Consider the following 56,809-nt stretch of genomic DNA (forward strand, 5'->3'; position numbering starts at 1 on the left):
GGTTATCTCAATATATTTAAATTTTATTCAGACAATAACCACCCCGTTCCGGATTGACAGAATATGTCGCTATCATCAGAACAAGTTGATTTTTATTTTATGGGTACAGAGGCTTTACAATATTATCGTAAGACTATCTCCATCACTGATATTTAAATATTAGCGCTGATATAAATGAATAATCTCTTCGGATAATTCACGGGCCAGCAGCGAGTTCATTAAATGATCCTGAGCGTGCACCATAATTAAGGTCATCGGCTGACGGGCTTCGCCCGCGTCCTGCTCGATGAGTTTGGTCTGCATATGGTGCGCCTGGCGCGCGTAACCATCGGCTTCGCGCAGCAGGCTTTTCGCTTCGTCAAAGTTGCCCTGCCGCGCAGCATGCAGTGCTTCAAAGCACAGGCTGCGCGACTGACCAGCATTGACGATGATTTCCATTACGGCTTCTTCTAAGGCAATCATCATCTCTTACTCTATTTATCGAAACTATTATTCAGAGAGGTTTGGGCAAACCATTCTCCGCTCTTTTTAATGGTACGCTGCTGTGTCTCTAAATCGAGCTGGACAAAACCATAGCGGTTTTTATACGCATTGCACCACGACCAGTTATCAATAAATGTCCACATATGGTAGCCAAGACAATTACTGCCTTCGCTAATACCTCTATGCAGCCATTTAAGATGTTCAGAAATAAAGTCGATACGATATTGGTCGTTAATCTGGCCGTTCTCAATAAAACGCTGCTCGTTTTCGACGCCCATTCCATTTTCAGAAATAAAACAGCGTGGGTTGCCGTAATTATCGCGCAGGTTAATGAGAATATCGTAAATACCCGGCTCGTAGATTTCCCAGCCGCGATACGGGTTCATCTTGCGTCCCGGCATCTCGTAGCTGTCGAAGAACCATTCCGGCATAAACGGCGCGTTCGGATTAATGGCCGTATCACGACACTTCACCCGACGCGGCTGGTAGTAGTTAATGCCCAGCAGGTCGATTTTACCGTCAGCAATCAGCGCGCTGTCTTCCGGCAAACAGGCTGGCAGCTGATCGTGCGCTTTCAGCATCGCCACCAGGTCCGCCGGGTATTCACCGCACAGCACCGGGTCGAGGAAGCTGCGGTTAAACAGCAGATCGCAATGGTGCGCGGCTTTCACGTCCGCCGGGTTCTGTGAACGCGGATAGGACGGAGTCAGGTTCAGCACGATGCCAATCTCACCGGGGTGATGCCCGGCGCGAAAGGCGCGAACCGCCTGCGCATGGGCCAGTACGGTGTGATAAGCCACCGTGGCCGCACGACGGAAATCGACCACGTTCGGGTAGTGGAAATCATACAGATACCCGCCCTCTACCGGCACAATCGGCTCGTTAAAGGTAAACCAGTGCATTACCCGATCGCCAAAAAGCTTAAAGCAGGTTTCTGCGTAACGACCATAAGCCGCCACCACATCCCGGTTTTCCCAGCCGCCAATCTCCTGCATCGCCATCGGCATGTCGAAGTGGAACAGGGTGATAAACGGCTTGATGCCCTGGGCGATCAGTTCGTCGATCACCTGGTTGTAGAAGGCCACCGCCTCCTGGTTCACTTCCCCGGTGCCGTCCGGGATCAGGCGCGCCCAGCTTATCGAGGTGCGAAAGCTATTGTGGTTCAGCTGCTTTAACAGCTGAATGTCGGCTTTCCAGTGCTGATAAAACGTGGACGTATTCTGCGGCCCCACCCCGTTGTGAAAGCGATTCGGCTCTTTGGCAAACCAGTGATCCCAGATGGATAATCCTTTACCACTGCTTTGGCTTTCCCCTTCGGTTTGAGTTGCAGAACAGGCGCTACCCCACCAGAAGTTCTCGGGAAATGCATATTTCATAAATCGTCCTCTTTGACTTAATTGCCGACGGTCTCTGCTGCACCTACGGTCGCCTGCGCTTTCTGCTCTTCGGTTTTCACCAGAGAACGCTCATAAGCACGCAGGAACGGTAAATACATCAGCGCCGACATCACCATACAAATGACGCACATCACCACCGGACTCAGGGCCCAGTTTGCCGCCCAGGAGGCACCAATCGGAGCCGGGGTCGTCCACGGCGTCAGCGACACAACCTGTGCCAGCCAGCCGAGTTTGGTGGCGGTATACGCCAGACAAGCGTTGATCATCGGAACGAACACGAACGGAATAAACAGCATCGGGTTCATGATGATCGGCGCACCGAACAGAATAGGCTCGTTGATGTTAAAGAAACTTGGCACCACGCCCATTTTACCAATGGTACGCAGGTGCGTTACGCGGCTACGCAGCAGCAGGAAGGCCAGCGGCAGGGTAGAGCCAACGCCGCCGATCAGCAGGTAGTGGTCCCAGAAGCCCTGCAGATAGACGTGCGGCAGCGCAGCGCCGGCAGCCAGCGCGGCCTGGTTGGCGGAGAGGTTAGCCATCCAGAATGGGTTCATAATCCCGGTCACGATCAGCGCGCCGTGGATGCCAGCGAACCAGAAGATCTGGCACAGCAGCACGGAGAGCAGGATAGCGGGCAGGGAATCCGAAGCGGAAACCAGCGGCTCCAGCAGGTGCATAATCGCCTGCGGGATGATCATACCGGTCTGGGCTTCGATAAACAGGTTCAGCGGGTGCAGAGTACCGATGATGACCACGACCGGGATCAGGATCTCAAACGAACGCGCCACGCCGGTCGGCACTTCTTTCGGCAGACGGATGGTGACTTTGTGATCCTTCAGCCACGCGTAAACGCGGGTAGCATAGATAGAGGTGATTAGCGCGGTGAAGATCCCCTGGCCCGACAGATACTGGGTGGAGATTTTGCCGTCGGCATACGGGGCGGCCACCAGCAGGAACGCCATAAACGCCAGCAGGCCGGACATCACCGGATCGAGGTTAAACTGACGCCCGAGGCTCGCACCAATGCCCACGGAGATAAAGAAGGTCATCACGCCCATGCTGAGGTTAAATGGCAGCATCAGCTGTTCACGGTAGGTCTCAGAAAAGTCCAGCCAGCCGCGGGCAAAGCTGTTGGTGGTATCCGCGGAGAACGGCGGGAAGATGAACACCAGCATAAACGAGCCGATGATCATGAACGGCAGCGCGGCGGTAAAACCGTCGCGGATGGCAATTACGTACTTCTGCTGGCCCAGTTTGCCCGCCAGCGGCGCGATGGACTGCTCAATGACGGCAACCATAGATTGATATAACGAACTCATGAGAACACCTTCTTAGTGTGCCGCTTCAATGAGCGACAGAGCATAGTCCAGCACCTTATCACCACGTTGCATACCGTAGTCCATCATATCAATGGCTTGTACCGGCACACCTTGCGTAGCAGCCTTGTCTGAGAGCGTTTTTAACATGTATTTGACTTGCGGCCCGAGAAGCACGACCTGGTATTGCGGAAACTGCGTATCAAATTCTGCAACACCGTAAGCATCGATTTTGACAGGTAAACCGCGTTCGTCCGCGGCTTCGACCATTTTCCGTACCAGCAGACTGGTGGACATCCCGGCAGAACAGCACAGCATAATCTTGAACATCGACAACCATCCTCAAAATGTAAATAGTTATTGCGGAGATGATTGGATAACATATGGAAACCGGTTTCCATCCATATAAGACAGAAGTGTGACAGCCATCAAGATCCATTACTTATGGGGCCTGGTAATCGGATTTGGGTCACATATTTTGGCTGCTTTTGCATCAGTTAGAGTGGAAACGGAAAATCGGTTTCCATGGAAAACGGAAACAGATATACTCCTGAATGGCTATAATATGAGCCGAAGTGGGATCGGGAATTACAGGGGCCAGGAGAGACCTGTCAGGGGAAAAAGATGTCTACAATCAACGATGTATCACGTCTGGCCGGGGTGTCTAAAGCCACGGTATCACGGGTGTTGAGCGGGTCGCGCGGCGTGAAGGAAGCCAGCCGCCAGGCCGTACTGAAAGCAGTGGAAGAGCTGAACTATCGGCCAAACGTGATTGCCCAGTCGCTGCTCAGCCAGTCAACCGGCTGTATCGGGGTGATCTGCGCCCAGGACAACATTAACCAGACCACCGGTTATCTGTACGCGCTGGAAAAACATCTCAGCCAGCACCAGAAGCACCTGCTGCTTCGCTTCGCCAACTCCAAAGCCGAGGTCATGAACGCGCTGGAAGAGCTCTCCTGCGGGTTATGCGATGACATTCTGATTATCGGTGCCCGTTTCCCGCTGCACATCGATCAGGAGAACGTCATCCTGGTGGACTGCATGGAAACCAACAACGTCAACAGCATACAGTACGACCATGCTTTTGCCGCGGAAACCGCCTGTAACTTTCTCGCCAGCCAGGGGCGCCGTCAGATTGCCCTGATCCACCCGCACGGCAGTGGTTTTGCCGATCAGGTGCTGCTGGGCTACAAGCATGGGCTGGAGAAAAACTTCCTGCCGTTTAATCGCAACCTGGTCTTTATGGACGCCACCTCCTCCTCCGTGGCGCTGCAGGAGCTGCTCAACAACGCCAGTACGGTCAATTTCAACGCCTTACTGGTGGCCGACGAGCAGGAAGCACAGCGGGTGATCCCGCAGCTGCAGGCTTTCAACCGGTCCGTACCGGGGGACATCATGGTGTTCAGCCTTGCGGGATCGCTGCATCTGCCGGGCATTCCGACCATTCCGGCAATTGAGTACTCGATGGATGCCATGGCGGCACGGATCGTCAGCTGGCTGAATGAGAAGACCCAGATGCTCGGGTCGTATGTGCTGCGCGGGGATTTAATTATTCCGGATGTGCGGCGCTAAAAAACTAAGGGGGCTTAATGGCCCCTTTATGCGTAATCAGTAATCCTCCATGCAGTCCACCTGATTGACGGCATCCCAGTAACCTTCCTGGTTGTTCCGCTCCATCGCCACCACCGCATTTTTGACCAGCATCTGATTCGCCTCAGAAGCCATAATCATCGCCTGCCACTCTTTATCGGTTTGCTTGCGTTGCGGGGAACAGGCTTTCTTCACATCCTTTAAAACCGCCTGTTTCATCTGCTCTAATTTTACCGGGTCGTTCATCTCCTGAGCATGAACGAAGGCGGCGAAAAGCAGGCAGACGATGAGGCAAAACAGGTGCGCTGACTTCATGGAAACCTCCGGAAAAAAACACACACGTTTATGAAATATATCGTTACATCCGCCTTTGCGACCCAAGCCGAAAGTATTAATTTTGCCAATAGTTGCGCAGGGGTACGACTAAGCGTAGCCGCAGAATTTGGGGTACAGGCAAGCCCGGAAGAAAAATTTGTGACGGAGAGGGACGGACAGCGCACAAAGGTTGATGCTGCTCGCAAAGGGGGGTTTTGCGTTGATTGCACTTACATTTTTTTGCCAGCACAACGCCAGAATTTAGCGATTGTTTCCTGGGCTCAGTGTGCGATAGTCGATGTGCAACGTAACGGGGGAATGATATGCAACTGAGTATTACCGACATCATTACTGAACATGAACAGGAAGAGTTACTGCAGGGACTGCGGATCTATAACAGCCAGTTTATTAGTTTCTCCCGCGTGGCGAGTGATATCGCCGTCTATGCCCGTGATGAGAACGGAAAAATGCGCGGGGGGCTGATCGGCAACCGCCAGGGCGAGTGGCTGAACATTAAATATCTGTGGGTTAGCGATGAAATACGCGGCAACGGGCTTGGGGGCCAGCTGATGCAGGTCGCCGAAGACGAAGCGCGGAAACAGGGATGCCGGCATGCGCTGGTGGATACCTTCAGTTTCCAGGCGCGTCCGTTTTATGAAAAGCAGGGCTATCAGGTGACCATGACGCTGGAAGATTTTCCGTACGAGGGAATACAGCGCCATTACCTGTCGAAGGCGCTTTAAGCGCCAATACCGCTACCGATCACCGCCAGCGCATGACGCACGATCTGCTCAGGCGAGAGGGCGCGTAACCTCTCGTCATTGCGCATCCGCGAAAAGGGCACCAGCACCAGGCTTAACAGGGTGGTGAACAGCAGCTCCGGCGCCAGGTCGCGGTTCAGTTTGCCCTCCTGCTGCCAGCGGGCGACGGTTTCGAGCGTCGCCTGATATTTCTCATCGCCAAACCGGGCCTGCAGATGCGCACGCAGCACCGGCATTTCACCAATCACCTCCTGCATCCACAGCGGTGCGAACCAGTGGTGTTCCACGGCCAGTTCGGCCAGCTTTTCAACCATTAACGTCAGGGCAGTCACCGGATCGTCCGGGTGGGCGCTGAAAAGCGTGGCGATGGCGCTGCGCAGCGGCAAAAAGCGCTCCTCGATCATTGCGTCGAGCAGTTGCTCCCGGGAATTGAAGTAGTAGTGGAGCATCGCGGGCGTCACGCCGGCCTCTCTGGCAATGGCGTTGAGTGACGTGCGGGCAATCCCCTGACGGGCAAAGAGATCCAGGGCGATATCCAGCAGCTGTTCCCGGCTGGTGGCGGTGGGTTTGCTCCCGCGCGGACGACCGGGGCGGCGGGCCTGTGGCGTGGGCTCAGAATTATCTTTATGTGCTGACATGCGCGGAGGATCCCTTGACCTGATTCATAACTTCATTAAATATTAATTATCCAATTAATTAATTTCAAGCGGTGTTTCATGGTGTCCGATTCGACAACGCAAACCAAAAACGCGCCCTCGGTGCGGCTGCTGTTCAGCGCGCTGCTGCTGGTGATGCTGCTCTCGGCCCTCGATCAGACCATCGTCTCCACGGCGCTGCCCACCATTGTGGGTGAGCTGGGCGGTCTGGATAAGCTCTCCTGGGTCGTCACGGCCTATATTCTGAGTTCCACGATTGTGGTGCCGCTGTACGGCAAGTTTGGCGATCTCTTTGGCCGCAAAATTGTTCTGCAGATCGCCATTGTCCTGTTTCTGGTGGGCTCAGCCCTGTGCGGGCTGGCGCAGAACATGACCCAGCTGGTGCTAATGCGCGCCCTGCAAGGTTTGGGCGGCGGTGGTCTGATGGTGATCAGCATGGCGGCGGTGGCCGACGTGATCCCCCCTGCGGAGCGCGGTCGCTATCAGGGTTTATTCGGCGGGGTCTTTGGTCTCGCGACGGTGATCGGCCCGCTGGTGGGCGGCTTTCTGGTGCAGCACGCCTCCTGGCGCTGGATTTTCTACATCAACCTGCCGCTGGGGCTGTTTGCCCTGCTGGTGATCGGCGCGGTATTCCACGGCAGCGCGAAGCGCAACAAGCATGAGATCGACTATCTGGGGGCGATTTACCTCAGCATGGCGCTGCTGTGCATCATCCTGTTTACCAGCGAAGGGGGCACGGTACGCGAGTGGAGCGACCCGCAGCTGTGGTGCATTCTGGCCTTTGGCCTGACGGGGATCGCCGGGTTTATCTATGAGGAGCGGCTGGCGTGGGAGCCGATTATTCCGCTGTCGCTCTTCCGGGATCGCAGCTTCCTGCTCTGCAGCCTGATTGGCTTTATCATCGGTATGTCGCTGTTTGGCTCGGTGACCTTCCTCCCGCTCTATCTGCAGATTGTCAAAGAGGCCACCCCGACCGAGGCCGGTCTACAGCTCATCCCTCTAATGGGTGGGCTGTTGCTGACCTCGATTATCAGCGGGCGCATTATCAGCCGCACCGGGAAATACCGTCTTTTCCCGATCCTCGGGACCCTGCTGGGTGTGGTGGGCATGGCCTTGCTTACGCGGATCACTATTGCGTCGCCTGTCTGGCAGCTGTACCTGTTTACCGGCGTACTGGGGGCGGGGCTGGGCCTGGTAATGCAGGTGCTGGTGCTGGCGGTGCAGAACAGCGTGTCTGCGGATCAGTACGGAGTGGCGACGTCCGGCGTGACCCTGTTCCGCTCCATCGGCGGGGCAATTGGCGTGGCGCTGTTTGGCGCGGTCTTCACCCACGTGTTGCAGTCGGGCCTGATGGCGCGCATTCCCGAGGGCACCGAGTTGCCGCGGGAGATGAACCCGACTGCCATCCATCACCTGCCGGATGCTCTGCGCCTGGACTATCTGGACGCCTTTGGCTCCGCCATTCATGCGGTGTTCCTGATGGCTGCCGGGATTATGGTGCTGGCTTTTGTGCTGTCGTGGTTTTTGCGCGAGGCGCCGCTGCGCAAGGGAGAAGCAAGGAGTTAGCGATTCGGTTATTTGTTGCGAGTCGCTTTCCGAATTTGAACGCTGTGGCTTGTCTTCCTTCCCTGTGCTGGCGCATGCTTTGACCTGGTCAATAAAGCAGCAGAGGTGGCAATGGAACGCAAAGCAAAAGTGATCAAAAAGGGACGCAATCAGGCGGTGCTCCTGCCTGATGAATTCGCCTTTGAGACGGAGAGTGTGTACATCCGGCGGGATGAAGAGGGGAATGTTGTTTTGAGGGCAATGTCAGAGAAAGAACGCCACAGAGAACATTTTTTGCGTTTATTAAAGCAGACTCATTTCCCTGATTCATTCCTGAGCAAGGAAGAGCGCAATCAGAGCTATACGACAAGAGATCCTTTTGAAGGGTTATAAAAGATGCTGCATATGCTGGACACTAACATAGTCAGCCACCTCGTGAGACAGCACCCCAGGGTGGTCAATCACTATTCTCAAATAGCGCCAGAAGATATGTGTATTTCAAGCGTAACAGAAGCTGAACTGCTTTATGGCGTCGCCAAAAAGCAAAGCCATGCATTGCATGAAACCATATCGGCCTTTCTGAAAACTATCACCATCTGTGACTGGGACAGTGACGCCGCGGCAATATACGGCAAGCTACGTGCCGATATGGAAAAGCGCGGGAAAGTCATGGGCGATCTCGATCAGTTGATCGCAGCGCATGCGCTCAGTCGCGGAACGACAATTGTGACTAACGATCAGGCCTTTGGGATGGTGCAGGAACTGACAGTCGAAGACTGGACTACCGCAGCATGACGTACCACGCCCGGTGGCGCTACGCTTACCGGGCCTACAAAACCCCGGCACGCAGTCACCCGGCAAAACCTGCATATAACTTATCCTTCTTATTGATTCCTTTTCGTTTTTTAACCTGCCGCTGGGTTGCCGATATAGTCGATAAAACATTTATCAAAAGGACTGACCGGTGAAACTTCGATTGGGTGCGCTTCTTCTCGCTGGCCTGCTGCTGGCGGGCTGTGACCAAAGCAGCAGCGATGCTAAACACATTAAAGTCGGCGTGATTAACGGCGCCGAGCAGGACGTGGCGGAAGTCGCCAAAAAAGTGGCGAAAGAGAAGTTTGGCCTCGACGTCGAGCTGGTGGGGTTTAGCGGCTCGCTGCTGCCAAACGACGCGACCAACCACGGCGAGCTGGATGCCAACGTGTTCCAGCATCGCCCGTTCCTGGCGGAAGACAACAAAGCGCACGGCTACAAGCTGGTGGCCGTCGGTAATACCTTTGTCTTCCCGATGGCGGGCTATTCCCGCAAGATCAAATCGGTGTCTGAGCTCAAAGATGGCGCAACCATCGCCATCCCCAACGACCCCACCAATCTGGGCCGCGCGCTGTTGCTGCTGCAAAACGAAAAACTGATCGCCCTGAAGCCGGACGTGGGTCTGCTGCCGACGGCGCTGGACATCACCGCTAACCCAAAAAACCTGAAAATCATGGAGCTGGAAGGGGCGCAACTGCCGCGCGTGCTGGACGATCCGAAAGTGGATGTGGCGATTATCAGCACCACCTATCTCCAGCAAACCGGGCTGTCGCCGGTGCATGACAGCGTCTTTATCGAAGATAAAAATTCGCCCTACGTGAACATCGTGGTGACGCGGGAAGACAATAAAGATGCGGAAAACGTGAAGGAGTTTATCCAGTCGTATCAGTCACCTGAGGTGGCGAAGGCCGCAGAGACCATCTTTAACGGCGGCGCTGTGCCGGGCTGGGAATAAAATAATCGTGCCGCGGTGACAGGTATCGCCGCGGCTTCAATATAAGTTGGCCCAATCCCATCGCTTAATGCCCTTTAGCCCACATCCTGCTGTTGGCCCTCCGGCTATTCTTTTTGCATCACAGACCGGAGAACAGCCCATGAACATCACCCACATTCGTAACGCGACACAGCTCATTACCTACGCCGGAAAGCGTTTTCTGGTTGACCCGATGCTGGCACCCAAAGACGCATACCCTGGTTTCCCCGGCACCGCGCGGGAGGAAATTCGCAACCCGATGGTAGAGCTGCCCTGCGCGGTTGAGACCCTGCTGGATGTCGATGCCGTTATCGTGACCCATACCCACCCCGATCACTGGGATCAGTATGCGATTGAGCAGATCGCCAAAGACAAGCCGATTTTCGTGCAGAACGATGAGGACGCGCAGTTGCTGCGCAGCCAGGGTTTTACCAAACTGACGGTGCTGACGGACAACAGCCGGTTTGGCGACATCCAGCTCAGTAAAACCGACGGCGGTCAGCACGGTACCGATCGCGCCTATGCGGTGCCGGAGCTGGCGGAGCGGCTGGGCGAAGCCTGCGGTGTGGTGTTTCGTCACCCTGACGAAAAGACGCTCTGCATTGCCGGGGATACCATCTGGCGCGAGGCGGTGGCGACCGATCTGCAAAAGCATCAGCCGGATGTGGTGGTAATCAATGCCGGTTATGCCCATGTCATCGGTTTTGGGCCGATCATTATGGGCCAGGAGGATGTGCTCAACCTCCACTTCCTGTTACCGCAGGCGAAAATTGTGGCGGTCCACATGGAGGCCATCAACCACTGCCTGCTGACCCGCAGCGCGTTGCGCCAGTATGCAGAGGACAATCAGGTCAGCGAGGTGCTGACCATTCCCCAGGACGGCGAAACCGTTATATTCTGAGGTTTTCAGGGGAAAGGAGAGAGCAATGCCGCTTACAAAGGTCGCGATTGTCGCCGTGGACGGCTTTAGCCCGTTCCACTACTCCGTCCCCTGCATTCTGTTTGGTGATTCGGTTTCGGGTGAAAAGCGCTTTAATGTCACGATCTGCGCCGAAAAACCGGGATTACTGACCTCGCCAGACGGCTTCGCACTCAACGCCACGCAGGATTATTCTGCGATTGGGCAGGCGGATATCGTGGTGGTGCCTTACTGGCAACACGTGCTGGAGCGTCCGCCGCAGGCGCTGCTCGACAGCCTGGTGCAGGCAAGGGACAACGGGGCGGAGATTGTCGGGCTCTGTCTGGGGTCGTTTGTTCTCGGATACGCAGGCATTCTCGACGGTAAACGCGCGGCTACACACTGGGAGTTCGAGCGCCAGTTTCAGACGCTTTTCCCGGACGTGCAGCTCGATATCAACGCCCTTTACGTCGACGACGACCGTATCATTACCTCTGCCGGCACCGCCGCCGCGCTGGACTGCTGCCTGTATATCATCCGTCAGCGCTTTGGCGGCTCGGTGGCAAACCAGATCGCCCGGCGGATGATCGTGCCGCCGCACCGCGAGGGCGGGCAGGCGCAGTTTATTGCCCAGCCGGTGCCGGAAACGACCCGGGATGTGCGGATTAACAACCTGATCGACTATCTCCAGCGTAATATCAGCCAGCCGCTCAGTCTGGATGTCCTGGCAGACAGCGTGGCAATGAGCCGCCGCACGCTGACCCGCCATTTTATGAAAGCCACCGGGATGAGCGTCATCGAGTGGATCACCGCCGAACGCCTGCGGCGTAGCCAGCTGCTGCTGGAAAGCAGCAATCTGCCGATGGAAGCAGTGGCAGAGCAGGTGGGATATCTTTCAGCAGTGACCTGGCGTCAACAGTTTAAGGCCCGCTTTGGCGTCAGCCCGGCGGAGTGGCGCAAAACCTTTCGTATGCGATCGTAGGCCGGGTAAGTGTAGCGCCACCCGGCATTTACCCCAGCCGCGCCATCTTCGTCTCTCCCTCCACCATCGAGAGCTGATAGAGCGAAAACGATCGGTGCTTCTCGATCAGGTTCGCCAGCTCCGGCGAATGGCTGGTAAGCCATATCTGCGAATAGCGGCTGGCCTCGGCAATCAGGCTCGCCAGGGCAGGCAGCATCTGCGGGTGCAGGCTGTTTTCCGGTTCGTTGAGGGCGATAAAGGCGGGCGGACGCGGGCTGAGCAGCGCCACCGCCAGGCACAGAAAACGCAGCGTGCCGTCGGAAAACTCCGCAGGCTCCAGCGGTCGGCTTAAGCCTTCGCGCTGCATCATCATGCGAAAGCGCCCCCCGGTGTTGTCGCTGTAAAACACGCAGCCCGGGAACGCCTGGTCGAGAATGCGCATCAGCAGCAGCTCGTCGCCAATCTCGACGATGGTCTGAAACGCGGCCGCCAGGTTTGCGCCGTCGCTTGCCAGCACCGGCGAGCGGAACCCCACCTGCGGGGCGCGCATGGCTGAACCGGACGCGACGGAAAACTCATGATAAAAGCGCCAGTTACGCAGGGACTCGCGCATCTGCGACACCTCCGGGTAGAGGTGCGGCTCCCCGAGCTGCCCGAACACCGATTCGTTCTCATACAGGGTGCCGCTGTGGGTCACCTTCTCGTGGTGAACGTTATTGAGAAACACGGTCTGATTTTTACGCTGCATCAGGCGTGCGGAGGGGCGACGCTGGTGACCGCTCAGCCAGATGGACTCCTCTTTGATCACCGGATCGAGCTGAAACTGCGAGGGATAGGGCAGCTTCTCAACAAAGCCCACCTGCAGTTCGTATTCCCAGGTCTCGGTTTCCACCGCCAGGTTCATGCGCCGCAGCTGGTCGCTGCGGGTTTTGCCCGCCCAGAACACCTTCAGAATGCCGCCTTCGTTCGCCAGCGCCTGGGAAAACTGCCCCTGCGCCGCGCTGTGCACCAGATGGATCGCCTTATAGATGTTGGATTTTCCGGTGCCGTTCGGGCCGAAAACGATGTTGAGCTGCTCCAGATCCAGCGACATGTCGCGGATCGAGCGATAGTTTTGAATGTGCAGGGTGTTGATCATCAGCGTACCCCTTTGCGGTCTTAGAACTGTATAAAGTTACAGTATTTTAAGTAAACTGCAAAAAAAAAGACGACAGTGAGGGTGTCGTCTAAAGGGGTATTGTTCGGGCCTCTGTGGGTCAACGGGGCCTTCGCATTTTTATCTTCATGTCACGGCCAGACGCAGACCCAAATCATCAGGATAGGGATCAAAGTAGTTTTGCGTCATCAGATAGCGGTCGGGGTATTCCGCCAGATAGTGCTTCAGCAGCGTGAGTGGGGCGAGAATGGGCAGCAGCCCGTCGCGATAGTGCAGGATCACGTCCCGGAGTTCGCCGCGCTGACGGCTGTTTAGCTGGTTACGGAAATAGCCCTGAATATGCATCAGCACGTTGGTGTGATTTTTCCGCGAGGCGGGCTGCTTAAGGATCGCCATCAGCTTTTCGCGGTACGCCTCGAAGAACTCGTCCAGGTCTTCCCACTCATGCAGCGAGGCGACAAACGGGCCAATCTCCCGATAGCCCGCCTGATGGTGGGCCAGCAGCTGGAGTTTGTAACGGCTGTGGAAGTCCAGCAGCGCGCGGCGCGTCAGGCCATTGGCGCGCAGGGTGTTCAGTTCGTGAAGGGCGAAGACGCGCTCCACGAAGTTCTCCCGCAGCACCGGATCGTGCAGGCGTCCATCTTCCTCCACGGGGAGCCACGGCCAGGTTTCAAGAAGGGCGGCGGTGAACAGCCCGACACCCTCCTTGCGGCCCCGGTTGCCGTTTTCATCATACAGCCGCACGCGCTCCATGCCGCAGCTTGGGGATTTGGCACAAACGATAAATCCGGCCAGATCGCCGATCTTCGGCAGATAACCCGCCGCAAAGTCGGCCATCTTTTGCGTAACGTCTTCATGAGGTGCTTTGCTGAACCGCATCTGCGTCTCACCGCTGTCGGTCAGCGTCAGGCGCAGCGCCGGGCGCGGCGTTGGCAGGCCAATGGCCATTTCCGGACAGACGGGCCTGAAGGTGACCCACTGGGCCAGCTCGTCCATGACAAAGCCCATACGCTTATGCCCGCCGTCGAAGCGAACGGCGGAACCGGTCAAACATCCGCTAATACCCAGCACAGGTTTCGTTGTCATGGTGTGTACCTCCAGAGCCGATATCTAAAAGTTACACAAATTGACTATTTTGTCCAAGTATTGGCGGGGTTATTTTTTATTACCGATAAATATCAATGGCTTTTAACTGCCCTTATAGGTCGAATAACCGTACTGGCTGAGCAGCAGCGGAATGTGAAGCTTTTCGTTGGTGCGGGTCACGGTAAACAGCACCGGGATCTCCGGGAAGAACGAGGTCAGCTTGTTCGCCTGGAAGTAGTCGGCGGTTTTAAAGGTCACTTTATAGACGCCAGGCTGCATATCCTGATCTTCGGGATAGAGCGACTTGATGCGGCCGTCCTGGTCGGTTTTACCGCTGGCGACGGTGGTCCATTTGTCCTGCTGCTGTTTTTCCAGCGTGACGCTGACGCCCGGCGGCGGCGTGCCGGTTTGCTGGTCAAGAATATGCACGCTCAGCGTGCCGACAGGGGCACTAAAGGCGACAGGGGCGAAGGCCATAGAGGCCAGGATCAGCAGAGGGGCAGTTTTTTTCATTGGGTTTTCCTGTGGAGTGGTAAGTCACAGGAAAACGTTAGCATTTGCCGCGCGGGAAAATATTCAACTTTTCGTGAAGATTCCCACAGAAGAAAATCGTCAGAGGATAATCACCTCAAGGGAAACCTGCTGCTGCCACTGCTCAACCTGCTTTTTGCGCGCGGCGTTGAGTTTACCGCTGGTGACCAGCAGCCACTGGCGGTCCGGGAAAATCTCCGGGGCCAGCGCGGCAGGGGGAATGGGCAGGATGTTGATCCGATGGCCCTGACCGGTACGGCTTAAGGCCTCGAGCCAGATTTCGCACGGGTCGTTCAGGTGCCAGCCGCTGAGCAGAAGGTTATCGCCCGGCGCTTTCTTATCGCCCTCAAGACAAAACGAGGTGTAGGCGATGATGATGCCGTCGAGGATCTCGCGCAGGGTCATGGCGGCGGCAACGTTGGCCGAGACCTGGCTGCGCAGGGGGCGTAACACCTTCGCCACCAGTTCCGGCCGCGGATATTCGCGACCGGCGTCGTAAATCATCTGGCGCAGGGATTCTATTTTCCCTTCCTGCAGACGTTGCAGCATGCTCATTTGCAGCGTCAGCCAGTTGTTGGTGCGGTTCGGGGAAGGGCGCTCCAGCAGCGGCTTCACCTGACCAATGGGGACGCCTTTTTTCACCCAGTCGAGGATCTTCAGCGCCTGCTGGACGTCCTCTTCGCTGTACTGGCGATGGCCGCCCTCGGTGCGCTGCGGCTTGAGTAAACCGTAGCGGCGCTGCCACGCGCGCAGGGTGGTGGCGGTGATGCCGCTGAGTCTGGCGAATTCGCCGATGGAGTAGGCCATGTCTGCATCCGAAGGGAAGGAATAATCTCAATATACTACGAATATTTGCCTGCGGGATGAAGCACCAGACCGGTGCACTACACTTTACTTCCAGACGCGCAAATGAAAGGAGTTCTCATGAAACTATGGCCTGTTGTGACCGGTGTCGCCATTGCGCTGACCCTGGTTGCCTGTAAATCCCCAACGCCGCCGAAAGGCGTGCAGCCGATCACCAATTTTGACGCCAGCCGCTATCTCGGCAAATGGTATGAAATCGCCCGTCTCGAAAACCGCTTCGAGCGTGGGATGGAGCAGGTGACCGCTACCTACGGCAAGCGCAGCGACGGCGGGATCAGCGTGCTCAACCGGGGATACGATCCGGTGAAGCGCAAGTGGAGTGAGAGCGAGGGGAAAGCCTTTTACACCGGTGCGCCAACGACCGCCGCGCTGAAGGTCTCATTCTTCGGCCCGTTCTACGGCGGATATAACGTGATCAAGCTGGACGACGACTACCAGTACGCGCTGGTCAGCGGCCCGAACCGCGACTACCTGTGGATCCTGTCGCGTACGCCGACCATTCCGGACGCAGTGAAACAGGATTACCTGAACACCGCGCGTAGCCTGGGCTTCCGGGTCGATCAGCTGGTATGGGTGAAGCACTAAAGATCGTGCTTTCTTCCTGGGGCGGTGAGCGAACAGGGAAGTAGACTTCCGTCATGGGCACACGGGAGATGAACTTATGCACTGGCAACCCTTTCGCGGCACCGCGCCGTCTACCATGACCATCCACAGCGCGTCGTTTCCTGATATCAGCGATAACTGGCCGATGAAAGACGAGGTGACGCGCGAACTCAACGCCTTCGACCGGGCGTTAAAAGCGGACCCGCAGCTAATGCCGCCCATCGTGGAAAAGGATGCCCGCGGAGAGAAAACCCTGAAATGCCAGCACAGCTGGTCTGAAAAGGCTTTTACCAATCGCCCCGCCGTTGTGGCCTGGCGCACCCGGCTGGTGCCCACGGCGCTGGCTCTGTACGCCATCCAGAACCCGCTGGACGAACACCTTCCCGACGGCACCCGGATGGACAGCAACAGCCGCCAGTGGTTTATTCACGCCAATGACGCTATTGGTATCCGCTCCCGCGCGAAAGTGATGGCCGTGCTGGCGGAACAGTACCTGCGTAACGATATCGACAACGTCTGGGTCAGCCTCGCCAGCGGTGCGGCCGTTCCGGTGCTGGAGGCGCTGCGCGGCGCGCATCTCGACGGGCAAAAGGTGCATCTAACCCTGGTGGACTACGATCCCGTCTCCCTGAAATGGGCGGAGAAAATGACCGCCGCCGAGGGGCTGAGCGTCGGAGAGCAGGTCACGATATTGCAGCGCGATCTGAAAGATTGCCTGATCCACAGCGACAAACTGGTGCAGGAATTGGGCGAAGGCCACGTCGAGCTGGTGGATGCGCTGGGGATCTTCGAATATTTCAACGACACCGAGGCGGTGACCTTCCTGAAACACGTCCTGCGGCTGGTGAAACCCGGCGGGGCGATCATCGTCTCGAACATGCTGACCAGCAGCCCGCAGATCGATTTTGCCCTGCGCTGTATCGGCTGGACGCCAATATTTCCCCGTACTCTGCAACAGCTCCAGGATATCCACCTGGCGGCGGGCATTCCGGCGGAAAACGTCACGGTGATCGTGCCGAAGGATGGGGTGTATGCGGTGATGGAGGTGCGGGTGGAATAATGTTTATCCCCTCTCCCCTTTGGGGAGAGGGTCAGGGTGAGGGGAAAAGTCGCTACGACCCTTTCAACTCTTTGTGCAGCATTTGTTGGCGTGTTTCTTGATTTATTTTATTTGCCATAACACCGATGCGTTTTTGGCTTGCCAGTGATCGGGAAGCAATCACTTGATTCAGGGACTTTAATTTACTGTCTTCATGTTCGGCTGATGGGCTGTTAGTTGAATCTTTTATCATTACTTTTATCGTCCTTGTTTAGAGATGCCATGGAAAACCCTGATATTGCTCCATTGCCATATCATGACTCAATCATGAAAATCGAACCCGCAGTACCCTCACAATTTCAACGTCTCGTCGCGATCTGGGAGTCCTCCGTTCGTGCTACCCATCACTTTCTGCAGGAGAGCGATAGTGCGGCCCTGCGCCCGTTTTGATTCACGGCTTTTTGGGCGTGGATGAAAACTGCATTGAATTGCTCTTTGTAGACAATGCGAGCCGGGGAAAAGGCGTCGGCAAATATTTGCTGACTTATGCCATTGAGCATCTCGGTGCCAACGAAGTGGACGTCAACGAGCAAAAACCGCAGGGCGTTGGTTTTTATCGTCATATGGGGTTTGAGCAGACTGGTCGCTTAGAGCTGGACGGGCAGGGTAATCCGTTCCCATTATTGCATATGCGGTACGAGGGCTAATTCCCGCCCAACGCCGGGTGGCGGCTTCGCCTTACCCGGCCTACAAAAACCAAAACCGTAGGTCGGGTAAGCATCGTGCCAGCGCGATCGTTACATCAGCCCCAGCGCCTGTGGAATAAACAGAGAAATCTGCGGGATATAGGTGATCAACATCAGCGCGATCAGCAGTGCGGCATAGAACGGCAGCAGCGGCTTGATCAGGTGCTGGATTTTCACCCCTGAAATCGAACAGCCGACGAACAGGGCGCTGCCCACCGGCGGCGTCAGCAGGCCGATACACAGGTTCGCCACCATCATGATGCCGAAGTGGACCGGGTCCATCCCCAGCTCCTGAGCAATAGGCAGGAAAATCGGGGTGAAGATCAGCACCGCAGGCGTCATATCCATGAAGATGCCGACAATTAATAGCACGATGTTAATCAGCAGCAGGATGATCAGCGGGTTATCCGAAATCCCCATCAGCGTGTCGCTTATCATGTACGGGATATCGGCATTGGTCATCGCCCATGACATACCTACCGAGAAACCAATCAGCAACAATACGATGGACGTGGTGACCACCGATTCCAGAATCAGCTTCGGCAGCTGATGCCACTTCACTTCACGGTAGATCAACACTGACAGGATGAAGGTATACACCACCGCAATCGCCGAGGCTTCCGTGGCGGTAAACACGCCGCCCAGAATGCCGCCCATCACGATGACCACCAGCAGCAGGCTTGGCAGGGCGTCGAGAAGCGCTTTCGCAGCCTGGGCGCAGGTCGGGCGTTCGGAGAGGGGGTAATTGCGTCGTTTGGCGATGATGGCGCAGACCACCATGATGGCCAGCCCCATCAGAATGCCTGGCAGATAGCCCGCCATAAACAGCGATGCGACCGATACGCCACCCGCCGTCAGCGAGAAGACAATCAGCACGTTTGACGGTGGGATCAGCAGCCCGGTAATACAGGAAGAGACGTTCACCGCCGTTGAGAATGCCGGATCGTAGCCCTGCTTTGTCTGGATAGGGTTGAGCGTCCCGCCTACTGCCGCCGCGGCGGCTACGGCTGAACCTGAGATTGAGCCGAACATCATATTCGCCAGCACGTTTACGTGGCCCAGCGAACCCGGCACACGGCCGACCATCACCTGCGCCAGGTTAATCAGCCGTATCGCTATTCCCCCACTGTTCATCAGCGTCCCGGCGAAAATAAAGAACGGGATCGCCAGCAGGGCGAAATTATCCAGCCCGTTTGCCAGACGCTGGGAGACGGTGATCACCGCGATGTCCCACGGGAACATCAACAGCATCGAGGCGAAGGTGGCAATGCCGATAGAAAACGAAATGGGTAAGCCGATAAACACCAGCACAAAGAAAGTGCCGAACAGTGTTAATGCGATCGTTCCATCCATCAGTGAACTCCTTCCTGCGGCCGGGACAGGCCACGAATGCCAGTAGCGATAAAGTACAGGGCGTAGAACATCATTACCGCGCCGCACAGGGGCAGGATGAGGTAGACGTAACCCATCGGGATTTGCATGGCGGCGGAGACCTGGGAAGTCGCCAGGGTTTTATCAATCAGCTTCAGGCCGCCGGTAACGATAACCAATCCTGAGAAGAGGAAAATCAGCACGTTAATGACGATATTCAGGATGGCCTGCTTTGGGCCTTTCAGCATCATGGCGAACAGATCGATAGAGAGATGCCGCTGCGCCCCGACGGTGTACGCCGCGCCCAGGAGCCCTACCCAAATCATCAGGTAACGAGCCAGTTCATCGGTCATCGTGCTTGGCTGGTTCAGCACATAGCGGCTGAACACCTGCCACACCACGCAGACCACCAGCGCGATCATCACTGCGACGGAAAAGGCCGCAATAGTGCGATCAACCAGCGTTTTTATGCGGTCAATTATCATAGGTTATTCCCTGGAGAAGCGGGCCTGCAGGCAGGCCCGGAGGTGCGTTATTCAGCGGCTTGTTCGAATTTTGCAAGCAGGGCGGCCTGCTTAGGATCTTTTTTGAAGTCGTCGTACAGCGGCTGTACGGCTGCGCGGAACGGTGCTTTGTCGACCGTAACAAACTTGCCGCCCATCGCTGTGGCCTGCGCACGCGTTTCTGCTTCGACCTTATCCCAGGCTTTCTGCTGCCAGGCCTCAGAGTCCTTCGCGGCTTTAGTAAGGATCTGCTGCTGTTCCGGCGTCAGCTTGTTCCAGGTTTTCGTGGAGATAACCAGGAAGTCCGGAATGGAAGCATGCTCGTCTTCAGAAAAGACGTTCGCGATTTCAATGTGACGGGTCTGCACCCAGGACGGGACGTTATTTTCAGCGCCATCCACCACGCCCTGCTGCATGGCGGTATAGACTTCGCCGAACGAGATTGGCGTCGGGGAACCGCCCATCAGCTCAACCATTTTCAGGGTTGTTGGGCTTGCCTGAACGCGAATTTTCAGCCCTTTTAAATCGGCTGGCGTGGTAATGGGTTTTTTAGCATAGAAGCTGCGGGTCCCGGCGACATAGGCGGAAAGCGCAAAGAAGCCTTTATCTTTACTGGCGTCCATAATTTCTTTGCCGACGCTGCCAAAGACCACCTTATTAAAATGCGCCTGATCCTTAAACAGGTACGGTAAATTATAAATGGCATACGTATTATCAAATGACTCCAGATCGCTGGCGGAGCCTTTGGTCATATCCAGCGCGCCGTTTTGCAGTAATTCCATGGTTTCACGAGCGCTGCCCATCTGACTGCTCGGATAAATACGCAGCGTCATGTTGCCATTGGAAAGTTGTTTGACCTCTTTAGCCATCTGCTCAAAGGCCTGATGAACGACGTGGCTGCGTTCAAGATTATGTGCCAGTTTTAACGTGACTTTTTCTGCTGCACTCGCCCCGGTAGCCAGCAGTGCAAACAGAGATGCGCCCAGAAGAGTTCGGGTGAATAAAGGTGATTTCATGATGTGCTCCATGCTGAAATTATATACGTTTGGTTTATATCTGATGACGATTTAACTTTTTCTGTATGACATCTTATCCTGGTTGTCAGACAGCAATGGATAATCTGCGTCACACTTTTTCCGTAGACGATGAATTTGTGTCGCTTTTTGTGCGCTGGGTTAAATTTATTTAAGAAGCATGGTGTGCGAATTATTAATAGTGGAAATATAACGGAGGAAATACACAGGTAATATCGATGGGTTGATTCATTATTAACGAGGTTAAATATCTTTTGGTGGCGGTATCGGAAATACCGAATATTGGATCAGGAATAACCGGGGGGATGCCTGAGTATTGGCACGATCGGCTCCCTCTCCTCTTTGGGGAGAGGGATGGGGTGAGGGGGAGCATGCGACTCAGGTGGTGGTTCCATTCACTTCATGTTCTGTGCTTCTCTTTCAGCAGGGTCACCCGTGAACGTGTTAAGGGGCTCTTCGCCCCCTTAGCCATCCCGGCTCCCGGCAAAGAAAATCGCCGCTTCGCGGATTGTTCGCCCCATCCCTGGGGCTCACCCCTTTGGGGCCAGCGCAAGCGCTGTCCAAAATTGCTCCCGGCAATTTTGTCCTCAGCTTATTCCCTCCGGCTTTCGGGTCGGGCGTGATCCTACATCCCTGTAGGTCACGCCCTCTCGGCGCATCCATGCGCCTCGCCCCGGCCTGGAGGAAACGCTTCGGCGATTTTCAGCCGGACCATGGCGCCGCGGTTAGTTTTTTGATTTATTGTGGTTTATTCGTTGCTGTGAGTTCGTTATCAGGTATTTAAGCCAGAGCCAGCGCTCCTTCAATGCCTTTCAGCTTTTGTTGCGCTTGTTTTAATAGCATGCATTTTTTGCACGGGGCTGAGGGCAGTTGTTCGGTTTTACCGAACAACTGAATGTCTGTCCAACCTGTAAGTCTTACTTACAGGTTGGAGATGCACTTGTTATGCAATAGCGATTTCAATGTCTTTCAGCTTCTGCTGTGCCTGTTTTAATTCGCTCAGCAGCATCTTTTCATATGGGTTGTGCGCCATCACGACGATGCAGCCATCCATGATTTTTAACGTCACCTTATCGCCAGTATCAAACCCCGCCGCACGCAGCCATTTGCCGGAAAGGATCAGGTTTGGCGTACTGCGATCGCGACCTTGCGGGCGATATCCCACAATTAATGTACGCTCAGTTCCGGTTGCGGTGGTGTCTGGGGTAGAATGCGAATCAGCCATAATCAACTCCTTGATAGTTGGTGAGGTTAGCTCTCGTCGGGTATTGCAACTACCGGACGAGGGCGTTTCGACTCAGGTTATACTGTGATAAGGTACGTACCTGAATGGTTAGATATTGCTCTCACAGGTACGTACATGTCAACAGCTAAACGCGATCCAAATCAGTCAAAATCCGGTAAGGCACCGACTTTTCAGATTCGAATTACGCCTGAGTTGAAGGCGCAGTTTGAGGCGGCGGCTAAGGCGGAGGGGATGAGTTTGGGGAATTGGCTAAAGACCTTGGGACGAAAAGAATTAAATAATTTAGGCATTGAGCCAAAATCTTAAATTAATTATCCATCAGTTACATTTTATTATGATGGTTCTCATAATAGAATCAACATCCATTTTTTAAGTTATCCATAGAATGCGAAGGGAGTAATATTAAAAGCCCTGGCATGATTTTTAAGAAAGAGAGATACATTTTCTCAAGTAACGCTTAACCTACTAAAAATAAAGATTTTAAGCTTCTTTTTTTAGAAATGTTTTCCAAAATCTTTTTATGTTCTTACAGCGAGAAACGGGTGCAATAAAATAGCAAAAAAATTATCTTCATTGCATATCATTTTATGCGTCAGGAAATTTAGGACTAGAGAGATAAAAATCGAATATGGGATAAATAGAAATTTTGGCGGAAGATCACAGGAGTCGAACCTGCCCAGGACCGCTGGCGGCCCCAACTGGATTTGAAGTCCAGCCACCTCACCGGAGATGACGATCTTCCGCGCCTCGATTGCTACATGGAGGCGGGGCGCATTATATCTACTTTCAATCATTTACCCCAACCTTTCGCACACATTTTTTAGTCCTCTTTTGACCTGCATCCCCCCTTTTAAGGCAATTCTTAAGAAAATCCTCAGGTTACATTTTCCTTCCACGCACTTTTAACGCGATCACAAAAAACAAGAATCGTAAAAACGTAACCAGAAAACGCAATACCTGACGGGCGGGGCATGGTTTACAAAACATGTAACCGGTCTCAGCGCCCTACGCGTGAAGGAAAAATAATGAAAAGCGAAGTCTTATCCGTCAAAGAGAAAATTGGTTACGGCATGGGTGACGCCGCAAGTCACATCATCTTCGACAACGTCATGCTCTACATGATGTTCTTCTACACCGATATCTTCGGCATCCCCGCCGGGTTTGTCGGCACCATGTTCCTGCTGGCGCGCGCGCTGGATGCCATCTCCGACCCGTGCATGGGGCTGATTGCCGACCGCACCCGCAGCCGCTGGGGTAAGTTCCGCCCGTGGATATTGTTCGGCGCCATCCCGTTTGGCCTGGTCTGCGTGCTGGCCTACACCACGCCGGACCTCAGCCTGAACGGCAAAATGATCTACGCCGCCGTCACCTACACCCTGCTGACCCTGCTCTATACCGTGGTCAACATCCCTTACTGCGCGCTGGGCGGGGTGATCACCAACGACCCGACGCAGCGTATCTCCCTCCAGTCCTGGCGCTTTGTGCTGGCGACGGCGGGCGGCATGCTCTCCACGGTGCTGATGATGCCGCTGGTGAATATGATTGGCGGCGAGGATAAAGCGTTCGGCTTCCAGGGCGGCATCGCGGTGCTGTCGGTGGTGGCTTTCCTGATGCTGGCGTTCTGTTTCTTCACCACCAAAGAGCGCATCCAGGTGCCGCCGAGCACCACCTCCATGCGTGAAGATCTGCGCGACATCTGGCACAACGACCAGTGGCGCATCGTCGGGCTGCTCACCATCCTCAACATTCTGGCGGTGTGCGTGCGCGGCGGCGCGATGATGTATTACGTCACCTGGATCATGGGCTCGCCGGAGCTGTTCGTCGCCTTCCTGACTACCTACTGCGTCGGCAACCTGATTGGCTCCGCGCTGGCGAAACCCCTCACCGACTGGAAGTGCAAAGTCAGCGTCTTCTGGTGGACCAACGCCCTGCTGGCGGTGGCGAGCGTGGCGATGTTCTTCGTGCCGATGCAGGCCAGCATCACCATGTTCGGCTTTATCTTCGTGATTGGCGTGCTGCACCAGCTGGTGACGCCGATCCAGTGGGTAATGATGTCCGATACCGTCGATTACGGCGAGTGGACCAACGGCAAACGCCTCACCGGCATCAGCTTTGCGGGCACGCTGTTCGTGCTGAAGCTGGGCCTGGCGCTGGGCGGGGCGTTAATCGGCTGGATGCTGGCAGGCGGCGGCTACGATGCCGCAGCCAAAACCCAGAACAGCGCCACCATCAGCATCATCATCGCCCTGTTTACCCTGGTACCGGCCGCGTGCTACCTGCTGAGCGCGGTGATCGCCAAACGCTACTACAGCCTGAAAACGCCATTCCTGGTCAAAATCATGAGCGATCTGGCGCAGGGCGCGCGTCGTAATGAGCAGGAGTTTAATACCCTGCCGGTCAGCAAAGAATTGCAGAACTAAGAGGACGAAAGCATGAAAATCAGTGACGGAAACTGGCTCATTCAACCGGGCCTGAACGTAACCTGTCCGGTTCAGGTGTTTGATGTGGAACAGCAGGGCAACGATCTGGTGGTCTATGTCGCCCCGCGCGACGTGCGTGAGCGCACCTGGCAGCTGGATACCCTGATGTTCACGGTGCGCCTGTTCTCGCCGCAGGAGGGGATTGTCGGGGTGCGAATCGAGCACTTCCAGGGCGCGCTCAATAACGGCCCACACTACCCGCTTAACGTTCTGAAAGACGTTAACGTGCAGATTGAAAACAACGCGGAGTTGGCTGAGCTGAAAAGCGGCAACGTCAGCGTGCGCGTCACCAAAGGCGAGTTCTGGTCGCTGGATTTCTTCAGGGACGGGCAGCGCATCACCGGCAGCCAGCTGAAAAACAACGGCTACGTGCAGGACGGCAACACCGATCGCAACTACATGTTTGAGCGTCTGGATCTGGGCGTGGGCGAAACCGTCTACGGCCTGGGCGAGCGCTTTACCGCCCTGGTGCGCAACGGCCAGACGGTCGAAACCTGGAACCGCGACGGCGGCACCAGCACCGAGCAGTCGTACAAGAATATCCCGTTCTATCTCACCAACCGCGGCTACGGCGTGCTGGTGAACCATCCGGAAAACGTCTCGTTTGAAATCGGTTCCGAGAAGGTGTCGAAGGTGCAGTTCAGCGTCGAGGGCGAGTATCTGGAGTATTTCGTCATCGACGGTCCGACGCCGAAAGAGGTCCTGAACCGCTATACGCAGTTCACCGGCCGTCCGGCGCTGCCGCCTGCGTGGTCGTTCGGCCTGTGGCTCACCACCTCGTTCACCACGAATTACGACGAAGCGACGGTGAATAGCTTTATCAACGGCATGGCCGAGCGCGACCTGCCCCTGCACGTTTTCCACTTCGACTGCTTCTGGATGAAGGCCTTCCAGTGGTGCGACTTCGAGTGGGACCCGGTGACCTTCCCGGACCCGGAAGGGATGATCCGTCGCCTGAAGGAGAGAGGGCTGAAGGTCTGCGTGTGGATCAACCCGTACATCGGGCAGAAATCGCCGATCTTTAAGGAGCTGAAAGAGAAGGGCTATCTGCTGAAACGCCCGGACGGCTCACTGTGGCAGTGGGATAAATGGCAGCCGGGGCTGGCAATCTACGACTTTACCAACCCCGAAGCCTGCAATGGTACGCCGACAAGCTGAAAGGCCTGGTGGATATTGGCGTCGACTGCTTCAAAACCGACTTCGGCGAGCGCATCCCGACGGATGTGCAGTGGTTCGACGGCTCCGATCCGCAGAAGATGCACAACCACTACGCCTACATCTACAACGAACTGGTGTGGAACGTGCTGAAAGAGACGGTAGGCGAGGAAGAGGCGGTGCTGTTTGCCCGTTCGGCGTCAGTAGGTGCGCAACAGTTCCCGGTGCACTGGGGCGGCGACTGCTACGCCAACTACGAGTCGATGGCTGAAAGCCTGCGCGGCGGGCTGTCGATCGGGCTCTCCGGGTTCGGGTTCTGGAGCCACGATATCGGCGGGTTCGAGAACACCGCTCCGGCGCACGTCTATAAACGCTGGTGCGCGTTCGGGTTGTTCTCCAGCCACAGCCGCCTGCACGGGAGCAAATCCTACCGCGTGCCGTGGGCGTATGACGACGAGTCCTGCGACGTGGTGCGCCACTTCACCCAGCTGAAATGCCGGATGATGCCGTACCTCTATCGCCAGGCGCCGCTGGCCCGTGAGTTCGGTACGCCGATGCTGCGGGCGATGATGCTGGAATTCCCGGACGATCCGGCCTGCGACTACCTCGACCGCCAGTACATGCTGGGGGATTCAGTGCTGGTTGCGCCAGTGTTCAGCGAGGCGGGGGACGTGCAGTTTTACCTGCCGGAAGGGCGCTGGACGCACCTGTGGCATAACGACGAAATCCAGGGCAGCCGCTGGCATAAACAGCAGCATGATTTCCAGAGCCTGCCGGTCTACGTCCGCGATAACACCCTGCTGGCGTTGGGCAATAACGATCGGAAACCGGACTACGCGTGGAATGAAGGCACCGCCTTCCAGCTGTTTAACCTGGCCGATGGCGCTACGGCGGTGAGTGAAGTCCCTGGGTTGAACGGTGCCGTGGCCTTTACCCTGACCGCAACGCGCAGCGGCGATACCCTGACGCTAAAAGGGAGCGGCGAGGCGCGGGGCTGGTCGGTCTGTTTGCGCAATGTGCAGCGGATCGGCGGCGTGAAAGGGGCGTCACATGCTGGAAGCGAGTGGGGTGTGGTGGTGAAAGCGGAGGGGAACGAGGTGGTGGTTCACCTCTGAGTCCCCTCACCCTAACCCTCTCCCCATAGGGGAGAGGGAATAGTGAGTGCTCATCTTTAAGCGCGTGAGGACGGGTTTCTCCCTCTCCCTTTTAGGGAGAGGGCAGGGGTGAGGGTTCTGCAACCGTGCTCACCGCTCCGCCCGTCATCGTCTGCGTCACCTGCTGTTTATCCATATTTACTGCGCTAAGTCTGCCGTTGACCGTCGGTTTCAGCGGGGAATCCTTCTGCACGTTGCCGCTGGCGGTGAGCTGAATATTGCCATCGCCTGCGATCGGCAGCGCTGGCCAGCCCCACTGCTGGATCACATTCAGCGGCACGCCGCGCCCGGTCAGGTTGACGGTGGTCTGGCGCACCGGCGTCTGCGATACCGTCGCTTTCGCTTCCAGAATGCCTTTTTCGGTAAAGGCGCTCAGTTCATTGATAGAAATTGTCGAAGCGTTGGCTGACAAGGAGAGCGACGGACGGCGCACGTCCACGCGGTTAAAGGTGGCGGCCGCGCCGTTCAGCGTGGCGGTACCCGCCCATACGCCCCACTGGCGATCTTTCGCCAGCTGCAGGTTGGTGCCGTAGCCGTCCAGGGCGGTGATCTGCCACGGGAACAGGGTGTCGACGTCGATCACCAGGTTACGGCTCAGGCCAAACTTGCGCAGCGTGACGCTGTGCAGCCACTCCGGCAGGGTATCCAGCCACTGCGTTTTCCAGTTCTCCGGCAGGGTGTATTCCAGCCCGGCGACGGCGACATCATCCAGCACCAGCGCTTTACCGCTGCGCAACCAGTTGCCGGAAGTGCGCACCATCCCGCCTTCCCAGCGCGAGGTGAACTGACGCAGGGCGATCCCCTGCGGGGAGAATTCGGCGTTCAGGATCGGGTCGAACAGGTGCAGGGAACCGTAGATAAATTCGCTGGCGTTCATCGACAGGCGACCGTCCTCGCTCTGCCAGTCGCCCTGGCTGAGGGTCAGGTTGCGCAGGCTTAAATCGAGATCGGTTACCGCCCAGTCCGGACCCTGCAGGCGGGCGTCGGTCACGTCCAGGCGGCCAATCTGTAACGACGGCAGGGTGGTGATGGGGGCAAAGAAGTCGGCCAGGGATTTATCGCTCTGCAGGCGGATATCGTTCAGGCGCATGTTGTCCACCTTCCAGCCACCGTTGGCGTCGCGCCGCGCGGTGCCGGTGAGCGAGCCCCGGGCCATATCTGCGCCGATGGTGGTCAGCACCACCTCTTTATCACTCAGCTCGCCTTCAATCAGCACGTTGCTGGCGGGTACGCCGTTCAGCGTCAGCGACCCGGCGCTGATCTGGATCTGCGCTTTTTGCCCAGCACGTTACCCGCTTCAGGGTCCCAGGGACGTACGCCGCCGGTCACCTTCTGGGCGCTCAGATCCCACGCGGTATTCGGGCTGTTGAACGCCATGTTGTTCAGCAGCAGGCGATCGGCCTGAAAGGGAAGAGGGGCGGTCTGCGGCGAGAGGTTCAGCGTGCCGTCAAACAGGGTAATGGTATCCATGTGCAGCGGATCGGTGAACTGGCGGCTACTCACGCCAATATCGACCATTTTTGCGACCAGCGTCGCGGGCTGGCCGTCGCGCCCGAAGGTGACATTTTTCAGTACCAGGTGCGTGGGCGACGAGAAGCGGTGATCCATCAGGTCGAAGTTGAGTTCGTAATCGGTGTTTACCGTGATCCAGCTGCTGACCTGCGCTGCGCCCCAGCGCGTCTGGACAAGGATATAGAGCGCGAGGATCGCAATAAGCAGAACGGCCAGAATACCGACGAGAAGCTTTCCAATAAATTTCATGGTCTTCCATCACGTAAAACGCACATAAAGGAGTTATGCACGATTTATGCGCAATGCTCAAGGCGGGAATGGTGTAATTACGTGTCACGGCAGCAGTTGCCTGCTGCCGTAAAAGGGGATCAGTTCTTTTCTGGCGGGAAAATCAGGTTCAGGACGATAGCGGTGATCCCACCGGCGGCGATGCCGGAAGAGAGCAGGTTCTTCACCCAGTCCGGGGCGAACTGCAGGATCAGCGGCTGCTGAGACACACCCAGACCCACCGCCAGCGACAGGGCGATGATCATGATGGCGCGGCGGTTCAGCGGCTCGCGGGAGACGATACGCACGCCCGATGCCGCGATGGTGCCGAACATCACCAGCGTTGCGCCGCCCAGGACCGGCTCAGGGATGTGCTGCACAAAGCCGCTCACCGCCGGGAAAAGGCCGAGCACGATCAGCATCAGCGCCACGACAAAGCCCACGTAGCGGCTGGCAACGCCGGTCAGCTGGATCACGCCGTTGTTCTGGCCGAAGCAGGAGTTCGGGAAGGTGTTGAACACACCGGATACAAAGGAGTTCAGGCCGTTTGCCAGCACGCCGCCCTTCAGGCGCTTCATGTACAGCGGGCCAGAGACCGGTTGTTCAGAAACGTCAGACGTTGCGGTGATGTCGCCGATGGTTTCCAGCGAGGTGATCATGAATACCAGCATCAGCGGCAGGAGCAGGTTCCAGTCAATGCCCAGGCCGTAGTAGAGCGGCGTCGGGACCATAATCAGCGGGCTGTCGGTAGGTGCGCCGGACTGCGGCAGCATGCCCATCGCCCAGGCTGCCAGGTAGCCTGCGGCCATGGCAATCACCAGCGACGCGACGCGCAGGTACGGGTTACGCTGACGGTTGAGCAGAATAATGATCGCCAGCACGATGCCCGCCAGCAGCAGGTTTTTCGCGCGCCGAAGGTGTGATCATTCATCGCCGCATAGCCGCCGCCGATGGAGGTCAGGCCCACCTGAATCAGCGACAGGCCGATAATCATCACCACTACGCCGGAGACCAGCGGGGTAATGATGCGGCGCGCCAGGTGCAGAACGCGAGAGATGACCATCTCGGTGCAGCTCGCCAGCATCAGGGTGCCGAACAGCGCCGCCATCATCGTTGGCACATCCGCGCCGCCGGTTTTCAGCGCCGTACCGCCCATGATCAGCGGGGCGACAAAGTTAAAGCTGGTGCCCTGGATCGACAGCAAACCGGAACCCACCGGGCCCCAGGCTTTAATCTGAATGATGGACGCCACGCCCGAGGCAAACAGCGACATGCTGATGATGTGTTGCGTGTCCTGCGCCGGTAAACCGAGCGCCTGGCAGATCAGCAGAGCGGGAGTAATCACGGCCACAAACATGGCCAGCAGATGCTGACAGGCGGCGAACAAGGTCTGCGCCAGCGGCGGACGGTCTTCAAGACGGTAAATCAGTTCACTGTTTTGCGTCTGCGCAATCGGTTGCGCATCCTGCTGTTCAACGGCGTTAACGGACATCTGCTGCGACCCCTGGAGGAAAAGCGGGCATTTTAGCCGAGTGGATGAGAAAAGCAAACGATTGCCAACAAAAACGCAGAGAAATTCTACTGCAAAATACGCCTTTTTCTGTCCCGGGGCGGCAAAGTTCATTACACTCCTGCTCCCGATTGTGGTTATAACGCGCAATCGTTACAGGAAAACGCGCATGTTGATGGAGCACGTGCCTTTAAAGGAGCCCACTATGATTCATCTCGATACGTTGTCGACCCTCGTTGCGGCAACACTCGTTTTACTGCTTGGCCGTAAACTGGTTCACAGCGTCCCTTTTCTCAAAAAATACACCATCCCGGAGCCCGTCGCGGGCGGATTACTGGCAGCCATTGCGCTGCTGGTGCTGAAAAAAAGCATGGGTTGGGAAATCAACTTCGATATGACCTTAAAAGACCCGCTGATGCTGGCCTTTTTCGCCACTATCGGCCTGAACGCCAACCTTGCCAGCCTGAGATCTGGCGGTAAGGTGCTGGGGGTGTTCTTAATTGTGGTGGTTGGACTGCTGGTAATGCAGAACGCCATCGGTATCGGTATGGCGTCGCTGCTGGGACTGGATCCGCTGATGGGTCTGCTGGCCGGTTCGATCACCCTGTCGGGCGGTCACGGTACCGGCGCGGCCTGGAGCAAGCTGTTTACTGAACGCTACGGCTTCCAGAATGCCACTGAAGTAGCTATGGCCTGCGCCACCTTCGGGCTGGTGCTGGGCGGCCTGATTGGCGGGCCGGTGGCTCGCTATCTGGTGAAACACTCCACCACGCCGGACGGCAGGCCGGATGACGAAATGGTGCCGTCGGCATTTGAAAAACCGGACGTCGGGCGCATGATCACCTCTCTGGTGCTGATTGAAACCATTGCCCTGATCGCCATCTGCCTGACGGTAGGTAAAGTGATTGCACAATTGCTGGCGGGTTCCGCGCTGGAGCTGCCGGTCTTTGTTTGTGTACTCTTTGTCGGGGTGATCCTCAGCAACAGTCTCTCACTGCTGGGCTTTTATCGCGTCTTTGAGCGGGCGGTATCGGTATTGGGTAACGTTTGCCTGTCGCTGTTCCTGGCGATGGCGCTGATGAGCCTCAAGCTGTGGGAGCTGGCGTCGCTGGCCCTGCCAATGCTGGCGATTCTGGGAGTACAAACCCTGTTTATGGCACTCTACGCTGTCTTCGTCACCTGGCGACTGATGGGTAAAAACTACGATGCGGCAGTGCTGGCGGCAGGACACTGTGGCTTTGGTATGGGGGCAACGCCGACGGCGATCGCCAACATGCAGGCCATTACCGAGCGCTTTGGCCCGTCGCATATGGCGTTTCTGGTGGTGCCGATGGTGGGGGCGTTCTTTATTGATATCGTCAACGCGCTGGTCATCAAACTCTATCTGATGCTGCCGATGTTTGGCTGATCAGGCGTTCGAGTAACGCCCGGTCTCTGGCATCCAGCGGTCGATTAACGCTGCCGCCTGTTCGGGGTAGCGTTCATGAATATGGCGTGCCAGACGCTGAACTTCAGGGATCATGCCCTGATCGCGCAGTAAATCTGCCACTTTAAACTCGGCGTTCCCGGTCTGACGGGTGCCGAGTAGCTCACCCGGCCCGCGGATCTCCAGATCCTGTTGCGCAATCACAAAGCCGTCGTTGCTGTCGCGCAATACCTGCAGGCGCTTCTGTGCCGTTTTCGACAGCGGTGCTTTGTAGAGCAGCACGCAGTGAGAGGCCACCGCGCCACGTCCGACGCGACCACGCAGCTGGTGCAGCTGGGCCAGACCCAGACGCTCCGGGTTCTCGATGATCATCAGGCTGGCGTTAGGCACGTCTACCCCCACTTCAATTACCGTGGTGGCGATCAGCAGATGCAGTTCGCCCTGCTTGAAGGCCTGCATTACCGCCTGTTTCTCCGCAGGCTTCATGCGGCCATGCACCAGCCCGACGTTCAGCTCCGGCAGGGCCAGCTTAAGCTCTTCCCAGGTGGCTTCCGCCGCCTGCGCTTCCAGCAGGTCGGACTCCTCAATCAGCGTGCAGACCCAGTAAGCCTGACGGCCTTCCTGCAGACAGGCGTTGCGCACGCGCTCGATAATGTCGCTGCGGCGCGTGTCCGGGATAGCGACGGTGGTTACCGGCGTACGCCCCGGAGGCAGTTCGTCGATGACGGAGGTGTCGAGATCGGCATAGGCGGTCATCGCCAGGGTGCGCGGGATTGGCGTCGCGGTCATGATCAGCTGATGCGGGTGGTATCCCTGCTGGAGCCCTTTCTCCCACAGCGCCAGACGTTGATGCACGCCGAAACGGTGCTGCTCATCAATGATCACCAGCGCCAGCCCGTGAAACTGCACCTGCTCCTGGAAGATGGCATGGGTGCCGACAATCATCTGCACCTGACCGCTGGCAATCGCCTCCTGCTGCGCCTGTCGCGCCTTGCCTTTTTGCTTCCCGGCCAGCCAGCCCACTTCAACGCCCAGCGGCGCAAACCAGTTGCGGAAATTGTTCGCGTGCTGCTCGGCCAGCAGTTCGGTCGGCGCCATCAGGGCCACCTGTCTGCCGTGAGCAATGGCGCGCAGAGCGGCCAGGGCGGCCACCAGCGTTTTGCCCGAGCCCACATCGCCCTGGACCAGGCGCATCATCGGCACGTCCAGCGCCATATCGCGCTCGATCTCGGCGGTCACGCGGGCCTGCGCTCCGGTAGGTTTAAACGGCAGTGAGGCCAGCAGTTTATCTTTTAAATCGTTACGGGCCGGGAGCGGCAGGGCGTGAAAACGCTGTGCGCCGGCGCGTAACGCCAGCATGCTCAGGTTATGCGCCAGTAACTCTTCAAGGATGAGGCGTCGCTGTGCTGGATGCTGCCCGCTCTCTAAATCGCTTAGCTGCAGCGTCGGCGGCGGTCGGTGCAGGGTGCGCAACGCGTCCGGCAGACTCATCATCCCCTGTGCCAGCTCGGGCGGCAGCAGTTCGGCTATGGCGCAGGTGTCGAGCAGCTCCAGCGCCTGATCGGTCAGCTTGCGCAGCGTCGCCTGCTTCACGCCTTCAGTCGTCGGGTAGACCGGGGTCAGCGTCTCCTGCAGCTCCGGCGTGCTGAGATCGCCCTGTACGCGGTACTCCGGGTGGATCATCTCTGCGCCGTATTTGCCGCGTTTGGCTTCGCCGTAGGCCAGCACCCGTCGCCCGGTAGCGAGGCTGTTTTTCATTGCCGCGCTGAAGTTAAAGAAGCGCATCGTCAGAATACCGGAGCCATCGCTGATCTGGCAGGTCATCATCCGGCGGCCGCCGAAGGTGATGTTGCAGTTCAGGACTTCGCCTTCAACGGTGGCGTAAATGCCAGGCAGAAGTTCGCCAATCTGATAAAGCTGGGTGCGGTCTTCGTAACGCAGGGGGAGGTGCAGGAGAAGATCCTGCACGGTATGCAGGCCAATTTTTGCCAGTTTGCTGCTCTGGGCCGCGCCAACGCCCGTCAGGGAATTGAGCGGCACAGCATCCAGCAGGCGGCCTTGCATGATTTACTTCGCCGCCTGCATGGTGGCCCACCACGTCGCATCGGCTTCAATTTCGCCCTGCTGATTCACGTGGGGGTAGGGTAAGTTTTTCTGCTTCGCCACTCTGGCCAGCACTGGATAACCGCCTTCAAACAGCAGGCGCTGCTGTTCGTCTTCCGGCAGCATGCTGTTCTCGCGTTCGTACATCCCGGCATTTTGTCGCTGACGCTGGGCTTCATACAGAATGAGCGCCGAGGCCACGGAAACGTTCAGGGACTGCACCATGCCGATCATCGGAATGATGATGTCCTGATCCGCCAGATCTAACGCTTCCCGGGTGATCCCCGTTTTCTCCTGACCCATCAGAATGCAGGTCGGGCGGGTGTAATCAATTTCGCGGAAATCGACGGCTTTGTCGGAAAGATGCGTCGCCAGTACCTGCATGCCGCGCCCTTTCAGATGCGAAATAGCTTCGCCAATGGTGTCGTGGGCTTTGACCTGTACCCAGCTGTTGCTGCCTGCGGCAGCCGAGGCCATAGGACGCATTCGCGTCCCCTTCCAGACGGCGTGCACTTCATGCACACCGACGGCATCTGCGGTACGGACGATAGCAGCGACGTTATGAGGTTTATGGACCTGCTCCATGCAGACCGTCAGATCGGGCTGACGCCTGGCGAGCATCTCACAGATACGTGCATAACGCGTTGCATTCATAACACTAGTTTCGGTTACGGGTGACTTTAATGACGTCAGCCATCACGCGGATTTTGCGCATGATATTCGCCAGATGCACGCGGTCCCGCGCCGTCAGACGAATAAAGGCGCTGTACACACGGCCATCCTTCTCTTCGGTATTCAGGCTATGAATATTGGAAGAGGCGGTATTGATTGCCGCCGTCAGGTTCGCCAGTGCGCCCTGGTGGTTGAACATATCCACCTTGATCTCGGTGATAAATTCCTGCTCGGTCTCTTTATCCCACTCGACCGCCATAAACTTCTCGGGCTCTTTCTGGTAGCCGCGAATGTTACGACAGGATTCGTGATGGATAACCAGCCCTTTACCCGGGCTGACGTGGGCAATAATCGGGTCGCCAGGGATAGGGCGGCAGCACTTGGCAAAGGTGATCAGCACGCCGTCGGCGCCCTTGATCGGCAGATGCCCGTGGCTGGTGGACGACGGCTGCGGTACAGAGGTTTCACCCTGCTGCAGGTTCTTCGCCACCACGACGCTCATTGCATTACCAAGACCGATCTCCGCCAGCAGATCGTCAAGCGTGGCGAGCTTCATACGCTCGATTTCACGCTGCACGTTCTCTTTCGGGATCTCGGCCAGCTTGCGGCTTCCGCCAAGTGCATGGTTGAGCAGACGGCGACCCAGGCTAACGGAGTCGTCGCGTTTGAGGTTTTTCAGCAGCTGGCGGATCTTGGCGCGAGCTTTTGAGCTCACAACAAAGTTGAGCCACGCCGCGTTCGGACGTGCGCCAGGCGCTGTAATGATTTCTACCGTCTGGCCGCTGGTCAGCGGCTGTGACAGCGGGTACGGCTGGCGGTCGACACGTGCCCCTACGCAGGCATGACCGATATCGGTATGCACGGCGTAGGCGAAGTCGACCGGCGTGGCACCAGCAGGCAGTTCGACAATGCGCCCTTCTGGTGTGAAAACGTAAATCTCATCCGGGAAGAGATCGGATTTAACGCTCTCGATAAATTCAAACGAGCTACCGGCGCTCTGCTGCAGTTCCAGCAGGCTCTGCATCCAGCGCTGGGCGCGGATTTGCGCGGTGGTGCTGGTTTCGCCGTGCTCTTTATAGGCCCAGTGCGCGGCAACACCCATCTCCGCCATCTGATCCATATCTTCGGTACGGATTTGCACTTCAACCGGTACGCCGTGCGGGCCAATCATTGAGGTGTGCAGAGACTGATATCCGTTCGCTTTTGGAATAGCGATGTAATCTTTCATCCGACCTGGACGCGGTTTGTACAGGCTGTGCATCTGACCGAGTACGCGGTAGCAGGTGTCGGAGTCGTGAACGATCACGCGAAACGCGTAGATATCCATGATCGAGTGAAAACGCTGCTCTTTGAGCACCATTTTGCAGTAGATCGAGTACAAATGCTTTTCGCGACCGCTGACGCGGCAGGGGATACCGGCTTCCTGCAAACGTCCTTCGATTTCTGAGAGGATCTTCTGAATCATCTCTTTACGGTTGCCACGCGCGGCTTTCACCACCTCTTTAATCACGCGGAAGCGGTTCGGGTACAACGCTTCAAAACCCAGCTCTTCCAGCTCGGTTTTAATGTGATGAATACCTAAACGGTGCGCCAGCGGGCTATAGATTTCGAGGGTTTCACGGGCAATGCGACGACGTTTGTCCGGGCGGAGAGAGCCCAGCGTGCGCATATTGTGGGTACGGTCGGCGAGTTTGATCAAAATGACGCGGATATCCTGCACCATCGCCATGATCATCTTGCGAAAGTTTTCGGCCTGCGCCTCTTTCTTGTCGCGGAAATTCAGCTTATCAAGTTTAGAGACCCCTTCCACCAGCTCGGCAACGCTTTTGCCAAACAGCTGTTCCATATCCTGGTAGGTGGCAGGGGTATCTTCGATCACGTCATGCAGCAGGGCGGCCATCAGCGTTTCATAGTCGAGTTTCATCTCGGCCAGAATACAGGCCACCGCTACCGGGTGCGTGATATAGGGTTCACCGCTTGAACGTGTCTGGCCCTCGTGAGCGTCACGTGCAACGAGATACGCCTGCTGGAGACGTTTAATCTGATCTACCGGCAGGTAGGTTTGAATCAGTTGATTCAGGCTTTCAAACAGATACAAGGGCGACCCGCAGGTTTAATTAACGACGACCTTCAGCAATGGCGGTAACGGCCTGCAGTTCTGCGGCTTCCTGCTCTTGCTGCTCCTGGCGCTCACGAACATCGAGGATCTGGCTGTTGATCAGGCCTTCTTCGATTTCGCGCAGTGCGATAACGGTAGTTTTATCGTTTTCTTCCGGTACCAGTGGATCTTTACCGCCTGACTGCATCTGACGAGCGCGACGCGCGGCGACCAGCACCAGGTCAAAACGGTTACCAATTTTCTCTACAGCGTCCTGAACAGTTACGCGTGCCATACTTAAAATGCTCCACAGATGAAGAAATGACTGGGCATGATACTGAATGTGGGTTCAGTCTGCCAACAGTTTGGTGATTAATGCGTCATGTCGCTGCTTCTGGCGGCACATGCGCAGACGTTCGGCGCGAAGGATAGTTTTGAGATCGCTCAGGGCGGCATCAAAATCATCATTCACAATCAGGTAATCATATTCGGCGTAATGGCTCATTTCCGCAACTGCCTGGGCCATACGTTTTGCGATAACCTCTTCGCTATCCTGACCGCGGCCGCGGAGACGACGATCCAGCTCATCTTTTGACGGCGGTAAAATAAAGATGCTGCGTGAATCAGGCATTTTCTTGCGGATCTGCTGTGCGCCCTGCCAGTCGATATCAAGGAACACGTTTACGCCGGTCGATAATACCTGCTCAATGGTTTCACGCGAGGTGCCGTAATAGTTCCCGAAGACCTCAGCGTGTTCAAGAAACGCGTCTCTGCCAATCATCGTTCTGAATTCGTCGTGATCGACAAAGAAATAATGTTCACCGTGTACCTCACCCGGACGCGGCGCGCGCGTGGTGTGAGAAACAGAAACCTGCGTATCATACAACGGTTGGGTTTTTAACAGCGCCTGAATCAGGCTGGATTTACCCGCGCCACTTGGGGCAGAAACAATATAAAGCGTGCCTTGAGCCATGAGAGTCTTTTGTATGTGTTAGCGAAGAAAGTCCTACATACGGGCTTATTATACACGTCGCCGCTGCGTGACGTAGCCTTTGTCACACTTTTTCCACGCTCTGATTGGTTTTTGCGAGCCTTTTTCCTGTTTTCTGCGGTGTTTGCTGCAACAAAAATTCAATTCTGATGTTGCCTCGTAAAGTCGGTTTTTGCGTGTCGCCTGCGGCGGCGCATCGCGTTATACCCCTTATAAAACAGGGAGGGATAACGATGTGGCGATATATTGGCGTGCTGTTGTGCATCTGGAGCAGCGTGGGGCTGGCGGTATGCCCGGTCTGGTCTCCAATGCAGGCAGAACAGGAGATAGCCAGGCTTAGCGCGCAAATCGCCCGCTGGGATAAGGCGTACTGGCAGCAGGGCGTCAGCGACGTGAATGACGAAGTGTATGACCAGCTGGCGGCGAGGCTGAAACAGTGGCGGCACTGCTTTGGCGATGAACAAGCGTCAGAGGCGCTGGCGGGTGTGGGGGGCGCGGTTAAACACCCGGTAAGCCATACCGGGGTTCCAAAGATAGCCGATAAAGCGGCACTCCGGCAGTGGATACAGGCGCGCCGTGACCTGTGGATCCAGCCGAAAGTGGATGGCGTGGCGGTGACGCTGGTCTACCGGCAGGGGCAACTGGTGCAGGCGACAAGCCGGGGTAACGGCCTGAAAGGCGAAGACTGGACGGCAAAGGTCAAACGCATCGCCTCGGTGCCAGGGCAGGTAAAAGGCCCGCTCGCTAACAGCGTGCTGCAGGGTGAACTGTTTCTGAAGCGCGATAACCATATCCAGCAACAGATGGGGGGAATGAATGCCCGGGCAAAAGTCGCCGGGACGATGATGCGACACGACACCGGCGCAGGGCTGGATAACATCGGTATCTTCATCTGGGCGTGGCCGGATGGCCCCGCCTCGATGCCTGAACGTCTGCAGGCGTTAACCCGGGCGGGCTTCACCCTTACCGGTCAGTGGACGCATAAAGTCAGTTCGGTAGAGGAAGCTGAAAAATTACGTGACCGCTGGCATAAGTCACCGCTGCCCTTTGTGACCGATGGCATTGTGATCCGCGCGGCGCAGGAGCCCGCAGGCAACCGCTGGCTGCCCGGTGAAGGCAGCTGGGTGGTGGCATGGAAATATGCGCCGGTCGCGCGGGTTGCGGAGGTTCGGGCCATCCATTTTACCGTGGGGCGTACCGGCAGGATTGCGGTGGTCGCCACTCTTGAGCCCGTGCAGCTTGATGATAAAAGGGTGCAACGCGTCAACCTGGGATCGGTGAGGCGCTGGCAGACGCTGGATATTGCGCCGGGGGATCAGATTCAGGTCAGCCTGGCCGGGCAGGGGATACCGCGCGTCGATAAAGTCGTCTGGCGAGGGAGCGAACGACGCAAACCCGTGCCGCCCGAAACGCGCTTTACGCCGCTCACCTGTTTTTATGCCACGCCGGAATGTCACGGGCAGTTTATGGCCCGGCTGACGTGGTTGAGTTCATCGTCAGTGTTGAATATCGAAGGGCTGAGTGAGGCTGGCTGGCAGTCGCTGCATCAGGCGCACCATTTTGATCACCTTTTTTCATGGCTGGCGCTCAGTCAGGAACAGTTGCAGCAGACGCCCGGTATAACGTCGCAGCGCGGCCTGCGGCTCTGGCATCAATTCAATCTGGCCCGTCGCCAACCTTTTACTCGCTGGCTTGATGCGCTGGGCGTTCCCCTGCCGCGCATGGCCATGCGCGCGCTCAGCGATCGGCACTGGCAGCAGTTGCAGAGCAGGGATGCGTTACGCTGGCATCAGGTTCCGGGCGTCGGCCCGGAAAAGTCGCGCAGGCTGGTGGAGTTTGTGCATCATCCCACCGTGAATGCCCTGACGTCATGGCTGGGCGAGCAGGGCGTGCGGGGTTTTAGTGGCTGTCGTGTGTGTAATAAAACACGGGTAATCCCAGCTTCAAACGCAGCGCCAGCAGGCGGGCGGTAAAGCCGAATAACAGCGTGGAGATGATCACCACGTCCTGATTGCTCACGTAGTGCTGGAGCGCGACGTACAGCACGGCGGCGGCAAAGGAAACGCCAGCATAGAGCTCTTTCTGAAAGACCAGAGGAATACGCTTGCAGAACATGTCGCGCAGCACACCGCCAAATACGCCGGTGATCACCGCCGCGATAGTGGCGATGACCGGGCCATGACCCATATCCAGCGCGACCTGGGCGCCAATAATGGAGAATACGATCAGACCGAGGGCATCCAGCACCAGAAACAGACGGCGCAGATGGGGCATAACCGGGGCGGCAATGGTTGTCAGCACGGCGGCGACGGCCACGATAATCACGTATTCAGGGTGTTGTACCCAGCCGAGCGGATAGTGGCCCAGCAGGATATCCCGGACAGACCCGCCGCCCAGCGCCGTGGCGGTGGCAATAATAATGACGCCAAAGGTATCCATACGACGACGCCCGGCGGCCAGGGCACCGGTCATGGCTTCAGCGGTAATACCGATCAGATACAGGATATGCAGCAGCATGTTACCCCCAGAGTTAAGGCCGTCAGGGTAACGTTTTGTGCTCTGGCTCACGATTTAGATTTTCTTGTGCGAGCGGTTAAGCCTTATTTTATCTAATGACACTTTGGCTTAAATAGAGCGATTCTGGGTTTTTACTCCAGAAATTGCATTAGATTTATTTAGCTTTTAATCCCGTTGGCGGGTAAAAACCTGTCGGAACATCGGCACCAGGACTTTATTACCGGTTTCGCTGAGGTGGTTATCATCGAAATACCACGGCTGTAAGTTTTTGCTGCCCATACAGCGGCTCACCGTACAGAGCCATGCGGTGGGATCGAGAACCTGAACGCCACACTGTTTAGCTGCACGTGCCTGTGCCTGCAGAATGACCGCGTTTTGTTTAGTGTAAGTCGCAGTGGGGATGGATAAGTCGTGCGTGGTTCTGCCGGTCATCAGCCGATGAGATAACGTGCGAGGCACATTCTGCGCCATTTCCGGGATCGGGTTGACCAGGTAAACGGGGCGCGTGCTGTTAAGCGAGCATGCCATGTCCACTATCGCATCCGAGTACTGACGCAGGTAGTCCTGCTGATTTTGCGACCCGGTACCGAAGTTGACGAGGCGCTTTTCGGCATAGTGCGTGAGTCGGTTCACAATCACCACCGGCACGTCAGGCGGGTAATCCTTCAGCCTTGAAGGAAGAGAGCGGTTAAATGCCCCGCAGCGATTGTGCTCTCCCAGTTCGCCTCTCGCCAGCGTCGGACAACCAGAGGAGGTGATCCCGATAACCGAACCTTTATCTTTTGCTGCTTCTGCCAGCGCGGTGGCGGTAGCTTCCGCATGGCTGTCACCAACGATGATGGCCACAGGCTGACCTGTACCGTAAGTGCTCAGGTGCGTTTTAGGGTTGGCAGCGTAGTTTTTATTGGTGGCTTCCAGCGCGATTTTGTTCACCAGCGGGTCGGGCTGGCTGACAACAATCTGGTTTTTCACCAGATAACTAAACAGCCAGGCGACACCCACGCAGGCAAACAGGATCAGCCAGAAGGCGCGAGTTGAACGCTGGCTAAGGTAATTTTTGCCGGGTTGCTCGATAAGCACCCACGACAGCCAGCCGGCAGCAAAGGAGAGCGCAATCGCGCTCATGACCCACAGCCCGTTATGCTGCTTTCCGCAGTAGAGCAGGAACACCGCTACAGGCCAGTGCCATAAATAGACGGAATACGAGCTCAGCCCCGCCCAGCGAAAATTGCGGTCAAACAGACTCACCAACGGCTGGTAGTCACTGTAGATCACCAGCATCGCGCCCATGACGGGCAGTAAGGTCAGGGGCCCCGGCCAGGCTTGCTCAGCGGTGATGAAAAAGAGAGAAAACAGGATCAGTGCGTAGCCCGCAAGCGCCGCAACCGGGCGAAGCATAAACGGCATGACAAAGCGCTGAGCGGCGTACCACACCAGTCCACCACACAGCATCTCCCAGGCGCGATAAGGCATCAGGTAAAAGCTGGTGGCCGCATTGGTGGGCGTGTGCGTAATACTCACGATAAACGCCGCGATGGTGAGCACCGCCAGGCATAAGCCGGTGTTCAGCTTTTTTCGCAGGGGATAGAGCGCCATCATAATGAAAGGCAATACCAGATAAAATTGCCATTCAACGGACAAAGACCAGGTATGTAAAAACCAGTTCTCATGGGAGTCGAGGGCAAAATAGTCCCCGGACTCTTTATTCAGTTTCAAATTGGAAATAAATAAGGCGGCATAGCCAATGTAATTTCCGAGCTTCTGATACTCATTTGTCGGTAACCAGAAAAACGTCGTAACGGCGACAATCAGGCACATCGCCAGCAGCGCGGGAATTATTCTTTTGCAGCGGGCGGCATAAAACGGAAGAAGATTAAAGCTGTTTCGTTCCAGTCCGGTAGCGATGATTTTGGTCATCAAAAAGCCGGAGATAACGAAAAACACATCCACGCCAGCGAAGCCGCCGGGCAGCAGCGTGGCGGTAAAGTGGTAAAACACGACAGATAGAATGGCTATTCCGCGCAGCAGGTTAATGTCCTGCCGGAAATCGCGGTCAACTGAGAGGCTTGAGGCTTCCTCTAAGGATAAGTTGATGTTTGCCATTATGATTCCTGAAGGGAGAGATCAGAATAGTGAATGCGGGATGCATTCTAACAAAAACAGTAAAAGAGTTCTTATGTTCTGATGCGCAGGTGGGATTCAGGACATACTCAAGCCAGTAATTGACAATGGTCCCTTAGCGGGACCATTAATAAAACAATAACGCACGTTACGGTTTATTCGATGTTCTGGATCTGCTCGCGCATTTGTTCAATCAGCACTTTCAGTTCAATCGCAGAGTTGGTTACTTCGGCATTGATTGACTTAGACGCCAGGGTGTTCGACTCACGGTTGAACTCCTGCATCATAAAGTCGAGACGACGACCGACGGCCTCTTTCTTTTTCAGTATGTTGTAGGTCTCTTTGACGTGCGCTTCCAGACGGTCGAGCTCTTCCGCAACATCGATACGCTGAGCCATCAACACCAGCTCCTGCTCGAGGCGGTTGTTCTCCAGCTGGACTTCGGCATCTTCCAGCTTGGCAACCAGACGCTCGCGCTGCCACTGGAGGATCTCCGGCATGTGGGCGCGGACTTTCGCCACTTCGCCGCTAACGCCTTCCAGACGCTGCTCAATGAGCGTTTTCAACGCCTGACCTTCGGTTTCACGGGCGAGGATGAAATCGTCCAGCGTGCTGTCCAGCGCGCTAAGGATCTCGGCGGTAATTGCATCCAGATCCTGTTCGCCTGCGGCCATCACGCCAGGCCAGCGCAGAATATCCACCGGGTTGATTTCGCCTTCGTCGCTCTGCATTTTGACCCAGTTAGCCGCATTCACCAGCTGTTTAGCCAGCTTCTCGTTGAGGATCAGTTCCCCTTGTGCGCTCGCATCGGGCTCAAAACGCAGATTGCATTCAATCTTTCCGCGGGTCAGGCGAGCGCGAATACGCTCACGCACCACCGGCTCAAGGCTGCGGAACTGCTCTGGCATACGGAAATAGGTTTCAAGATAGCGTTGGTTTACCGAGCGCATTTCCCAGGTAGCGCTGCCCCAGCTACCCTTGATTTCACGGCGGGCGTAGGCGGTCATACTGCGGATCATAGATGTTCCTGTTTTCGTAATAATGAATGCAGAGGATTATAGCTATGCGAACGAGGACTTAACAGGAATAGTGATGAAATACTTGGATATGAATTCTTTTCTACCGCAAGGGTATAATGTGCTTAAAAGTAGTTGCTTAAAGTTTAGCGATATTTGATATACTAAATAACAGGTTAATGTTTTTATTCTATTATTGATCTTTGTTGTAAATATATTTTGTTGCTCACATTTAAAACATAATCTTGAAAAATGAAATGGGGGTTTGTATTAAGCATTTTATATGTATTGTTCAAAACTATTCATACCAGTAAAATTAAGTTGCGCATTAATTTTATTTCCTTTATGAATACTATCAATTCAATTATAAGTTATGATTTTGCATAAGGTTTTTTTAAGTTTTCGTAGTATTGCTCGCAGATAGGATACCGGGTATAGTCCCTGTCAGGAAAGTTATTATAAAAAGGATTTTAAGATGGATGTTATTTTTAACAAAGTCATCAGGGAATTCTTCCCCGATACTAAACTACCTTTTTGGAAAAATTGGCTTTTCAGACGAGCATTTTGTAATAAAGCGTTTTCACGTTTGATTCATGATGATCAAATTTTTAATAAAAAAGGGATCTCCTGGGTTAATTCAGTTATTGATTTTTTCAAAGTAAATTGTGTAACGGATATCTGCGATTACAATAACATCCCTCGACATGGTGCTGCGGTTGTTATTTCAAACCATCCCACCGTTATGGATGGTTTGTCCTTAATACATACTGTGTCCAGGGTCCGTAAAGATATAAAAATAGTTGCGAACCACATTTTACCTATTATCTTCCCACAGGTATCAGAGCTTACGATTGGAATTCAAAATATGGCTGGAAAAATGAGTCATAAGAAGTTCCGGGAGATGAACGACCATCTAAAAAATGGTGGTGTATTAATTATTTGTCCCGCTGGCAAATTGGCCAGTTGGTCACTTTCTGGATTACAAGAGCATGCATGGAATCCTGGTTTTTTACAGTTGGCGATGCGAAATGATGCGGCGCTAGTGCCTGTTCATATTACTGGTGCGAATAGTAAAACCTATTATTTTATGGCAACAATCTGGCGACAGTTATCCAACCTTATGATTATTCGCGAGTCTTTACGCCATCGCGGAAAAACCATTAAGGTTAAAATAGGACAGCAAATTTGCTTATCGTCCTTCGAGAAATATAACAAAGATCTCTCTGCAGCAGCCAATGCGTGTTCAATGCATCTCCAGAGCACCGGTAAGAATGGACCTGCGCTACTGGATACTGTCTCCCCGCAAGAACATATCGAAAGCAAAAGTGCATTAATCAATGCGATAGAAGAGTGCGAAATCCTGAGACAGTTTAATGATGGTAAAAAGTTACTGATTTATCGTCGCGACACTGCCGGTAACTCGCCAATTATTGATGAATTAGGGCGCTTACGTGAACGCTGTTACCGCGATATTGGATCAGGTTCTGGTAAAGATAAAGATAACGATATTTTTGATGATAGCTATTTTCATGTCATTTTATGGTACCCCTCTGACACAGAAATCCTCGGTGCGTATCGAGTGATACCCGTCGGCGAGCAATTAGCCCGTAAGGGAGTCACAGGTCTCTACAGCAATAGCTTGTTTGAATATCACGAAGGTGCCTACGCCTGCTTAGAAAAATCTGTGGAAATTGGTCGTGGATTTATCCAGAAACCTTATCAAAAAAGTATCGCACTTGATTATTTATGGCGAGGAATTTTTGATTTTGTTAAAAAACATCCTGGCTATAAATATTTGTTAGGTGTTTTGACGATTCCAGGATCTTTTCCAGAAGATATACAAAAGCTAATCGTGAACTTTTATAACATATATTTTTCAACGACAAATCAATTTTGCACGCCTGTAGATTTGTTTACGGCAGACGAGCCTCAGTTCTCTAACCATTTCTCCGGTAAAGATTTCAAAAATGACTGGATCATGCTCAACAATCTCCTGAGAGAAAGAGGTTATGAACTGCCATGGCCTTTCAAGCAGTGCGCTAAGTGGTTTTCGCCTGGAGGATCGGCGGTCATATGTTTTACAAAAGACGTCTCTTTTAACTCCATAGCAGGATTGAACCTTAGCGATATTGAAAAGCTAAATCAAATTTATTTCAAACATTATATTAAGGATTAAATTATACATTGCTGTATAAATATTATAGGCATATGGATGCGTGATGATGCAAAAGCCAAAAAAGACATTTTTAACGCTGATAGCGGTACTGGCAATAACAGGCTGTGATAGCAAACCAGACAACATTTTCTCTGGATATTCACATGGAGAATTTGTATACCTCTCTTATTCTGGTACTGCAAGAATTGAACGGTTGTTAGTAAACAAAGGAGATGAAGTCACAAGCGGGCAGGAGTTGGTTAAGATTGAGTCATTTGATGCCCAAAATACTCTCTTGCAGGTTGAGGAAAAGCTGTCAGCTGAAAACGCATTATTGCGAAATTTAGCATCGGGAGAACGGCCTGAAGAGTTAGATATAATACGTGCTCAGATTAAAAAATCACGATCTTCAGAATCACAGGTTAAGCGCCAGCTTGAACGTTATCGTGATCTTTATGCCAAACAAGCCATATCACGGGCGGAATGGGAAGATATCAGCGATGAATTAACGCAAAAAGGCGCACAGGTTGAAGAGTTAATTAACCAGTTAAAAGCGCGCCAGCTGCCTGCCCGTCAGGATGAGATTAATAAACAGCTTGCGCAGGTAGAAGCCGTCAGGCTTGAACGGGATAAGGCTCTTTGGGATGTTCAGCAGACTACAATTGTTTCTCCGGTTAATGCCAGGGTCTTTGATACCATTTATCGAGCCGGGGAACGCCCTTCTGCGGGAAGCCCAATAATCAGCCTGCTACCGCCCGATAATATCAAGGTACGCTTCTTTATACCCGAAGCGATGCTCGGTAAATTTAAAGTCGGAACGAAAGTTAAGCTTTCGTGTGATGGCTGTTCAGAGGCAATCCCTGGCATAATTAATTATATAAATCCTGAAGCCGAATTTACGCCCCCCGTTATTTACAGCACGAAACGCCGCGAGAAACTCATTTTCATGGCTGAGGCTATTCCTGCCCGGGAACAGGCTGCGCGTATGAAAATCGGTCAACCGTTTGATGTGGAAATCATTCCGGATGCATAATCTTTGTATTGATGTAAAAAACCTCAATAAGCATTTTGGCGAGCATCATGCCGTAAAGGATTTTTCTCTTCAGGTGGCAAAAGGTGAAATTTATGGTTTCCTCGGCCCAAACGGTAGCGGAAAAACAACGTCTATCCGGATGATGTGCGGTTTGATCACCCCAGATTCAGGAGAAGGCTCTTGTCTGGATATGGACATTTTTACCCAGCGGGAAGAAATAAAAAGAAATATTGGCTACATGACCCAGTATTTCTCCATGTGGGGAAGTTTGACTATTCGGGAAAACTTACTTTTTATCGCCCGGTTATATAGCCTCGACCAACCTAAAGCACGGGTTGAACGCGCACTTTCAGAGCTAGGTCTTACCTCCCGACAGCATCAACTGGCGAAAGTACTCTCTGGCGGCTGGAAGCAGAGGATGGCCCTTGCGGCATGCATGCTGCATGAACCTGTTTTGCTCTTTCTGGATGAACCTACCGCTGGCGTGGATCCAAAGGCACGACGCGAATTCTGGCAGATGCTGCATCAGCTATCTGACAGAGGAATATCGATACTGGTCAGCACGCACTACATGGATGAGGCTGAGCGCTGCCATAAGGTTGCCTATCTGTCTTATGGCCGATTACTGGCGAATGGGACTATTCCTTCCATCATCGCGGCGCAGAATCTGATTACCGTGAGAACCAGCGGTGCCGGATTGACGGCACTTGAAAGCCAGTTGCAGCGTCTACCGGAGATTGAGCAAACCGTTATTTTTGGCAATCAGCTTTATATTACCTCCACAGATGAGGCGAAGTTAAAAGCCACGCTTTTTGCATTTACCCAAAAGGGCTATGAGTTCTGCCAGGTTGATACCAATCTGGAAGATGCATTTACCTATTTAATGAAAAGTGACTGTGAAAAAAATTAATATAAACTTCTCCATAACCCGCTGGATTGGCGTGGTTATCAAGGAAATTCACGAATTGCGTCGTGATAAAGTCAGTATCGGCATGGTGATCCTTACGCCTATTTTTCAGCTGATTATCCTTGGCTATGCAATAAATATGGATCCCCATAATTTGCCAACTGCGTTATTAAATTACGATACCGAACGCATGAGCCAGGTTTTTGTGACGAGTGCGCAAAATACCGGATACTTTTCGATGATACCTGTTGAGTCTGAAGAGGCTGCGCATAAAGCGTTTGTCCGGGGAGACGTCACCTTTATCGTGACTATTCCGGAAGGGTTTACACGTAACCTGCTCCGCGGTGACAAGCCTCAACTGTTAATTCAGGGCGATGCTATCGACCCAATGACAACGGGGAATGCGCTAAGCGCGCTGGTACAGGTTGCGAAATCGGCATTTCGGCAAGATTTGCCGGGAAACATGCGCGTAGCGCAAAAAGAGGATGATTTCGATCTGGTTATACATCGAATGTTTAACCCAGAAGGAATTACCCAGTTTAATACCATACCCGGTATTATGGGGTCGATACTCAGCACGACATTGATTCTCATGACAGCCTTGTCTATTACGCGTGAACGAGAAAACGGCGCGTTAGAAAATTTGCTGGTCTCTCCGTTGACTGGGCTGGAAGTGATTGTTGGGAAAATAACGCCGTTTGTTATCATTGGTCTTTTTCAGGCAACGTTAATACTGATCGCCGCCGTTCTGTTGTTCGATATCCCTCTTCACGGCAGCGTTTTCCTGCTGTTTATGGTGTTATTGATTTATGTTTTTCTTTGCCTTTCCATTGGCATTGGCATTTCTGGCCTGGCGCAAAATCAGTTGCAGGCGCTGCAAATGTCGTCCTTTTACTTTATCCCTTCAATCATGCTTTCCGGCTTTATCAGCCCCTTTATTAGTATGCCGGAATGGGCGAAAGCGATTGGTTCCTGTTTACCGCTGACCTATTTTATCCGGCTGGTTAAGGGCATTATGCTGAAAGGATATTCTGCAGCGGCATTGCTACCCGATCTTTTGCCGCTGATTGGCCTTGCGGTGGGTGTGATTGCCATAGGCTTGAAATCCTATCGCAAAACGCTGGACTGACATTATGTGTGTGCCCGGCAGGGTTGGCATAGGCTTTTAGCCATGAAATTCGTATAATGCCGCCCACACATTCGTTTCAAGCCGGAGATATCATCATGCGTCCATCAGGCCGTAGCGCTAATCAGGTGCGCCCCGTCACCCTGACCCGTAACTATACAAAACACGCTGAAGGCTCCGTGCTGGTTGAATTTGGTGATACCAAAGTGCTGTGCACCGCCTCCATCGAAGAGGGCGTGCCGCGCTTTCTGAAAGGCCAGGGTCAGGGCTGGATCACTGCCGAATACGGCATGCTGCCGCGCTCCACCCACACCCGTAACGCTCGCGAAGCGGCGAAGGGTAAGCAGGGCGGTCGTACCATGGAGATCCAGCGTCTGATAGCCCGTGCGCTGCGCGCTGCGGTTGATCTGAAAACCCTGGGCGAGTTTACCATTACCCTGGACTGCGACGTGATCCAGGCGGACGGCGGCACCCGAACTGCCTCTATTACCGGTGCCTGTGTGGCGCTGGCCGATGCCCTGAACAAGCTGGTTGCAGCCGGTAAGCTTAAAGCGAACCCGATGAAAGGCATGGTTGCGGCGGTGTCTGTGGGTATCGTCAACGGCGAAGCGCTGTGCGATCTGGAATACGTTGAAGACTCGGCGGCAGAAACCGACATGAACGTGGTGATGACCGAAGACGGTCGTATCATCGAGGTTCAGGGCACCGCAGAAGGCGAACCGTTTACCCACGAAGAGTTGCTCTCCCTGCTGGCGCTAGCCCGAGGGGGAATCGAATCTATCGTAACGACGCAGAAGGCGGCGTTAGAAAATTGATTTTAAAGGCGACTGATGAGTCGCCTTTTTTTTGTCCGTAGAAAAGCAAAAGTAAGATGAGGAGCGAATCCATGAAACCGTATCAGCGCCAGTTTATTGAGTTTGCGCTTAGCAAGCAGGTACTTAAGTTTGGCGAATTCACGCTGAAATCCGGGCGCAAGAGCCCCTATTTCTTTAACGCCGGGCTGTTTAATACCGGGCGCGATCTGGCACTGTTAGGCCGCTTCTACGCCGAAGCGCTGGTGGATTCCGGAATTGAGTTCGATCTGCTGTTTGGCCCGGCGTATAAGGGCATCCCGATTGCAACCACCACCGCCGTGGCGCTGGCGGAGCATCACGATCGCGACGTGCCGTACTGCTTTAACCGTAAAGAGGCCAAAACCCACGGTGAAGGCGGTAACCTGGTCGGTAGCGCGCTGCAGGGCCGTGTGATGCTGGTAGACGACGTGATCACCGCCGGTACCGCTATCCGCGAATCCATGGAGATTATTCAGGCCAACAATGCCACGCTTGCGGGCGTGCTGATCTCGCTGGACCGCCAGGAGCGCGGACGTGGCGACATCTCCGCTATCCAGGAAGTGGAGCGCGACTACAGTTGCAAAGTGACCTCAATCATCACCCTGAAAGACCTGATTGCCTATCTGGAAGAGAAACCGGAGATGGCTGACAGCCTGACGGCGGTGCGTGCGTATCGCGAAGAGTTCGGCGTCTGAGTTAATTGCCCGGTGGCGTTTCGCTTACCGGGCCTGCAATGTTATTGCAGCTGGGCCGCCACTAACGGCCAGCGAGCATCGAAATCGTCCGTTGGACGATATTTGAATTCGCTGCGCACAAAGCGCGAGAGCATCCCTTCACAGAACGCCAGTACTTGTCCCGCAAGCAGCGATTCATCTGTGCTGAAACCTTCGCCTTCGCGCATCTTCTTTTCGCGTAATACCTGGCGCAGCTGCGCTTCAATACGCTCAAAAAGCTGGTTGATACGCCCCTGCAGCCTGTCCTGTTCAAACATCAGCGCGTGGCCGGTCAGGATACGGGTTAAACCCGGATTGCGCTCGCCGAAACCGAGGATCAGCAGGACAATCAGACGCAGCCGTGCGGTGGTGTCTTTTTCATCCTTCAGGATCAGGTTGATACGCGTGATCAGGCTATCTTCAATAAACTCGATCAGGCTGTCGAACATCCGCGTTTTGCTGGGAAAATGACGGTAAAGCGCCGCTTCCGACACGCCCACTGAGGCGGCCAGTTTTGCGGTGGTGATGCGTTGACTACCATCGCTGGATTCAAGCATCAGAGCCAGAGATTGAAGTATTTCTTCGCGACGATTCCTTTTCGCTGTTTGTTTTTCTGCCATGTTACAAAATACCCCTGAAAATAAGCACCTGTCAGGCTGGCATCCACACAACGACCGCAAACGGATGTTTGCGGTTTGTTATTACGTTATGCGTTGTGGAATGCGTATAGCCGGGTTTATTTACGCCCGGAATGGCCAAAGCCGCCTTCGCCGCGATTGGTCGCGTCGAACTCTTCTACCAGATTAAATTCAGCCTGTACCACCGGGACGAACACCATCTGGGCGACACGCTCGCCGGGCTGAATGGTGAAGCTGTCCTGGCCACGGTTCCAGACGGAAACCATCAGTTGACCCTGATAGTCAGAATCGATAAGTCCCACCAGGTTGCCCAGCACGATACCATGCTTATGGCCCAGGCCGGAACGCGGCAGGATCACCGCTGCCAGAGAGGCATCGGCAATGTGGATCGCAAGGCCGGTCGGCAGCAGCGTGGTGGCGCCCGGTGCCAGCTCTACGGCGTCGTCGAGGCAGGCACGCAGGTCAAGACCGGCAGAGCCGGAAGTGGCATAGGTCGGCAGTGGAAATTGCTGACCAACACGCGGGTCCAGAATCTTAACGTCGATTTTTTTCATCATAACGGGTAACGATCTCGTCCAGTAATTGTTGGCCCAGGAGTTCCTTGCGCTCAAGCGGTAAGACTTTATCTCCATCCTGCCAGAAAAGGTGCAATGCGTTGCTGTCGCTGTTGAATCCTTGTGAGGCCAGCGATACGTCGTTCGCGCAAATCAAATCGAGGTTTTTGCGGGTACGTTTTTGCCGGGCATATTCTTCCACATTATTCGTTTCAGCGGCAAACCCAACGACGTAAGGGCGACGATCTTTTAGTGCGGCGACCCCGGCAACAATATCGGGATTTTTCACCATTTTCAGTGTGATTTCATCGCCTTGCTTTTTGATTTTCTCATCCGCTATGGCGGCAGCGCGGTAGTCCGCCACGGCGGCACAGCCAATAAAAATCTGCTGCTGTTGCGCCTGGGCCTGCACTGCGGCTTCCATTTCCAGCGCGGTGGTAACGTCGATGCGCTGCACGCCCGGCGGTGTAGGTAGCGACACCGGGCCGCTCACCAGCGTGACCTTTGCCCCGCGCAGTGCGGCGGCGGCGGCAATCGCAAAGCCCATCTTGCCGGAGCTCTGGTTGGTGATATAGCGCACCGGATCCAGCGGTTCACGCGTCGGACCCGCGGTAATCATGATGCTGAGATGTTGCAGATCGTTGACAGGTGAAAAATGGCTGGCGGCCAGATCCACAATTGCCAGCGGATCCAGCATGCGGCCCGGGCCGATGTCGCCACAGGCCTGGCTGCCGCTGTCCGGCCCCCAAATCAGCAGTCCGCGAGAGGCGAGGGTCGCCAGGTTATGCTGGGTTGCGGCGTTGCGGTACATCTGCTGGTTCATGGCAGGGACCACGGCGACAGGCGCCGGCGTGGCCAGGCAGATAGTGGAAACCAGGTCGTTGGCCATGCCGGCGGCGACGCGGGCGATGAGATCGGCGGTAGCCGGGGCGAGGATGACTAAATCGGCCCACTTACCCAGCTCGATGTGGCCCATCGCAGCCTCAGCTGCAGGATCGAGCAGGCTGTCCGAGACCGGGTAGCCTGAAACGGCCTGCAGGCTCATTGGTGTAATAAACGCTTTGCCCCCTTCGGTTATTGCCACCCGCACGTCCGCCCCGCGCTCGCGTAAACGGCGCACCAGTTCTGGCGCTTTGTAGGCTGCAATGCCGCCGCTCACGCCAAGAACGATTTTTTTACCGGCCAGGCTCATCATGATTCTTTCCTGTTGGGTTCACCTGAGAGGCGGGCATTTTATCACAATCCGAAAAGCATCGTGATGTTGTCCATCCGCCACTTTGCGAGGCGTTACGCAAGACGAGAAATCCGTCGTCGTGAGGCATCGGGGTCTGTGGCAGCATAGCCTGGTCATGGAAGAGGAGAGAGTATGGAGACGTTATCCCCGCTGTTGCCGCGAGAGAAACTGCTGCGCGATGGCGCGATGCTGCTGACGGACGAAGAGCTGCTGGCGCTGTTCCTGCGTACCGGGACCCGGAGTAAAAATGTGTTTGCCCTTGCCAGAGATCTTTTGCAGCATTTCGGCTCTCTGCATGGTTTGTTGTCCGCAGAGATGAAGGATTTCCGGCGAGTAGAGGGTATTGGTCTGGCGACATTCGCTCAGCTGAAAGGCATTGCTGAGCTTGCTCAACGCTACTACTGCTCGGGGATACGAGGCATCAACCCGCTGAAAGACCCGCAGATGACCCGGGAGTTTGTGCGCAGCCAGCTGGCGGAAGAGGAGCGCGAGATCTTTATGGTTATCTTCCTCGATAATCAAAATCGGGTACTGAGCCACAGCCGCTTATTTTCAGGAACCCTGAGCCATGTTGAGGTGCATCCACGGGAAATTGCACGCGAAGCGATAAAAGTGAATGCCGCGGGCGTGATCCTCGCGCATAATCACCCCTCAGGGCGCGCCGAACCGAGCAAAGCCGACAGAGACGTGACCGCACGCATCATCAAATGCTGTCAATTCATGGACATTCGTGTTCTTGATCATCTGGTCATTGGCCGCGGAGAGTACGTTTCGTTTGCTGAACGTGGGTGGATTTAAGCCATTTCTCGCGATCCATCGGGATCTTTGTCTGTTCGGGACTTGAGCACATCCTCGAGTCAGCGTATACTACGCCACCTTTGAGAATCTCGGGTTTGGCATTTGGGCCTGGCAATCGATGGTTCACTTAGAATCGCGATGACTGGGCTGTAAAGCCTGACGAGGCGCCGATACCCCATACGAAGCTCGAGCTAATTTGATTTTTGGAGAATAGACATGTCCCGAGTCTGCCAAGTTACTGGCAAGCGTCCGGTGACCGGTAACAACCGTTCCCACGCACTGAACGCGACTAAACGCCGTTTCCTGCCGAACCTGCACTCTCACCGTTTCTGGGTTGAGAGCGAGAAGCGTTTTGTCACCCTGCGTGTATCTGCTAAAGGTATGCGTGTTATTGATAAGAAAGGCATCGATACAGTTCTGTCCGAACTGCGTGCCCGTGGCGAAAAGTACTAAGTACTTAAAGAGGAAATAAATCATGGCTAAAGGTATTCGCGAGAAAATCAAGCTGGTTTCTTCTGCTGGTACAGGTCACTTCTACACCACCACGAAGAACAAACGTACTAAGCCGGAAAAACTGGAACTGAAAAAATTCGATCCAGTTGTACGCCAGCACGTACTGTACAAAGAAGCTAAAATTAAATAATTTTAGAATCCTTGTATTGAAAAACCCCGCATCTGCGGGGTTTTTGCATTCTGCATCCCAACGGAGGAACCATGCCTGAATTACCTGAGGTAGAGACCAGCCGCCGTGGCATTGAGCCTCACCTGGTCGGTGCGACCATTCTTCATGCTGTTGTCCGCAACGGTCGTCTGCGCTGGCCGGTGTCTGATGAGATCCACGCCCTGAGCGATAAACCCGTCCTTAGCGTGCAGCGCCGTGCAAAATACCTGCTGCTGGAGCTGCCCGACGGCTGGATCATCATTCACCTGGGGATGTCCGGGAGCTTGCGCATCCTCAGCGAAGAACTGCCTGCTGAAAAGCACGACCACGTCGATCTGGTGATGAGCAACGGCAAAGTGCTGCGCTACACGGATCCGCGCCGCTTCGGGGCCTGGCTGTGGACGAAGGAGCTGGAAGGGCATAACGTGCTGGCGCACCTGGGGCCGGAGCCGCTCTCAGACGCGTTCAACGCGGAGTACCTGAAGGCGAAGTGCGCAAAGAAGAAAACCCCTATCAAACCCTGGCTGATGGATAACAAGCTGGTGGTCGGCGTGGGGAATATCTACGCCAGCGAATCGCTGTTTGCCGCCGGGATCCATCCCGATCGGTTAGCCTCATCGCTTTCCGCTCAGGAGTGCGAGCTGCTGGTCAGGGTGATTAAGGCTGTGCTGCTGCGCTCGATTGAGCAGGGCGGAACCACCCTGAAGGACTTCCTGCAAAGCGACGGCAAGCCGGGCTACTTTGCCCAGGAGCTGCAGGTCTATGGCCGTAAAGATGAGCCGTGCCGGGTGTGCGGTACGCCGATTGTGGCAACGAAGCACGCCCAGCGCGCCACGTTCTATTGCCGTCAGTGTCAGAAGTGATTCGTAGGCCGGGCAAGCGCAGCGCCGCCCGGCAAGAAGAGTTATTTCAGCTTGTCCATCAGCGCCTGATGCACGCTGGCCGGTAAGAAATGGGTGACATCACCCGCGTGGCGCGCCACCTCTTTCACCAGGGACGAAGAGATAAACGACCACTCTTTGGAGGGCATCAGGAAGACGCTCTCCAGCTCGGGCATCAGGTGGCGGTTCATGTGCGCCAGCTGCATCTCATATTCAAAGTCGGCCACCGCGCGCAGCCCACGAATTAAGATATTGGCCTGCTGAGCGCGGGCAAAATTCGCCATCAGATCGCTAAAGCCCACCACGTCCACATTGGGCAGGTGTGCCGTTGCGGCTTTCGCCAGCGCAACGCGCTCATCGAGGTCGAACAGCGGCTTTTTGCTGGGGCTGGCGGCAATCGCCAGGATCACCGTATCAAACATGCTGGCGGCACGGGTGACGATATCAATATGGCCGTTGGTGATGGGATCGAAGGTACCCGGATAAATCGCTTTTGTGCTCATGGCTCACGCTTTCTCTGAGTAGCCGCGGCTCAGCGCCCACAGCTCGGTGTATTTATTAAAAGTATACTGGGCGTTAACCACCGCCAGTAACCAGCCCTGTTTCCCGTCCAGCACGCCACCACGCAGCACCAGCGTCTTCAGAAACGCCCCTGCGGTGTGGCTGAAAATTCCTGCCAGTGAGGTTCTCTTGCCGCGCTGGTGACGCTCCTGGGCCCACGCCGTGGCGTAATTAAGCTGTTTACGCTGGAAGCTGGCGAAATCACGGCAGGTGAGATGCAGCAGATCGCCGTCGAGGGCAATCACGGTCGAGCCGTCGCAGGCCAGCGATTCATGAACCAGGTTATCGTTGTACTGATAGCGCGTGCGCGGGTAAAGGCGCATCACGCGATCGGGATACCAGCCGCTGTGTCGCATAAAGCGGCCAAGGAAATAGTTGCGCCGGGCGATGCTGTAGACGGCGTCGGGCTGAGGGGCAGCCAGTACGCGCTGAATAGCCTGTTGAAGTTCAGGCGTGACGCGCTCGTCGGTGTCGATCATCAGGACGTAATCGCCGGTGGCGAACTGCTGCGCCCGCTGGCGCTGAATGCCATAACCCTGCCAGTCGGTATTTACATAGACCTGTACACCGGCGGCGCGGGCGACGTTAACCGTGTCGTCGGTACTGCCGGAATCAAGCAGGACAATCTCATCGGCCCATGCCACGGAGGCGAAGCAGTCCGGCAGCAGGTCAGCGGCGTTTTTGGCGATCATGACCACCGAAAGACGCGCAGGCATCAATGGCTCCGCACGGGCAGGTAAGGCTGCAGAAGTTGCAGCAGGCGGGTCAGCGCCCCCTGGTTCTGATGCAGCACTTCAACGGCGTGGCGGCCATACCACAGACGATAGTCTTCGTCGGTCAGCAGGGTGGAAATTTCCTTCACGACAGAGTTCGCATCGGTGACCGTAATCAGCCCGTCAGCCTGCTGCAGTTTGGCGCAAATATCTTTGAAGTTGAAGGTATGTGGCCCCATCAGCACCGGAATGGCGTGGGCTGCGGGCTCCAGCGGGTTATGCCCGCCACGCTCCACGAGGCTGCCGCCAACAAACGCCAGGTCGGCAATACCGTACAGCAGCATCAGTTCACCCATGGTATCGCCAATCACCACCTGGGTGCTTGCAGACGGGATTTCACCGCTGCTGCGCATCGTGAAGCTGAACCCGCCCTTTTGCACCATCTCGCGGGCGTCTTTAAAGCGTTCAGGATGACGTGGCACCAGAATTAACAGCAGATCCGGGAAGGTTTCCAGAAGCTGGCGATGCGCCTGCAGGATAATCTCTTCTTCACCGTCGTGGGTGCTGGTGGCAATCCACACTTTGCGGCGCGGTGCCCACTGGCGACGCAGGGTCACTGCCCGGGCTGCCAGCTCCGGCGTAACCGAAATATCAAACTTCAGGCTGCCGGTGACCGCCAGCTGGTTGCGCTTCAGGCCCAGGGACAGGAACCGGGCGCCATCTTCTTCGTTTTGTGCCGCAATCAGGGTGATTTTACTCAGCAGGCGGCGCATAAAGTTGCCCAGCTTGCCGTACCCCTTCGCGGAGCGTTCCGACAGACGGGCGTTGGCAACCACCAGCGGAATTTTGCGGGCGTGCAGGGCGGAAATCATATTCGGCCACAGCTCGGTTTCCATCACGATCACAAGCTTAGGGCGCACGGTGTTAAGGAAACGGTTCATGGCGCAGGGTAAATCATACGGCAGATAGACGTGATGCACGTCTTTGCCAAAGGCGGACATGGCGCGTTCGGAACCGGTTGGCGTCATGGTGGTGACGGTGATCGGCAAAGACGGATAGCGGTGGCGCAGGGCGCGGACCAGCGGAATAG

52 protein-coding genes, 1 tRNA gene and 4 pseudogenes (1 of these 57 cut by a window edge) are annotated in these 56,809 nt (G+C 55.3%); 26 read left to right on the plus strand and 31 right to left on the minus strand.

What is annotated here, in order from left to right:
* Nucleotides 1-159: 159 nt before the first annotated feature.
* Genes K5I40_RS20650 through K5I40_RS20665 form a run of 4 tightly spaced genes read right to left on the minus strand, consistent with a single transcriptional unit; the run spans nucleotide 160 to nucleotide 3,529 of the window.
* Entirely contained in the window at nucleotides 160-462 is a 303-nt protein-coding gene (locus K5I40_RS20650; protein WP_072250852.1) for a PTS lactose/cellobiose transporter subunit IIA, read from the minus strand.
* A gap of 11 nt (nucleotides 463-473) precedes the next feature.
* Complete coding sequence (locus tag K5I40_RS20655; protein ID WP_223075488.1) at nucleotides 474-1,859, minus strand: glycoside hydrolase family 1 protein; 1,386 nt, start codon at nucleotides 1,857-1,859, stop codon at nucleotides 474-476.
* Nucleotides 1,860-1,876: 17 nt separating this feature from the next.
* Complete coding sequence (locus K5I40_RS20660) at nucleotides 1,877-3,202, minus strand: PTS sugar transporter subunit IIC (protein ID WP_039030207.1); 1,326 nt, start codon at nucleotides 3,200-3,202, stop codon at nucleotides 1,877-1,879.
* A gap of 12 nt (nucleotides 3,203-3,214) precedes the next feature.
* Complete coding sequence (locus K5I40_RS20665; protein WP_039030206.1) at nucleotides 3,215-3,529, minus strand: PTS sugar transporter subunit IIB; 315 nt, start codon at nucleotides 3,527-3,529, stop codon at nucleotides 3,215-3,217.
* A 294-nt stretch (nucleotides 3,530-3,823) separates the two neighbouring features.
* On the opposite strand from K5I40_RS20665, the gene K5I40_RS20670 reads away from it, so the two are divergent.
* Nucleotides 3,824-4,771: a LacI family DNA-binding transcriptional regulator gene (locus K5I40_RS20670; RefSeq protein ID WP_223075489.1), complete on the plus strand. Its 948-nt coding sequence runs from the start codon at nucleotides 3,824-3,826 to the stop codon at nucleotides 4,769-4,771.
* A gap of 36 nt (nucleotides 4,772-4,807) precedes the next feature.
* Here K5I40_RS20670 and K5I40_RS20675 read toward each other — a convergent pair whose 3' ends face one another.
* Nucleotides 4,808-5,104, minus strand: coding sequence for a YicS family protein (locus K5I40_RS20675; protein ID WP_039030204.1), 297 nt, complete (start codon nucleotides 5,102-5,104; stop codon nucleotides 4,808-4,810).
* 323 nt (nucleotides 5,105-5,427) lie between these two features.
* Here K5I40_RS20675 and K5I40_RS20680 point away from each other — a divergent pair, with 323 nt between their 5' ends.
* On the plus strand, nucleotides 5,428-5,847 hold the full coding sequence (locus K5I40_RS20680; protein ID WP_223075490.1) for a GNAT family N-acetyltransferase: 420 nt from the start codon (nucleotides 5,428-5,430) through the stop codon (nucleotides 5,845-5,847).
* On the opposite strand, the gene K5I40_RS20685 is transcribed toward K5I40_RS20680, so the two are convergent.
* Complete coding sequence (locus K5I40_RS20685) at nucleotides 5,844-6,503, minus strand: TetR/AcrR family transcriptional regulator (RefSeq protein ID WP_039030202.1); 660 nt, start codon at nucleotides 6,501-6,503, stop codon at nucleotides 5,844-5,846. The genes K5I40_RS20680 and K5I40_RS20685 overlap by 4 nt on opposite strands.
* A gap of 78 nt (nucleotides 6,504-6,581) precedes the next feature.
* Here K5I40_RS20685 and K5I40_RS20690 point away from each other — a divergent pair, with 78 nt between their 5' ends.
* The 6 genes from K5I40_RS20690 (at nucleotide 6,582) to K5I40_RS20715 (ending at nucleotide 11,732) form a co-directional block, all read left to right on the plus strand.
* Nucleotides 6,582-8,087, plus strand: a complete 1,506-nt coding sequence (locus K5I40_RS20690) for an MDR family MFS transporter (RefSeq protein WP_139563902.1) — start codon at nucleotides 6,582-6,584, stop codon at nucleotides 8,085-8,087.
* 111 nt (nucleotides 8,088-8,198) lie between these two features.
* A complete protein-coding gene (locus K5I40_RS20695) occupies nucleotides 8,199-8,459 on the plus strand; it encodes an antitoxin (RefSeq protein ID WP_223075491.1) in 261 nt (86 codons plus the stop codon).
* A gap of 3 nt (nucleotides 8,460-8,462) precedes the next feature.
* Complete coding sequence (locus tag K5I40_RS20700) at nucleotides 8,463-8,861, plus strand: type II toxin-antitoxin system VapC family toxin (RefSeq protein WP_223075492.1); 399 nt, start codon at nucleotides 8,463-8,465, stop codon at nucleotides 8,859-8,861.
* 169 nt (nucleotides 8,862-9,030) lie between these two features.
* A complete protein-coding gene (gene nlpA, locus K5I40_RS20705) occupies nucleotides 9,031-9,834 on the plus strand; it encodes a lipoprotein NlpA (RefSeq protein ID WP_039030200.1) in 804 nt (267 codons plus the stop codon).
* Nucleotides 9,835-9,973: 139 nt separating this feature from the next.
* Nucleotides 9,974-10,753, plus strand: coding sequence for an MBL fold metallo-hydrolase (locus K5I40_RS20710; protein WP_223075493.1), 780 nt, complete (start codon nucleotides 9,974-9,976; stop codon nucleotides 10,751-10,753).
* Nucleotides 10,754-10,778: 25 nt separating this feature from the next.
* On the plus strand, nucleotides 10,779-11,732 hold the full coding sequence (locus tag K5I40_RS20715; RefSeq protein WP_138370794.1) for a GlxA family transcriptional regulator: 954 nt from the start codon (nucleotides 10,779-10,781) through the stop codon (nucleotides 11,730-11,732).
* Between the two features lie 28 nt (nucleotides 11,733-11,760).
* Here K5I40_RS20715 and K5I40_RS20720 read toward each other — a convergent pair whose 3' ends face one another.
* The 4 genes from K5I40_RS20720 to K5I40_RS20735 all read right to left on the minus strand — a co-directional run bounded on the left by K5I40_RS20720 (nucleotide 11,761) and on the right by K5I40_RS20735 (nucleotide 15,291).
* On the minus strand, nucleotides 11,761-12,849 hold the full coding sequence (locus K5I40_RS20720; protein WP_223075494.1) for an AAA family ATPase: 1,089 nt from the start codon (nucleotides 12,847-12,849) through the stop codon (nucleotides 11,761-11,763).
* 144 nt (nucleotides 12,850-12,993) lie between these two features.
* The gene (locus K5I40_RS20725; RefSeq protein WP_223075495.1) at nucleotides 12,994-13,953 is read right to left on the minus strand and encodes a DUF523 and DUF1722 domain-containing protein; all 960 of its coding nucleotides are present in this window, start codon (nucleotides 13,951-13,953) and stop codon (nucleotides 12,994-12,996) included.
* A 102-nt stretch (nucleotides 13,954-14,055) separates the two neighbouring features.
* On the minus strand, nucleotides 14,056-14,466 hold the full coding sequence (gene uraH, locus K5I40_RS20730; RefSeq protein WP_223075496.1) for a hydroxyisourate hydrolase: 411 nt from the start codon (nucleotides 14,464-14,466) through the stop codon (nucleotides 14,056-14,058).
* A gap of 99 nt (nucleotides 14,467-14,565) precedes the next feature.
* Complete coding sequence (locus K5I40_RS20735; protein ID WP_039030195.1) at nucleotides 14,566-15,291, minus strand: MerR family transcriptional regulator; 726 nt, start codon at nucleotides 15,289-15,291, stop codon at nucleotides 14,566-14,568.
* A gap of 117 nt (nucleotides 15,292-15,408) precedes the next feature.
* Between K5I40_RS20735 and K5I40_RS20740 the strand changes: the two genes are divergently transcribed.
* The 3 genes and pseudogenes from K5I40_RS20740 to K5I40_RS20750 all read left to right on the plus strand — a co-directional run bounded on the left by K5I40_RS20740 (nucleotide 15,409) and on the right by K5I40_RS20750 (nucleotide 17,697).
* Entirely contained in the window at nucleotides 15,409-15,933 is a 525-nt protein-coding gene (locus K5I40_RS20740; RefSeq protein ID WP_039030194.1) for a lipocalin family protein, read from the plus strand.
* A gap of 76 nt (nucleotides 15,934-16,009) precedes the next feature.
* Complete coding sequence (locus tag K5I40_RS20745) at nucleotides 16,010-17,011, plus strand: class I SAM-dependent methyltransferase (RefSeq protein WP_223075497.1); 1,002 nt, start codon at nucleotides 16,010-16,012, stop codon at nucleotides 17,009-17,011.
* A 306-nt stretch (nucleotides 17,012-17,317) separates the two neighbouring features.
* Nucleotides 17,318-17,697 (plus strand): annotated as a pseudogene (locus K5I40_RS20750) (GNAT family N-acetyltransferase).
* A 90-nt stretch (nucleotides 17,698-17,787) separates the two neighbouring features.
* Here the strand turns inward: K5I40_RS20750 and K5I40_RS20755 are convergent.
* From K5I40_RS20755 to K5I40_RS20770, 4 genes are all read right to left on the minus strand, one after another.
* Nucleotides 17,788-19,089, minus strand: coding sequence for a TRAP transporter large permease (locus K5I40_RS20755; RefSeq protein WP_223075498.1), 1,302 nt, complete (start codon nucleotides 19,087-19,089; stop codon nucleotides 17,788-17,790).
* Entirely contained in the window at nucleotides 19,089-19,592 is a 504-nt protein-coding gene (locus tag K5I40_RS20760; RefSeq protein WP_223075499.1) for a TRAP transporter small permease, read from the minus strand. The genes K5I40_RS20755 and K5I40_RS20760 overlap by 1 nt, the downstream gene beginning before the upstream one ends.
* A 47-nt stretch (nucleotides 19,593-19,639) precedes the next feature.
* A complete protein-coding gene (locus K5I40_RS20765) occupies nucleotides 19,640-20,626 on the minus strand; it encodes a TRAP transporter substrate-binding protein (protein WP_223075500.1) in 987 nt (328 codons plus the stop codon).
* 961 nt (nucleotides 20,627-21,587) lie between these two features.
* A complete protein-coding gene (locus K5I40_RS20770; protein ID WP_223075501.1) occupies nucleotides 21,588-21,869 on the minus strand; it encodes a SymE family type I addiction module toxin in 282 nt (93 codons plus the stop codon).
* A 135-nt stretch (nucleotides 21,870-22,004) separates the two neighbouring features.
* Between K5I40_RS20770 and K5I40_RS20775 the strand changes: the two genes are divergently transcribed.
* Nucleotides 22,005-22,196: a toxin-antitoxin system HicB family antitoxin gene (locus tag K5I40_RS20775; RefSeq protein WP_039030188.1), complete on the plus strand. Its 192-nt coding sequence runs from the start codon at nucleotides 22,005-22,007 to the stop codon at nucleotides 22,194-22,196.
* A 341-nt stretch (nucleotides 22,197-22,537) separates the two neighbouring features.
* Here K5I40_RS20775 and K5I40_RS20780 read toward each other — a convergent pair.
* Nucleotides 22,538-22,632, minus strand: a tRNA-Sec gene (locus tag K5I40_RS20780).
* A gap of 283 nt (nucleotides 22,633-22,915) precedes the next feature.
* On the opposite strand from K5I40_RS20780, the gene K5I40_RS20785 reads away from it, so the two are divergent.
* The gene (locus tag K5I40_RS20785) at nucleotides 22,916-24,310 is read left to right on the plus strand and encodes a glycoside-pentoside-hexuronide family transporter (RefSeq protein ID WP_039030187.1); all 1,395 of its coding nucleotides are present in this window, start codon (nucleotides 22,916-22,918) and stop codon (nucleotides 24,308-24,310) included.
* A 12-nt stretch (nucleotides 24,311-24,322) separates the two neighbouring features.
* A pseudogene (gene yicI, locus K5I40_RS20790) lies at nucleotides 24,323-26,574 on the plus strand (alpha-xylosidase); the annotation flags it as partial.
* Between the two features lie 157 nt (nucleotides 26,575-26,731).
* On the opposite strand, the pseudogene K5I40_RS20795 reads toward yicI, so the two are convergent.
* Nucleotides 26,732-28,440: pseudogene (locus tag K5I40_RS20795) on the minus strand (AsmA family protein).
* Between the two features lie 119 nt (nucleotides 28,441-28,559).
* A pseudogene (locus K5I40_RS20800) lies at nucleotides 28,560-29,950 on the minus strand (NCS2 family protein).
* Nucleotides 29,951-30,173: 223 nt separating this feature from the next.
* Between K5I40_RS20800 and gltS the strand changes: the two are divergent.
* Complete coding sequence (gene gltS, locus K5I40_RS20805) at nucleotides 30,174-31,376, plus strand: sodium/glutamate symporter (protein WP_039030183.1); 1,203 nt, start codon at nucleotides 30,174-30,176, stop codon at nucleotides 31,374-31,376.
* Here the strand turns inward: gltS and recG are convergent, their stop codons facing one another.
* The 5 genes from recG to gmk are packed head-to-tail and all read right to left on the minus strand — an operon-like array spanning nucleotide 31,377 to nucleotide 37,240.
* On the minus strand, nucleotides 31,377-33,458 hold the full coding sequence (gene recG / locus K5I40_RS20810; RefSeq protein ID WP_138370810.1) for an ATP-dependent DNA helicase RecG: 2,082 nt from the start codon (nucleotides 33,456-33,458) through the stop codon (nucleotides 31,377-31,379). It abuts the gene before it with no gap.
* A gap of 3 nt (nucleotides 33,459-33,461) precedes the next feature.
* Nucleotides 33,462-34,151 carry a tRNA (guanosine(18)-2'-O)-methyltransferase TrmH gene (gene trmH / locus K5I40_RS20815; RefSeq protein WP_223075502.1) on the minus strand — a complete coding sequence of 230 codons (690 nt, stop codon included), beginning with the start codon at nucleotides 34,149-34,151 and terminating at the stop codon, nucleotides 33,462-33,464.
* A 4-nt stretch (nucleotides 34,152-34,155) separates the two neighbouring features.
* Nucleotides 34,156-36,267, minus strand: coding sequence for a bifunctional GTP diphosphokinase/guanosine-3',5'-bis pyrophosphate 3'-pyrophosphohydrolase (gene spoT / locus K5I40_RS20820; protein WP_039030180.1), 2,112 nt, complete (start codon nucleotides 36,265-36,267; stop codon nucleotides 34,156-34,158).
* Nucleotides 36,268-36,286: 19 nt separating this feature from the next.
* A complete protein-coding gene (gene rpoZ, locus K5I40_RS20825) occupies nucleotides 36,287-36,562 on the minus strand; it encodes a DNA-directed RNA polymerase subunit omega (protein WP_039030179.1) in 276 nt (91 codons plus the stop codon).
* Nucleotides 36,563-36,616: 54 nt separating this feature from the next.
* Nucleotides 36,617-37,240, minus strand: a complete 624-nt coding sequence (gmk, locus tag K5I40_RS20830) for a guanylate kinase (RefSeq protein ID WP_039030178.1) — start codon at nucleotides 37,238-37,240, stop codon at nucleotides 36,617-36,619.
* Nucleotides 37,241-37,491: 251 nt separating this feature from the next.
* On the opposite strand from gmk, the gene ligB reads away from it, so the two are divergent.
* Nucleotides 37,492-39,231: an NAD-dependent DNA ligase LigB gene (ligB, locus tag K5I40_RS20835; RefSeq protein WP_223075503.1), complete on the plus strand. Its 1,740-nt coding sequence runs from the start codon at nucleotides 37,492-37,494 to the stop codon at nucleotides 39,229-39,231.
* On the opposite strand, the gene K5I40_RS20840 is transcribed toward ligB, so the two are convergent.
* The 3 genes from K5I40_RS20840 to K5I40_RS20850 form a co-directional block, all read right to left on the minus strand.
* Entirely contained in the window at nucleotides 39,158-39,775 is a 618-nt protein-coding gene (locus tag K5I40_RS20840; protein WP_223075504.1) for a trimeric intracellular cation channel family protein, read from the minus strand. The two genes, ligB and K5I40_RS20840, sit on opposite strands and share 74 nt — an antisense overlap.
* Before the next feature lie 165 nt (nucleotides 39,776-39,940).
* Nucleotides 39,941-41,878, minus strand: coding sequence for an acyltransferase family protein (locus K5I40_RS20845; RefSeq protein ID WP_223075505.1), 1,938 nt, complete (start codon nucleotides 41,876-41,878; stop codon nucleotides 39,941-39,943).
* A gap of 173 nt (nucleotides 41,879-42,051) precedes the next feature.
* Complete coding sequence (locus K5I40_RS20850) at nucleotides 42,052-42,915, minus strand: YicC/YloC family endoribonuclease (protein WP_139563923.1); 864 nt, start codon at nucleotides 42,913-42,915, stop codon at nucleotides 42,052-42,054.
* Nucleotides 42,916-43,387: 472 nt separating this feature from the next.
* On the opposite strand from K5I40_RS20850, the gene K5I40_RS20855 reads away from it, so the two are divergent.
* From K5I40_RS20855 to pyrE, 6 genes are all read left to right on the plus strand, one after another.
* Nucleotides 43,388-45,088, plus strand: coding sequence for a lysophospholipid acyltransferase family protein (locus K5I40_RS20855; protein ID WP_223075506.1), 1,701 nt, complete (start codon nucleotides 43,388-43,390; stop codon nucleotides 45,086-45,088).
* A gap of 46 nt (nucleotides 45,089-45,134) precedes the next feature.
* Nucleotides 45,135-46,100, plus strand: a complete 966-nt coding sequence (locus tag K5I40_RS20860; RefSeq protein WP_255589090.1) for an HlyD family secretion protein — start codon at nucleotides 45,135-45,137, stop codon at nucleotides 46,098-46,100.
* Entirely contained in the window at nucleotides 46,093-47,010 is a 918-nt protein-coding gene (locus K5I40_RS20865; protein ID WP_138370815.1) for an ABC transporter ATP-binding protein, read from the plus strand. Before K5I40_RS20860 ends, K5I40_RS20865 begins: the two co-directional genes overlap by 8 nt.
* On the plus strand, nucleotides 46,997-48,136 hold the full coding sequence (locus K5I40_RS20870) for an ABC transporter permease (protein ID WP_309241932.1): 1,140 nt from the start codon (nucleotides 46,997-46,999) through the stop codon (nucleotides 48,134-48,136). Before K5I40_RS20865 ends, K5I40_RS20870 begins: the two co-directional genes overlap by 14 nt.
* Before the next feature lie 95 nt (nucleotides 48,137-48,231).
* Nucleotides 48,232-48,948 (plus strand): ribonuclease PH, encoded by a 717-nt coding sequence (gene rph / locus K5I40_RS20875; protein WP_039030171.1) that lies wholly within the window; start codon nucleotides 48,232-48,234, stop codon nucleotides 48,946-48,948.
* A gap of 71 nt (nucleotides 48,949-49,019) precedes the next feature.
* On the plus strand, nucleotides 49,020-49,661 hold the full coding sequence (gene pyrE / locus K5I40_RS20880) for an orotate phosphoribosyltransferase (RefSeq protein WP_039030170.1): 642 nt from the start codon (nucleotides 49,020-49,022) through the stop codon (nucleotides 49,659-49,661).
* A 41-nt stretch (nucleotides 49,662-49,702) separates the two neighbouring features.
* On the opposite strand, the gene slmA is transcribed toward pyrE, so the two are convergent.
* The 3 genes from slmA to coaBC form a co-directional block, all read right to left on the minus strand.
* Complete coding sequence (gene slmA / locus K5I40_RS20885) at nucleotides 49,703-50,299, minus strand: nucleoid occlusion factor SlmA (protein WP_039030169.1); 597 nt, start codon at nucleotides 50,297-50,299, stop codon at nucleotides 49,703-49,705.
* Nucleotides 50,300-50,415: 116 nt separating this feature from the next.
* A complete protein-coding gene (gene dut, locus K5I40_RS20890) occupies nucleotides 50,416-50,874 on the minus strand; it encodes a dUTP diphosphatase (protein ID WP_223075507.1) in 459 nt (152 codons plus the stop codon).
* The gene (gene coaBC, locus K5I40_RS20895) at nucleotides 50,852-52,063 is read right to left on the minus strand and encodes a bifunctional phosphopantothenoylcysteine decarboxylase/phosphopantothenate--cysteine ligase CoaBC (protein WP_139565435.1); all 1,212 of its coding nucleotides are present in this window, start codon (nucleotides 52,061-52,063) and stop codon (nucleotides 50,852-50,854) included. Before coaBC ends, dut begins: the two co-directional genes overlap by 23 nt.
* Nucleotides 52,064-52,237: 174 nt before the next feature.
* Between coaBC and radC the strand changes: the two genes are divergently transcribed.
* The 4 genes from radC to mutM all read left to right on the plus strand — a co-directional run bounded on the left by radC (nucleotide 52,238) and on the right by mutM (nucleotide 54,427).
* Nucleotides 52,238-52,903: a DNA repair protein RadC gene (gene radC / locus K5I40_RS20900; RefSeq protein WP_039030166.1), complete on the plus strand. Its 666-nt coding sequence runs from the start codon at nucleotides 52,238-52,240 to the stop codon at nucleotides 52,901-52,903.
* Between the two features lie 216 nt (nucleotides 52,904-53,119).
* Nucleotides 53,120-53,356, plus strand: a complete 237-nt coding sequence (rpmB, locus tag K5I40_RS20905; protein ID WP_002436699.1) for a 50S ribosomal protein L28 — start codon at nucleotides 53,120-53,122, stop codon at nucleotides 53,354-53,356.
* 22 nt (nucleotides 53,357-53,378) lie between these two features.
* The gene (gene rpmG / locus K5I40_RS20910) at nucleotides 53,379-53,546 is read left to right on the plus strand and encodes a 50S ribosomal protein L33 (protein WP_003024094.1); all 168 of its coding nucleotides are present in this window, start codon (nucleotides 53,379-53,381) and stop codon (nucleotides 53,544-53,546) included.
* Between the two features lie 71 nt (nucleotides 53,547-53,617).
* The gene (mutM, locus tag K5I40_RS20915) at nucleotides 53,618-54,427 is read left to right on the plus strand and encodes a bifunctional DNA-formamidopyrimidine glycosylase/DNA-(apurinic or apyrimidinic site) lyase (RefSeq protein ID WP_138370819.1); all 810 of its coding nucleotides are present in this window, start codon (nucleotides 53,618-53,620) and stop codon (nucleotides 54,425-54,427) included.
* A gap of 41 nt (nucleotides 54,428-54,468) precedes the next feature.
* Here mutM and coaD read toward each other — a convergent pair whose 3' ends face one another.
* The 3 genes in view from coaD to waaA are tightly spaced (at most 3 nt apart) and all read right to left on the minus strand, a layout consistent with a single transcriptional unit that may run on beyond the window.
* Complete coding sequence (gene coaD / locus K5I40_RS20920) at nucleotides 54,469-54,948, minus strand: pantetheine-phosphate adenylyltransferase (RefSeq protein WP_039030164.1); 480 nt, start codon at nucleotides 54,946-54,948, stop codon at nucleotides 54,469-54,471.
* 3 nt (nucleotides 54,949-54,951) lie between these two features.
* Entirely contained in the window at nucleotides 54,952-55,722 is a 771-nt protein-coding gene (locus K5I40_RS20925; RefSeq protein WP_223075508.1) for a glycosyltransferase family 2 protein, read from the minus strand.
* Nucleotides 55,722-56,809, minus strand: the 3' portion of a protein-coding gene (gene waaA, locus K5I40_RS20930; protein WP_039030212.1) for a lipid IV(A) 3-deoxy-D-manno-octulosonic acid transferase. The gene runs 187 nt beyond the window's last position; only the last 1,088 of its 1,275 coding nucleotides appear in the window; the start codon falls outside the window, past its right edge; its stop codon occupies nucleotides 55,722-55,724. Before waaA ends, K5I40_RS20925 begins: the two co-directional genes overlap by 1 nt.

This window comes from Leclercia sp. LTM14 (genome assembly GCF_023736175.1).
GTDB lineage: Bacteria > Pseudomonadota > Gammaproteobacteria > Enterobacterales > Enterobacteriaceae > Enterobacter > Enterobacter barmai.

Coding starts and splice junctions, on each gene's coding strand:
- K5I40_RS20650 (WP_072250852.1), bottom strand. CDS start 462: ATGATTGCCTTAGAAGAAGCCGTAATGGAAATCATCGTCAATGCTGGT.
- K5I40_RS20655 (WP_223075488.1), bottom strand. CDS start 1,859: ATGAAATATGCATTTCCCGAGAACTTCTGGTGGGGTAGCGCCTGTTCT.
- K5I40_RS20660 (WP_039030207.1), bottom strand. CDS start 3,202: ATGAGTTCGTTATATCAATCTATGGTTGCCGTCATTGAGCAGTCCATC.
- K5I40_RS20665 (WP_039030206.1), bottom strand. CDS start 3,529: ATGTTCAAGATTATGCTGTGCTGTTCTGCCGGGATGTCCACCAGTCTG.
- K5I40_RS20670 (WP_223075489.1), top strand. CDS start 3,824: ATGTCTACAATCAACGATGTATCACGTCTGGCCGGGGTGTCTAAAGCC.
- K5I40_RS20675 (WP_039030204.1), bottom strand. CDS start 5,104: ATGAAGTCAGCGCACCTGTTTTGCCTCATCGTCTGCCTGCTTTTCGCC.
- K5I40_RS20680 (WP_223075490.1), top strand. CDS start 5,428: ATGCAACTGAGTATTACCGACATCATTACTGAACATGAACAGGAAGAG.
- K5I40_RS20685 (WP_039030202.1), bottom strand. CDS start 6,503: ATGTCAGCACATAAAGATAATTCTGAGCCCACGCCACAGGCCCGCCGC.
- K5I40_RS20690 (WP_139563902.1), top strand. CDS start 6,582: ATGGTGTCCGATTCGACAACGCAAACCAAAAACGCGCCCTCGGTGCGG.
- K5I40_RS20695 (WP_223075491.1), top strand. CDS start 8,199: ATGGAACGCAAAGCAAAAGTGATCAAAAAGGGACGCAATCAGGCGGTG.
- K5I40_RS20700 (WP_223075492.1), top strand. CDS start 8,463: ATGCTGCATATGCTGGACACTAACATAGTCAGCCACCTCGTGAGACAG.
- K5I40_RS20710 (WP_223075493.1), top strand. CDS start 9,974: ATGAACATCACCCACATTCGTAACGCGACACAGCTCATTACCTACGCC.
- K5I40_RS20715 (WP_138370794.1), top strand. CDS start 10,779: ATGCCGCTTACAAAGGTCGCGATTGTCGCCGTGGACGGCTTTAGCCCG.
- K5I40_RS20720 (WP_223075494.1), bottom strand. CDS start 12,849: ATGATCAACACCCTGCACATTCAAAACTATCGCTCGATCCGCGACATG.
- K5I40_RS20725 (WP_223075495.1), bottom strand. CDS start 13,953: ATGACAACGAAACCTGTGCTGGGTATTAGCGGATGTTTGACCGGTTCC.
- uraH (WP_223075496.1), bottom strand. CDS start 14,466: ATGAAAAAAACTGCCCCTCTGCTGATCCTGGCCTCTATGGCCTTCGCC.
- K5I40_RS20735 (WP_039030195.1), bottom strand. CDS start 15,291: ATGGCCTACTCCATCGGCGAATTCGCCAGACTCAGCGGCATCACCGCC.
- K5I40_RS20740 (WP_039030194.1), top strand. CDS start 15,409: ATGAAACTATGGCCTGTTGTGACCGGTGTCGCCATTGCGCTGACCCTG.
- K5I40_RS20745 (WP_223075497.1), top strand. CDS start 16,010: ATGCACTGGCAACCCTTTCGCGGCACCGCGCCGTCTACCATGACCATC.
- K5I40_RS20755 (WP_223075498.1), bottom strand. CDS start 19,089: ATGGATGGAACGATCGCATTAACACTGTTCGGCACTTTCTTTGTGCTG.
- K5I40_RS20760 (WP_223075499.1), bottom strand. CDS start 19,592: ATGATAATTGACCGCATAAAAACGCTGGTTGATCGCACTATTGCGGCC.
- K5I40_RS20765 (WP_223075500.1), bottom strand. CDS start 20,626: ATGAAATCACCTTTATTCACCCGAACTCTTCTGGGCGCATCTCTGTTT.
- K5I40_RS20770 (WP_223075501.1), bottom strand. CDS start 21,869: ATGGCTGATTCGCATTCTACCCCAGACACCACCGCAACCGGAACTGAG.
- K5I40_RS20775 (WP_039030188.1), top strand. CDS start 22,005: ATGTCAACAGCTAAACGCGATCCAAATCAGTCAAAATCCGGTAAGGCA.
- K5I40_RS20785 (WP_039030187.1), top strand. CDS start 22,916: ATGAAAAGCGAAGTCTTATCCGTCAAAGAGAAAATTGGTTACGGCATG.
- gltS (WP_039030183.1), top strand. CDS start 30,174: ATGATTCATCTCGATACGTTGTCGACCCTCGTTGCGGCAACACTCGTT.
- recG (WP_138370810.1), bottom strand. CDS start 33,458: ATGCAAGGCCGCCTGCTGGATGCTGTGCCGCTCAATTCCCTGACGGGC.
- trmH (WP_223075502.1), bottom strand. CDS start 34,151: ATGAATGCAACGCGTTATGCACGTATCTGTGAGATGCTCGCCAGGCGT.
- rpoZ (WP_039030179.1), bottom strand. CDS start 36,562: ATGGCACGCGTAACTGTTCAGGACGCTGTAGAGAAAATTGGTAACCGT.
- gmk (WP_039030178.1), bottom strand. CDS start 37,240: ATGGCTCAAGGCACGCTTTATATTGTTTCTGCCCCAAGTGGCGCGGGT.
- ligB (WP_223075503.1), top strand. CDS start 37,492: ATGTGGCGATATATTGGCGTGCTGTTGTGCATCTGGAGCAGCGTGGGG.
- K5I40_RS20840 (WP_223075504.1), bottom strand. CDS start 39,775: ATGCTGCTGCATATCCTGTATCTGATCGGTATTACCGCTGAAGCCATG.
- K5I40_RS20845 (WP_223075505.1), bottom strand. CDS start 41,878: ATGGCAAACATCAACTTATCCTTAGAGGAAGCCTCAAGCCTCTCAGTT.
- K5I40_RS20850 (WP_139563923.1), bottom strand. CDS start 42,915: ATGATCCGCAGTATGACCGCCTACGCCCGCCGTGAAATCAAGGGTAGC.
- K5I40_RS20855 (WP_223075506.1), top strand. CDS start 43,388: ATGGATGTTATTTTTAACAAAGTCATCAGGGAATTCTTCCCCGATACT.
- K5I40_RS20860 (WP_255589090.1), top strand. CDS start 45,135: ATGCAAAAGCCAAAAAAGACATTTTTAACGCTGATAGCGGTACTGGCA.
- K5I40_RS20865 (WP_138370815.1), top strand. CDS start 46,093: ATGCATAATCTTTGTATTGATGTAAAAAACCTCAATAAGCATTTTGGC.
- rph (WP_039030171.1), top strand. CDS start 48,232: ATGCGTCCATCAGGCCGTAGCGCTAATCAGGTGCGCCCCGTCACCCTG.
- pyrE (WP_039030170.1), top strand. CDS start 49,020: ATGAAACCGTATCAGCGCCAGTTTATTGAGTTTGCGCTTAGCAAGCAG.
- slmA (WP_039030169.1), bottom strand. CDS start 50,299: ATGGCAGAAAAACAAACAGCGAAAAGGAATCGTCGCGAAGAAATACTT.
- dut (WP_223075507.1), bottom strand. CDS start 50,874: ATGATGAAAAAAATCGACGTTAAGATTCTGGACCCGCGTGTTGGTCAG.
- coaBC (WP_139565435.1), bottom strand. CDS start 52,063: ATGAGCCTGGCCGGTAAAAAAATCGTTCTTGGCGTGAGCGGCGGCATT.
- radC (WP_039030166.1), top strand. CDS start 52,238: ATGGAGACGTTATCCCCGCTGTTGCCGCGAGAGAAACTGCTGCGCGAT.
- rpmB (WP_002436699.1), top strand. CDS start 53,120: ATGTCCCGAGTCTGCCAAGTTACTGGCAAGCGTCCGGTGACCGGTAAC.
- rpmG (WP_003024094.1), top strand. CDS start 53,379: ATGGCTAAAGGTATTCGCGAGAAAATCAAGCTGGTTTCTTCTGCTGGT.
- mutM (WP_138370819.1), top strand. CDS start 53,618: ATGCCTGAATTACCTGAGGTAGAGACCAGCCGCCGTGGCATTGAGCCT.
- coaD (WP_039030164.1), bottom strand. CDS start 54,948: ATGAGCACAAAAGCGATTTATCCGGGTACCTTCGATCCCATCACCAAC.
- K5I40_RS20925 (WP_223075508.1), bottom strand. CDS start 55,722: ATGCCTGCGCGTCTTTCGGTGGTCATGATCGCCAAAAACGCCGCTGAC.